At 72.8% G+C, this 55,825-nt stretch carries 57 protein-coding genes and 1 pseudogene (2 of these 58 only partly in view); 46 read left to right on the top strand and 12 right to left on the bottom strand.

Annotation, left to right across the window (positions count from 1 at the left end):
• Positions 1-136, bottom strand: partial view of a Mur ligase family protein gene (locus KBX50_RS18065; RefSeq protein ID WP_210938262.1) — the start only. 1,112 nt of this gene lie to the left of the window's left edge; only the first 136 of its 1,248 coding nucleotides appear in the window; it begins with the start codon at positions 134-136; its stop codon lies beyond the left edge, outside the window.
• 356 nt (positions 137-492) lie between these two features.
• Here KBX50_RS18065 and mraZ point away from each other — a divergent pair, with 356 nt between their 5' ends.
• The 23 genes from mraZ to KBX50_RS17950 all read left to right on the top strand — a co-directional run bounded on the left by mraZ (position 493) and on the right by KBX50_RS17950 (position 24,797).
• Positions 493-924, top strand: coding sequence for a division/cell wall cluster transcriptional repressor MraZ (gene mraZ / locus KBX50_RS18060; protein ID WP_137781340.1), 432 nt, complete (start codon positions 493-495; stop codon positions 922-924).
• Positions 925-1,134: 210 nt separating this feature from the next.
• A complete protein-coding gene (gene rsmH / locus KBX50_RS18055; RefSeq protein ID WP_210938260.1) occupies positions 1,135-2,241 on the top strand; it encodes a 16S rRNA (cytosine(1402)-N(4))-methyltransferase RsmH in 1,107 nt (368 codons plus the stop codon).
• Positions 2,238-2,843, top strand: a complete 606-nt coding sequence (locus KBX50_RS18050) for a septum formation initiator family protein (protein ID WP_210938233.1) — start codon at positions 2,238-2,240, stop codon at positions 2,841-2,843. The genes rsmH and KBX50_RS18050 overlap by 4 nt, the downstream gene beginning before the upstream one ends.
• A 3-nt stretch (positions 2,844-2,846) precedes the next feature.
• Positions 2,847-5,072, top strand: coding sequence for a penicillin-binding protein 2 (locus tag KBX50_RS18045; RefSeq protein ID WP_210938231.1), 2,226 nt, complete (start codon positions 2,847-2,849; stop codon positions 5,070-5,072).
• Between the two features lie 112 nt (positions 5,073-5,184).
• Positions 5,185-6,675, top strand: coding sequence for a UDP-N-acetylmuramoyl-L-alanyl-D-glutamate--2,6-diaminopimelate ligase (locus KBX50_RS18040; RefSeq protein ID WP_307871002.1), 1,491 nt, complete (start codon positions 5,185-5,187; stop codon positions 6,673-6,675).
• A complete protein-coding gene (murF, locus tag KBX50_RS18035; RefSeq protein ID WP_210938227.1) occupies positions 6,672-8,099 on the top strand; it encodes a UDP-N-acetylmuramoyl-tripeptide--D-alanyl-D-alanine ligase in 1,428 nt (475 codons plus the stop codon). The genes KBX50_RS18040 and murF overlap by 4 nt, the downstream gene beginning before the upstream one ends.
• Entirely contained in the window at positions 8,096-9,229 is a 1,134-nt protein-coding gene (gene mraY / locus KBX50_RS18030) for a phospho-N-acetylmuramoyl-pentapeptide-transferase (protein ID WP_093401147.1), read from the top strand. Before murF ends, mraY begins: the two co-directional genes overlap by 4 nt.
• Positions 9,230-9,682: 453 nt before the next feature.
• Positions 9,683-11,092 carry an FtsW/RodA/SpoVE family cell cycle protein gene (locus KBX50_RS18025; RefSeq protein ID WP_210938258.1) on the top strand — a complete coding sequence of 470 codons (1,410 nt, stop codon included), beginning with the start codon at positions 9,683-9,685 and terminating at the stop codon, positions 11,090-11,092.
• Positions 11,092-12,198: an undecaprenyldiphospho-muramoylpentapeptide beta-N-acetylglucosaminyltransferase gene (murG, locus tag KBX50_RS18020; protein WP_210938225.1), complete on the top strand. Its 1,107-nt coding sequence runs from the start codon at positions 11,092-11,094 to the stop codon at positions 12,196-12,198. Before KBX50_RS18025 ends, murG begins: the two co-directional genes overlap by 1 nt.
• A 118-nt stretch (positions 12,199-12,316) precedes the next feature.
• Entirely contained in the window at positions 12,317-13,849 is a 1,533-nt protein-coding gene (murC, locus tag KBX50_RS18015; RefSeq protein WP_210938222.1) for a UDP-N-acetylmuramate--L-alanine ligase, read from the top strand.
• Positions 13,850-13,881: 32 nt separating this feature from the next.
• Positions 13,882-14,661 carry an FtsQ-type POTRA domain-containing protein gene (locus KBX50_RS18010; protein WP_210938256.1) on the top strand — a complete coding sequence of 260 codons (780 nt, stop codon included), beginning with the start codon at positions 13,882-13,884 and terminating at the stop codon, positions 14,659-14,661.
• A gap of 240 nt (positions 14,662-14,901) precedes the next feature.
• The gene (gene ftsZ / locus KBX50_RS18005; protein WP_093401143.1) at positions 14,902-16,017 is read left to right on the top strand and encodes a cell division protein FtsZ; all 1,116 of its coding nucleotides are present in this window, start codon (positions 14,902-14,904) and stop codon (positions 16,015-16,017) included.
• 9 nt (positions 16,018-16,026) lie between these two features.
• The gene (locus KBX50_RS18000) at positions 16,027-16,776 is read left to right on the top strand and encodes a YggS family pyridoxal phosphate-dependent enzyme (protein WP_210938220.1); all 750 of its coding nucleotides are present in this window, start codon (positions 16,027-16,029) and stop codon (positions 16,774-16,776) included.
• A 193-nt stretch (positions 16,777-16,969) separates the two neighbouring features.
• Positions 16,970-17,683 carry a cell division protein SepF gene (locus KBX50_RS17995; protein ID WP_210938218.1) on the top strand — a complete coding sequence of 238 codons (714 nt, stop codon included), beginning with the start codon at positions 16,970-16,972 and terminating at the stop codon, positions 17,681-17,683.
• Positions 17,684-17,712: 29 nt separating this feature from the next.
• On the top strand, positions 17,713-18,018 hold the full coding sequence (locus KBX50_RS17990; RefSeq protein ID WP_093401140.1) for a YggT family protein: 306 nt from the start codon (positions 17,713-17,715) through the stop codon (positions 18,016-18,018).
• 44 nt (positions 18,019-18,062) lie between these two features.
• Positions 18,063-18,869, top strand: coding sequence for a DivIVA domain-containing protein (locus KBX50_RS17985; RefSeq protein ID WP_210938216.1), 807 nt, complete (start codon positions 18,063-18,065; stop codon positions 18,867-18,869).
• 74 nt (positions 18,870-18,943) lie between these two features.
• Positions 18,944-19,516 carry a hypothetical protein gene (locus tag KBX50_RS17980; RefSeq protein WP_210938215.1) on the top strand — a complete coding sequence of 191 codons (573 nt, stop codon included), beginning with the start codon at positions 18,944-18,946 and terminating at the stop codon, positions 19,514-19,516.
• Between the two features lies 1 nt (position 19,517).
• Positions 19,518-19,832 carry a DUF167 domain-containing protein gene (locus tag KBX50_RS17975; protein ID WP_210938214.1) on the top strand — a complete coding sequence of 105 codons (315 nt, stop codon included), beginning with the start codon at positions 19,518-19,520 and terminating at the stop codon, positions 19,830-19,832.
• 229 nt (positions 19,833-20,061) lie between these two features.
• A complete protein-coding gene (locus KBX50_RS17970) occupies positions 20,062-20,481 on the top strand; it encodes a TraR/DksA C4-type zinc finger protein (RefSeq protein WP_164449180.1) in 420 nt (139 codons plus the stop codon).
• Between the two features lie 67 nt (positions 20,482-20,548).
• Positions 20,549-21,229: a signal peptidase II gene (gene lspA, locus KBX50_RS17965; protein ID WP_210938213.1), complete on the top strand. Its 681-nt coding sequence runs from the start codon at positions 20,549-20,551 to the stop codon at positions 21,227-21,229.
• Positions 21,226-22,170, top strand: a complete 945-nt coding sequence (locus KBX50_RS17960) for an RluA family pseudouridine synthase (RefSeq protein ID WP_210938212.1) — start codon at positions 21,226-21,228, stop codon at positions 22,168-22,170. Before lspA ends, KBX50_RS17960 begins: the two co-directional genes overlap by 4 nt.
• Positions 22,171-22,211: 41 nt before the next feature.
• Complete coding sequence (locus tag KBX50_RS17955) at positions 22,212-23,255, top strand: hypothetical protein (protein ID WP_210938211.1); 1,044 nt, start codon at positions 22,212-22,214, stop codon at positions 23,253-23,255.
• Positions 23,256-23,351: 96 nt separating this feature from the next.
• Positions 23,352-24,797, top strand: coding sequence for an AAA family ATPase (locus tag KBX50_RS17950; protein ID WP_210938210.1), 1,446 nt, complete (start codon positions 23,352-23,354; stop codon positions 24,795-24,797).
• 104 nt (positions 24,798-24,901) lie between these two features.
• Here KBX50_RS17950 and KBX50_RS33385 read toward each other — a convergent pair whose 3' ends face one another.
• On the bottom strand, positions 24,902-25,033 hold the full coding sequence (locus KBX50_RS33385; protein ID WP_282101474.1) for a hypothetical protein: 132 nt from the start codon (positions 25,031-25,033) through the stop codon (positions 24,902-24,904).
• Between KBX50_RS33385 and KBX50_RS17945 the strand changes: the two genes are divergently transcribed.
• Positions 25,023-25,919, top strand: coding sequence for a DUF2567 domain-containing protein (locus KBX50_RS17945; protein ID WP_210938209.1), 897 nt, complete (start codon positions 25,023-25,025; stop codon positions 25,917-25,919). The genes KBX50_RS33385 and KBX50_RS17945 overlap by 11 nt on opposite strands.
• Here the strand turns inward: KBX50_RS17945 and KBX50_RS17940 are convergent.
• A complete protein-coding gene (locus KBX50_RS17940; protein ID WP_210938207.1) occupies positions 25,831-26,532 on the bottom strand; it encodes an LON peptidase substrate-binding domain-containing protein in 702 nt (233 codons plus the stop codon). The genes KBX50_RS17945 and KBX50_RS17940 overlap by 89 nt on opposite strands.
• 107 nt (positions 26,533-26,639) lie before the next feature.
• Between KBX50_RS17940 and hisD the strand changes: the two genes are divergently transcribed.
• The 9 genes from hisD to hisF all read left to right on the top strand — a co-directional run bounded on the left by hisD (position 26,640) and on the right by hisF (position 33,589).
• Positions 26,640-27,998 (top strand): histidinol dehydrogenase, encoded by a 1,359-nt coding sequence (hisD, locus tag KBX50_RS17935; protein WP_210938205.1) that lies wholly within the window; start codon positions 26,640-26,642, stop codon positions 27,996-27,998.
• Positions 27,995-29,116: a histidinol-phosphate transaminase gene (locus tag KBX50_RS17930; protein ID WP_210938203.1), complete on the top strand. Its 1,122-nt coding sequence runs from the start codon at positions 27,995-27,997 to the stop codon at positions 29,114-29,116. The genes hisD and KBX50_RS17930 overlap by 4 nt, the downstream gene beginning before the upstream one ends.
• Positions 29,113-29,724 (top strand): imidazoleglycerol-phosphate dehydratase HisB, encoded by a 612-nt coding sequence (gene hisB, locus KBX50_RS17925; protein ID WP_099844733.1) that lies wholly within the window; start codon positions 29,113-29,115, stop codon positions 29,722-29,724. Before KBX50_RS17930 ends, hisB begins: the two co-directional genes overlap by 4 nt.
• Positions 29,725-29,758: 34 nt before the next feature.
• Positions 29,759-29,932, top strand: coding sequence for a hypothetical protein (locus KBX50_RS17920; protein ID WP_247673964.1), 174 nt, complete (start codon positions 29,759-29,761; stop codon positions 29,930-29,932).
• Positions 29,929-30,600, top strand: a complete 672-nt coding sequence (hisH, locus tag KBX50_RS17915) for an imidazole glycerol phosphate synthase subunit HisH (RefSeq protein ID WP_210938201.1) — start codon at positions 29,929-29,931, stop codon at positions 30,598-30,600. The genes KBX50_RS17920 and hisH overlap by 4 nt, the downstream gene beginning before the upstream one ends.
• 30 nt (positions 30,601-30,630) lie before the next feature.
• Complete coding sequence (locus tag KBX50_RS17910) at positions 30,631-30,951, top strand: hypothetical protein (RefSeq protein WP_210938200.1); 321 nt, start codon at positions 30,631-30,633, stop codon at positions 30,949-30,951.
• 22 nt (positions 30,952-30,973) lie between these two features.
• The gene (gene priA / locus KBX50_RS17905; RefSeq protein WP_210938199.1) at positions 30,974-31,699 is read left to right on the top strand and encodes a bifunctional 1-(5-phosphoribosyl)-5-((5-phosphoribosylamino)methylideneamino)imidazole-4-carboxamide isomerase/phosphoribosylanthranilate isomerase PriA; all 726 of its coding nucleotides are present in this window, start codon (positions 30,974-30,976) and stop codon (positions 31,697-31,699) included.
• A gap of 56 nt (positions 31,700-31,755) precedes the next feature.
• On the top strand, positions 31,756-32,754 hold the full coding sequence (locus tag KBX50_RS17900; protein ID WP_210938198.1) for an NADP-dependent oxidoreductase: 999 nt from the start codon (positions 31,756-31,758) through the stop codon (positions 32,752-32,754).
• Between the two features lie 67 nt (positions 32,755-32,821).
• Entirely contained in the window at positions 32,822-33,589 is a 768-nt protein-coding gene (gene hisF, locus KBX50_RS17895; RefSeq protein ID WP_210938197.1) for an imidazole glycerol phosphate synthase subunit HisF, read from the top strand.
• Positions 33,590-33,667: 78 nt separating this feature from the next.
• On the opposite strand, the gene KBX50_RS17890 is transcribed toward hisF, so the two are convergent.
• Positions 33,668-34,129 carry a hypothetical protein gene (locus KBX50_RS17890; protein ID WP_210938196.1) on the bottom strand — a complete coding sequence of 154 codons (462 nt, stop codon included), beginning with the start codon at positions 34,127-34,129 and terminating at the stop codon, positions 33,668-33,670.
• A gap of 143 nt (positions 34,130-34,272) precedes the next feature.
• Positions 34,273-34,920 carry a YitT family protein gene (locus tag KBX50_RS17885; RefSeq protein WP_210938195.1) on the bottom strand — a complete coding sequence of 216 codons (648 nt, stop codon included), beginning with the start codon at positions 34,918-34,920 and terminating at the stop codon, positions 34,273-34,275.
• 58 nt (positions 34,921-34,978) lie between these two features.
• On the opposite strand from KBX50_RS17885, the gene KBX50_RS17880 reads away from it, so the two are divergent.
• A complete protein-coding gene (locus KBX50_RS17880) occupies positions 34,979-36,436 on the top strand; it encodes a PLP-dependent aminotransferase family protein (protein WP_210938193.1) in 1,458 nt (485 codons plus the stop codon).
• A gap of 87 nt (positions 36,437-36,523) precedes the next feature.
• On the opposite strand, the gene KBX50_RS17875 is transcribed toward KBX50_RS17880, so the two are convergent.
• The 3 genes from KBX50_RS17875 to KBX50_RS17865 form a co-directional block, all read right to left on the bottom strand.
• Positions 36,524-38,344, bottom strand: coding sequence for a long-chain fatty acid--CoA ligase (locus KBX50_RS17875; protein WP_210938191.1), 1,821 nt, complete (start codon positions 38,342-38,344; stop codon positions 36,524-36,526).
• A gap of 139 nt (positions 38,345-38,483) precedes the next feature.
• On the bottom strand, positions 38,484-39,422 hold the full coding sequence (locus KBX50_RS17870; RefSeq protein WP_210938189.1) for a terpene synthase: 939 nt from the start codon (positions 39,420-39,422) through the stop codon (positions 38,484-38,486).
• Between the two features lie 123 nt (positions 39,423-39,545).
• Positions 39,546-40,175, bottom strand: a complete 630-nt coding sequence (locus tag KBX50_RS17865) for a TIGR03085 family metal-binding protein (protein WP_210938187.1) — start codon at positions 40,173-40,175, stop codon at positions 39,546-39,548.
• Between the two features lie 162 nt (positions 40,176-40,337).
• Between KBX50_RS17865 and KBX50_RS17860 the strand changes: the two genes are divergently transcribed.
• The 3 genes from KBX50_RS17860 (at position 40,338) to KBX50_RS17850 (ending at position 44,830) form a co-directional block, all read left to right on the top strand.
• Entirely contained in the window at positions 40,338-42,206 is a 1,869-nt protein-coding gene (locus KBX50_RS17860; protein ID WP_307870999.1) for an ABC transporter ATP-binding protein, read from the top strand.
• Positions 42,207-42,258: 52 nt separating this feature from the next.
• On the top strand, positions 42,259-44,034 hold the full coding sequence (locus KBX50_RS17855) for an ABC transporter ATP-binding protein (protein ID WP_210938185.1): 1,776 nt from the start codon (positions 42,259-42,261) through the stop codon (positions 44,032-44,034).
• Between the two features lie 64 nt (positions 44,035-44,098).
• Complete coding sequence (locus tag KBX50_RS17850; protein WP_210938183.1) at positions 44,099-44,830, top strand: DUF2470 domain-containing protein; 732 nt, start codon at positions 44,099-44,101, stop codon at positions 44,828-44,830.
• A 24-nt stretch (positions 44,831-44,854) separates the two neighbouring features.
• Here the strand turns inward: KBX50_RS17850 and KBX50_RS17845 are convergent, their stop codons facing one another.
• From KBX50_RS17845 to KBX50_RS17835, 3 genes are all read right to left on the bottom strand, one after another.
• Positions 44,855-45,451 (bottom strand): TetR family transcriptional regulator, encoded by a 597-nt coding sequence (locus KBX50_RS17845; protein ID WP_210938181.1) that lies wholly within the window; start codon positions 45,449-45,451, stop codon positions 44,855-44,857.
• A 77-nt stretch (positions 45,452-45,528) separates the two neighbouring features.
• A complete protein-coding gene (locus KBX50_RS17840) occupies positions 45,529-46,284 on the bottom strand; it encodes an ABC transporter permease (RefSeq protein WP_210938179.1) in 756 nt (251 codons plus the stop codon).
• Positions 46,284-47,015 carry an ABC transporter ATP-binding protein gene (locus KBX50_RS17835; RefSeq protein ID WP_210938177.1) on the bottom strand — a complete coding sequence of 244 codons (732 nt, stop codon included), beginning with the start codon at positions 47,013-47,015 and terminating at the stop codon, positions 46,284-46,286. Before KBX50_RS17835 ends, KBX50_RS17840 begins: the two co-directional genes overlap by 1 nt.
• Positions 47,016-47,132: 117 nt before the next feature.
• On the opposite strand from KBX50_RS17835, the gene KBX50_RS17830 reads away from it, so the two are divergent.
• The 5 genes and pseudogenes from KBX50_RS17830 (at position 47,133) to KBX50_RS17815 (ending at position 51,277) form a co-directional block, all read left to right on the top strand.
• Positions 47,133-47,525, top strand: a complete 393-nt coding sequence (locus KBX50_RS17830) for a MerR family transcriptional regulator (protein ID WP_210938175.1) — start codon at positions 47,133-47,135, stop codon at positions 47,523-47,525.
• A 58-nt stretch (positions 47,526-47,583) separates the two neighbouring features.
• Positions 47,584-48,339, top strand: a pseudogene (locus KBX50_RS33630) (phosphoribosyl-AMP cyclohydrolase); the annotation flags it as partial.
• A gap of 180 nt (positions 48,340-48,519) precedes the next feature.
• Complete coding sequence (hisI, locus tag KBX50_RS32890) at positions 48,520-48,948, top strand: phosphoribosyl-AMP cyclohydrolase (RefSeq protein WP_307871001.1); 429 nt, start codon at positions 48,520-48,522, stop codon at positions 48,946-48,948.
• 76 nt (positions 48,949-49,024) lie between these two features.
• Positions 49,025-50,587 (top strand): anthranilate synthase component I, encoded by a 1,563-nt coding sequence (locus KBX50_RS17820; protein WP_210938173.1) that lies wholly within the window; start codon positions 49,025-49,027, stop codon positions 50,585-50,587.
• Positions 50,588-50,701: 114 nt separating this feature from the next.
• Positions 50,702-51,277 carry a Trp biosynthesis-associated membrane protein gene (locus tag KBX50_RS17815; RefSeq protein WP_307870998.1) on the top strand — a complete coding sequence of 192 codons (576 nt, stop codon included), beginning with the start codon at positions 50,702-50,704 and terminating at the stop codon, positions 51,275-51,277.
• 20 nt (positions 51,278-51,297) lie between these two features.
• On the opposite strand, the gene KBX50_RS17810 is transcribed toward KBX50_RS17815, so the two are convergent.
• The gene (locus tag KBX50_RS17810; RefSeq protein ID WP_210938172.1) at positions 51,298-51,549 is read right to left on the bottom strand and encodes a hypothetical protein; all 252 of its coding nucleotides are present in this window, start codon (positions 51,547-51,549) and stop codon (positions 51,298-51,300) included.
• Between the two features lie 443 nt (positions 51,550-51,992).
• Here KBX50_RS17810 and trpC point away from each other — a divergent pair, with 443 nt between their 5' ends.
• The 4 genes in view from trpC to lgt are tightly spaced (at most 60 nt apart) and all read left to right on the top strand, a layout consistent with a single transcriptional unit that may run on beyond the window.
• The gene (gene trpC / locus KBX50_RS17805) at positions 51,993-52,796 is read left to right on the top strand and encodes an indole-3-glycerol phosphate synthase TrpC (RefSeq protein ID WP_170863280.1); all 804 of its coding nucleotides are present in this window, start codon (positions 51,993-51,995) and stop codon (positions 52,794-52,796) included.
• A 39-nt stretch (positions 52,797-52,835) separates the two neighbouring features.
• A complete protein-coding gene (trpB, locus tag KBX50_RS17800; protein ID WP_210938171.1) occupies positions 52,836-54,074 on the top strand; it encodes a tryptophan synthase subunit beta in 1,239 nt (412 codons plus the stop codon).
• Positions 54,075-54,078: 4 nt separating this feature from the next.
• A complete protein-coding gene (trpA, locus tag KBX50_RS17795) occupies positions 54,079-54,894 on the top strand; it encodes a tryptophan synthase subunit alpha (RefSeq protein ID WP_210938170.1) in 816 nt (271 codons plus the stop codon).
• Between the two features lie 60 nt (positions 54,895-54,954).
• Positions 54,955-55,825, top strand: partial view of a prolipoprotein diacylglyceryl transferase gene (lgt, locus tag KBX50_RS17790; protein WP_307870997.1) — the 5' portion only. The gene runs 452 nt beyond the window's last position; 871 of the gene's 1,323 nt are visible here — the first part of the coding sequence; it begins with the start codon at positions 54,955-54,957; its stop codon lies beyond the right edge, outside the window.

Raw genomic sequence — 55,825 nt, 5'->3', positions numbered from 1 at the left:
GGTGGGCGAGCAGTTCGGGGTCGATCTTCAGGCCGAGCCAACCACCGATCACCGAGCCGTCGCCCCGGCCCGCCGCCCGGGACAACGCCGCGGCGGTCCGTGACACGGAGCTGGCCACCTTCGCCCGCAGGGGCATCTTCGCGTCCGTCACCCGAGCGAGGTTACCGGACCAGCGGACCCGCGAGATCGGCACCGACGGCGATCCGTTCGGGTCGGCTCTGCCGGCGGCCGGTCGGATGACGCTCGGCCGGACGGAGTCGATCTATGTCGGAAAGCGGACCCGCCCTGCGGGGCCGCCGGGCCCTCCACTCCGCTCCACCCCGCCTGACGTGCGCTTTTGTGGCGACGCGCGGCGCGCCACGCGGTCGAATCTGGTTGCGAGTGGAGGGAAGTGGAGTAGAGTGGGGCGCATTGGTGGGGCCGGGAGGGGCCCACCGGCCCGGGGGGTCAGCGGCGCGCGAACGCCGCTCAAAGGGCGAGGGGGTTGGGCCGATGTTTCTCGGCACCCACACTCCGCGCCTGGACGACAAAGGCCGGTTGATCCTTCCGGCGAAGTTCCGGGATGAGCTGGCGGGGGGTGTCGTGATCACCAAAGGGCAGGAGCGCTGCCTCTACGTCTTCCCGACGCCGGAGTTCCAGCGGATCGCGGAGCAGTTGCGTGCGCAGCCGATGACACACAAGGCGGCCCGGGCCTACAGCCGTGTGTTCTTCGCCAGCGCGCACGACGAGGTGCCGGACAAGCAGGGTCGGGTGACCATCCCGGCGCACCTACGTACATATGCGGGGCTCGACCGGGACCTGGTGGTCATCGGTGCGAGCACCCGGGTGGAGATCTGGGACAAGGTCGCCTGGGAGACCTACCTCGCCGAGAGCGAAGACGACTTCGCCGACATCGAGGAAGGGGTGCTGCCCGGCGGTCTGTAGGGCGTGGCGACGCCCGACGTACTGCGAGATCTCCAGCCGCTTTCGAGTTCCTGGCATCCCTTCCCCGGTGCCAGGCGCACGATCCGACCCTCCGGGCCTGCGGCCCGACGGGCGGGCGGAGAGCGGATGGGGATCTGGCGGTACGACGGCACGGCGTCGTCCGACGAACAGGGCGCGAACACACAACCGGTTCAACCAGTGGGGGTCGACATGGGGGAGCTACGCGGCACGCACGTGCCGGTGCTGCTCGAGCGATGTCTCGAGCTGCTGGCCCCCGCACTGGGCCGGGGTGGGCGCACCGTGCACGTCGACGCGACGTTGGGTCTGGCCGGCCACGCCGAGGCGGTGCTGCAGGCCCATCCGGAGACGGTGCTGGTGGGCCTGGACCGGGACACCGAGGCGCTGGCCCACGCCAGGGTCCGGCTGGCCCGGTTCGCCGACCGCGTCCATCTGGAGCACGCCGTCTACGACGAACTGCCCGAGGTGCTCGACCGGCTGGGATACCCGTCCGTGGACGGGGTCCTGTTCGATCTGGGTGTCTCCTCGTTGCAGCTCGACGCGCCCGACCGCGGGTTCGCGTACGCGCAGGACGCGCCGTTGGACATGCGGATGGACCAGACCCGGGGGGTGACCGCCGAGGAGGTGGTCAACACCTACCCGCACCCGGACCTGGCCCGGGTGCTGCGGGTCTACGGCGAGGAGAAGTTCGCCGGGCGGATCGCCTCGGCGATCATCCGGGAGCGGGAACGCGGCCGGATCACCTCGTCGGCGCGGCTGGCCGAGCTGGTCCGGGAGTCGATTCCGGCACCAGCCCGACGAACCGGGGGGCACCCGGCAAAGAGAACGTTTCAGGCTTTACGGATCGAGGTAAACAGAGAACTGGCAGCGCTGGAGACAGCGCTGCCGGCCGCTCTGGACAGACTCGCCGTCGGCGGTCGCCTGGTGGTGCTGTCCTACCACTCGCTGGAGGACAGGCTCACCAAGCAGGCGCTCGCCGATCGGGTCCGCAGCACGGGCCCGATCGACCTCCCGGTCGAACTGCCCGGGTCAGAACCGACGTTCCGGCTGCTCAGCCGGGGCGCGGAACTGCCTGGGGAGGGGGAGGTCACCGCGAACCCGCGGGCCGCTTCGGTGCGCCTGCGGGCCGCGGAGCGGATCGACCCGCAGGCACGGCAACGGGGGCGTACCGACCGCGAACGGTACCGCCGCCGGGTCAAGGCGATGCACCAACCGGGGACGGGGTCGGCCACGGAATCCGGTCCGGATCCGCGGCGGGCGCCGGGGGACACCACGGACGAAGAGGGGGAGGGGACATGAACGTAGACAAGCGTCGGGACATCGCCGGCGCCGGGCAGCGCGCACCGCGGTCGGGGGGCCGGATCGCGGCGGAGCGGACCCGGGGGGCGGGCGACGGTGCCCGGCGGGCGGACCGGGCGGACCGGTCGGCGGAGACTCGCGCCCGGGGGGCGCGCGAGTTCCCGACCCAGGGCAGCGCCGCGCTGCGTCCGGTGGAGCGGGCCGCCGTCGCGGCCGAGCGGCCGGAGCCGCCGCGGCTGCGGGTCGCCCCGCCGCCGCCGGTGCGGGTGCCGCGGGCGCCGTTCGCCGCGCTGGTGGTGGTGCTGGTCGTCGGCGGGGTGCTGGGCATCCTGGCGGTCAACACGAAGATCAACGAGAACGCCTTCCGGCTGGACGAGTTGCAGCAGCAGCAGGCCAAGCTCGACGTGGAGCAGCAGCAGCTGAAGAAGCAGATCGCCGAGTCCGAGTCGCCGGGCAACCTCGCCGCCCAGGCCCGCAAGCTGGGGCTGGTCGAGTCGGGTGAGCCGGCGTACATCCGGCTCCCGGACGGCAAGGTGATCGGGGTGCCGCAGCCGGCCGGTGGCAAGCTCTCCATCGCCAGCCAGCAGGGCGGGCAGGGGTAGCCCGTGCCACCGAGGTCTGAGGAACCGCGCCGGGACGCCGAAGGCTCCCGGCGCGGTTCGTCGCGTGCCGGCGGGCAGCGGAGTACGCCGTCCCGCCCGGCCGGTGAGCGGGACGTGACGCCGGGCCTCGGCGGCATCTCCGACGCCCGCGCCTACACCCCCCGGGGCCGCACCGTGCGCGAGGGCGGCGCGGCTGCCGGCACCGGACGCGCCGAGCAGCGGCGTACCCCGCGCAGCAACCGGTCGCAGGACCCGTTCCGCCCGGCGCTACAGGTGCTCGACGGTGGCCGGGGCACCGCCGGCCGGGCGGCCGGCCGCGCGAGTCGCCGGGACGGTGGCGCCGCACGTGCCACGGTGACCCGTACGGTCACCGACCGCACCCCGCGCGATGAGCCTCCGGTCACCGCCCCCCGGCGGCGGGTGGCCACCCGGGAGCCGCGTCGCGGGGACCGCACGCCGCCACGCCGGCCGTCGCGCCAGCGGCCCCGGCCGCCCCGGCTGGCCGACCCGGGACGCCGGCTGCGGCTGGGCACCGCGTTGACCCTGGCCCTCTTCGTCGCCGTCGGGGTGCGGCTGGTCGTGCTCCAGACCGTCGACACCCCGGCGTACGCCGACGGCGGGCTCGCCGACCGCATCACCACCGTGCCGCTGCCCGCGCCGCGGGGCGCCATCTACGACCGCTCCGGCGAGGCCGCCCTGGCGCACAGCGTCGAGGCCCGGTACGTCTACGCCGACCCGACCCGGGTGGAGGACATCGCGGCGACCGCGCGGGCACTCTCCCCGCTGCTGGGCATCCCGGCCTCCGAACTGGCCGAGAAGATGAAGCCTCGCAAGCGGATCAACGGCGTCGACTCGCAGTTCGAGTACCTCGCCCGGGGGGTGGACATTGACCGGGCCAAGGAGATCATGGCGCTCAAGCTGCCCGGCATCGGCACGGACCGCGACGAGCGGCGTGAGGTGCCCGGCGGGGATCTCGCCGCCAACCTGATCGGCTTCACCAGCCCGGACATGGTCGGGTTGGAGGGACTGGAGGCGCGCTTCGACGACCTGCTGCACGGCGAGGACGGCCAGCGGGTCTTCGAGGTCGGCCTCGGCGACCTGGCCGCCCCCATCCCCGGCGGCTACAGCAGCACCACGAAGGCCAAGCCGGGCAGTTCGGTGGTGCTCACCATCGACCGCGACCTGCAGTACGTGGTGCAGCGCATCCTCAGCGACCGGATGCAGCAGGTGCAGGGCAGCACCGGCGCCGCCGTGGTGCTGGACGCGCGTACCGGTGAGGTGCTGGCCCAGGCCAGCCACCCCACCTACAACGCGGCGAAGCCCTTCCCGAGCGAGCCGACCGACCGGGAGGACGCGGCCACCAGCTTCATCGTCGATCCCGGCTCGGTGCACAAGCCGATCACGTTCGGGGCCGCCCTCCAGGAAGGCGTCATCACCCCGGACACCTCGTTCCCGGTGGCCAACGCCATCCGCAAGGGCGACACCTGGTTCCGCGACACCCACCAGGCGAACGGGCGGCGGATGAGCGTCGCCGGCATGATGGCGTACTCCTCGAACGTCGGCACCATCCAGATCGCCGACAAGCTCGGCGCGGAACGCCTGCTCGACTACCAGCGGCGGTTCGGCCTGGGCAAGCCGACCGAGGTCGGGATGCCCGGTGAGGCGAGCGGGCGGCTGCTGCCGGTGGAGGAGTGGAGCGACTCGTCACGCGGCTCGGTGCCGATCGGGCACAGCGTGGACGCCACCCCGTTGCAGATGGCCGCCGCCTATGCCGCCATCGCCAACGACGGCACGTACATCCAGCCGCACCTGCTGAAGGAGACGATCGCCCCGAACGGGAAACGGACCCCCGCGCCGGCGCCGGAGACCCGGCAGGTGCTCAGCCCGGACAACGCCGCCGCCCTGCGTACGATCATGGAAGCGGTCACCACTGTCGACGACGCCACCGGGCTGGCCGCCGCCGTCCCCGGTTACCGGGTCGCCGGAAAAACCGGCACCGGTTGGCGGCTGGTCGACGGCAAGAAGCAGCCCGGCGAGGTCGCCTCGTTCATCGGGATGGCTCCGGCGGAGAACCCGCGCTACGTGATCGCGGTCTTCGTGCACAGCCCGAGCGGTGGTGGTGGCCAGATCTCGGCACCGGCCTTCCGGGACATGATGACCTTCACCCTGCGTCATCACCGGGTACCGCCGTCGACCGAGCCGGCGCCGACGTTCACCGTCTTCCCGTAGCCACCACCTGCGGCTCGACGTCATCAGACGGAGATTCAGGCGCGCCGTGCGGCCCGGACCGAGCGACCGGGTAGGGTCTGACGCCGTGCGCGGCAATCCTCGTCCCCGTTCCGTGACCGGGATCCGGCTCGGTGACCTGGCCGCCCGGCTCGCCGTGGCGTCCCCGACCAGTGCCGACCCGATGGTGACCGGGGTGACCCACGCCAGCGGCGAGGTCCGTCCCGGTGATCTGTACGCGGCCCTGCCCGGCGCCCGACGGCACGGCGCGGAGTTCGCCGCCGACGCGGCGAGCGCCGGCGCGGTCGCGATGCTGACCGATCCGGCCGGCGTCGAGCGGGCCGCCGACAGCGGTTTGCCGGCCCTGGTGGTGGCCGACCCCCGCGCGGTGCTCGGCACGCTCGCCTCGGCCGTCTACGGCGATCCCACGGCCGGGCTGACCGTGATCGGCGTGACCGGCACCGCCGGCAAGACCTCCACCGCCTACCTGATCGAGTCGGGGCTGCGCGCCGCCGGCCACACCACCGGCCTGATCGGCACCGTGGAGACCCGTCTCGGTGATCTGGTGATCGACAGCGTGCGGACCACGCCCGAGGCCACCGACCTGCACGCCATGTTGGCCGCCGCCGCCGAGCGTGGGGTCACTGCGGTGGTCATGGAGGTCTCCAGCCACGCCCTGGCGATGGGACGCGTCGGCGGGGTGCGGTTCGCCGTCGGCGGCTGGACCAACTTCGGCTCCGACCACCTGGACTTCCACGCCGACGCCGAGGACTACTTCGCGGCCAAGGCCCGGCTGTTCGACGGCCGGTGCGCGGTCGAGGTGCTCAACCACGACGACCCGGCGCTGAAGGCGTTGTTCAAGCCGGGCACGGTCAGCTTCTCCGCGCTCGGGGACCGGGCCGCCACCTGGTGGGCCGACGAGCAGACCGGCGAGGGGTACGCGCAGCGGTTCACCGCGCACGGCCCGGACGGGCTGACCCTGCCCGCCCGGGTGGCGCTGCCCGGCCGGCACAACGTGTCCAACGCCCTGCTGGCCATCGCCAGCCTGGTGGCCGCCGGGGTCGACCCGGCGACCGCTGCCGAGGGAGTCGCCGCCTGCGGCGGCGTACCCGGGCGGCTGGAGTCGGTGGGGGTGGCCGGCGGGGTCCGCGGGGTGGTCGACTACGCGCACAAGACCGACGCCGTGGTGGCCGCGCTGGCCGCGCTGCGGGAACTCAGCACCGGCCGGCTGATCTGCGTCATCGGGGCCGGTGGTGACCGGGACCGGGCCAAGCGGCCGGCGATGGGTGCCGCCGCCGCGGCCGGCGCCGACGTGGTGGTGGTGACCGACGACAACCCCCGCACCGAGGATCCGGCGGCGATCCGCGCCGAGGTGCTCGCCGGGGCGCGTCGGGCCGACGCGCCGACCCGGGTCATCGAGCTCGGTGGTCGCCGGGCGGCGATCGACGAGGCGGTGCGGCTGGCGACGCCGGGTGACGTGGTGGCGCTGCTCGGCAAGGGGCACGAGCGGGGCCAGGAGATCGCCGGCGAGGTGTACCCGTTCGACGACCGAACCGAGCTTGCCGACGCGCTGCGGGGCCGCTTCGGGGATCTGGAGGGCCAGTGATCACGCTCAGCCTGGCGGAGGTGGCCTCGGCGGTCGACGGTCGGCTGGTCGCCGCCGATCCCGCCGGGCAGATCACCGGCAGCGTGGAGTTCGACTCCCGCAAGGTCACCCCCGGTGGGCTGTTCGTCGCCTTCGACGGGGAGAAGGTGGACGGCCACGACTTCGCCGCCGCGGCGGTGGCGTCCGGCGCGGTGGCGGTCCTGGGTACCCGCGAGGTGCCCGAGGTGCCGATGATCGTTGTCGCCGACCCGTTGGCGGCGATGGGCCGGCTGGCCCGTGCGGTGGTGGACCGGCTGCCCGGGCTCACCGTGATCGGGCTGACCGGCTCCTCCGGCAAGACCACCACCAAGGACCTGATCGCCCAGCTGACCACGCGGCTCGGGGAGACGGTGGCACCGCCCGGATCGTTCAACAACGAGCTGGGGCACCCCTACACGGCGTTGCAGGCCAGCCCGACCACCCGCTATCTGGTGATGGAGAAGGGCGCCCGGGGCATCGGCCACGTGCGGTACCTCTGCGAGGTCGCGCCGCCGCGCATTTCCGTGGTGCTCAACGTCGGGGTGTCGCACATCGGCGAGTTCGGGTCGCAGGAGAACATCGCCCTGGCCAAGGGCGAGCTGGTCGAGGCGCTGCCGGCCGACGGTCTGGCGGTGTTGAACGCCGACGACCCGCTGGTCGACGCCATGGCGGCCCGTACGGTGGCCCGGGTGATCCGCTACGGCGAGTCGGCGCACGCCGACGTGCGGGCCGTGGACGTGACGCTTGACGAGCGGGGACGGCCCGCGTACACCCTCGTCACGCCGGAGGGCAGTGCGCCGGTGCGGCTCGGACTCACCGGCCGCCACCAGGTCTGGAACAGCCTGGCCGCGGCGGCCGTGGCGCGGGAGCTGGGAATGCCGCTGGCCGAGCTGGCCACCGCGCTGGGCGCGCTCGGGCTGGTTTCCACCCGTCGGATGGACGTCTTCGAGCGCACCGACGGGATCACCGTGATCGACGACTCGTACAACGCCAACCCGGCGTCGATGGCGGTGGCGCTGCGGGCGCTGGGCGGCATCGGCGCGGAACGGCGTACCGTCGCGGTGCTCGGCTACATGGCCGAGCTGGGCGAGTTCGAGGCGCAGGGACATGCCGAGGTGGGCCGGCTCGCGGCCGAGCTGGGTGTGGACCGGTTGCTCGTGGTCGGCGAGGCGGCGGCGCCGATCCATCACGGGGCGACATCGGTAGGTGACTGGGGAGGAGAGTCGGTGCTGCTCACCGATCAGGCGGCGGCCGTCGAGGTGCTGCGCAGCGAGCTACTGCCGGGCGACGTCGTCCTGGTGAAGGGCTCCCGGTACCGGACCTGGGAGGTGGCCGACGCGCTGCGCGTCGAGGCCGCCGGGGACGGTACGGGTACGTCGGCGTCGGCCGGGGGTGGCGCCGCGTGAGGGCGGTAATCGTGGCCATCGGGGTGGCCTTCCTCGTCTCGCTGTTCTGCACCCCGATCGCGATCCGGGTCTTCACCCGGCTCAAGGCCGGCCAGCCCATCCGGGCCGAGGGCCCGCAGATGCACCAGGGCAAGAAGGGCACGCCGACGATGGGCGGCGTGGTGTTCATCCTGGCCACCGTCATCGCGTACGTGGCCGGTCACCTCGCCCTGACCACGTTGCCCGACGCGCAGATCGCCCAGGTCGAGCCGACCATCACGGCGCTGGTGCTGCTGGGGCTGATGGTCTTCTGCGGCGCGGTCGGCTTCATCGACGACTTCCTGAAGGTGCGCAAGCGGCACAGCGGTGGCCTGAGCGCGCGCGGCAAGCTCCTCGGGCAGATCCTGGTCGGCGCGGTGTTCGGAGTCGTCGCGCTCTGGTTCCCCTCCACCATGACCGACGCCACCGGCGCGGTGACCAACACCGAGACGGTCGGCAGCACCACGCTCAGCTTCATCCGGGACATCCCGGCGCTGGACGTGACCAAGATCGGTGCGGTGATCATCTTCATCTTCGTGGTGATGGCGGCGACCAACGGCGTCAACCTCACCGACGGTCTCGACGGGCTGGCCACGGGTGCCTCGGTGATGGTGCTCGGCGCGTACGCGGTGATCGCCTTCTGGCAGTACCGGCACTGGTGTGCCGACCCGGCGTACACCGCGAACCCGGACAACTACTGCTACACGGTTCGCGACCCGTTGGAGATCGCGCTGATCGCCGGAGCGGCGGCCGGCGCCTGCGTCGGCTTCCTGTGGTGGAACACCTCGCCGGCCCGGATCTTCATGGGTGACACCGGAGCGCTCGGCCTCGGCGGCCTGATCGCCGGGATGGCGATGTCGACCCGTACCATCCTGCTTCTGCTGATCATCGGTGGCCTGTTCGTGATCATCACGATGTCGGTGGTGATCCAGATCATCTCCTTCAAGACCACCGGCAAGCGGGTGTTCCGGATGTCGCCGTTGCAGCACCACTTCGAGTTGGCCGGCTGGAGCGAGGTCAACATCGTGGTCCGGTTCTGGATCATCGCCGGCATCGGCGTGGCCATCGCTCTCGGCCTCTTCTACAGCGACTTCCTGGCCAACATGGGCTGATCCCGCCCCGCTGGGCGGCGTTGATCAAGAGGTTTGGGGGGGGGGGGCCCCCCCCCGCCCCCCCCCCCCAAACCTCTTGATCAACCGGGTTGAGTGAGGTGTTGCTGAGGTGGCGGAGAGTGGTCGACGCAAGTGCGACACGCCGACCGGGGCGTACCGCCTGTATCGGGTGCCGCTAACGGCGATGATGGCGCTGTGGGGGAGGCACTAGAAGCAGACGGCGCGGCCGGGACGGCAGCTGGTGGACCCGTCACGGCCAGAGGCGAGGGCCGGACGGGGCGAGAGCATTCCGCCGGGCCGGTGGCGACGAAGGTGAGCCGAGGCGAGGCCGGGGCGGGGCGAGCCGGGTCGTCCGGTGGGTCCGGCTCTGTGCGGGCCGACGGGGCCAAGGTGCCACGAGCCGACGGATCCGGTGCCGACGGGGCGTTTCGAGGACTGGACGCGGTGGGGTCGCTGGCGGCGCTGCGCGGCCTGCTGTCCCGGCCGCTGGCCTCCTACCACCTGCTGCTGGCCAGCGCCGGGTTGCTGCTGCTGATCGGGCTGACCATGGTCTTCTCGGCCACCAGCGTGCGGGACTACGCCCTGGACGGCAACGCCTCGGCGTCGCTGACCAAGCAGGCGATCTTCGCGGTGATCGGCATCGTGGCGTTCTGGGCCTGCCAGCGCCTGCCGGCCAGCACCTACCGGGCCCTGGGCCGGCCGACCCTGGCCGTCGCAGTGGGGCTGCTGATCGTGCTGAACCTGCTGGTGGCGTACGGGCGGCTGACCGACGGCGACGCGAAGATCGGCCCGCTGGAGGCTCAGCTGCTCTGGCTGTACATCGGCGAGGTCAGCCTGCAACCCTCGGAGCTGGCGAAGTTCGCGCTGGTGCTGTGGGGTGCGCACGTGCTCGCCCGCAAGGGCGCGGCGCTGGGCTGGTGGCGGGAGTTGGCCACGCCGCTGTTCCCGGTGGTGGGGCTGCTCTTCGTGCTGGTCGGTTACAACGACCTGGGCAGCATGCTCTGCCTGCTCGCCCTGGTGGTGGGGCTGCTCTGGGCGGCCGGGGTGCGGCTGCGGGTCTTCGCCGCGCTCAGCGCGATCGGGCTGCTCGGCATCGGCCTGCTGGTCGCGGTGGCCTCCCTCGGCGCCGGTTCCGGCGTACGGGGTGAGGAGAACTACCGGCTGGCCCGACTCACCATGTTCTTCAGCCCGCCACCGCTGGACGCCTGCAAGGACGACTTCTGCTACCAGATGGTCCAGGCCCGCTACGCCATCGCCAACGGCGGATGGTTCGGCACCGGGCTGGGCCAGGGGCGGACCAAGTGGGCCTGGCTGCCGGCCGCGGAGAACGACTTCATCTTCGCGGTGATCGCCGAGGAGTTGGGGGTGGTCGGCTGCGCCGTGATCGTCACCCTCTTCGCCGTGCTCGGCTACACCGGCCTGCGCATCGCCCGCCGGGTCGACGACCCGTACCGGCGACTGGCCGCCGCAGGCGCCACCGCCTGGCTCGTCGGGCAGGCGTTCATCAACATCGGCGGCGTCATCGGGCTGCTGCCGTTGACCGGCGTACCGCTGCCCTTCATCTCGGACGGCGGCAGCGCCCTGGTGGTCACCCTCGCGGCGGTCGGCATGCTGGCCTCGTTCGCCCGCGCGGAACCCGATGCGGCCCGGGCCCTGCATGCCCGTCCGCCGGCCCGGTGGGTCCGACTAGTGTGGGCACCGTTGCCGCCGCTTCCCGGCCGGCGTCGCCGCGCGGCGTCGCCGTCGACCGCCCGGGGCTCCGTGCCCCAGGCACGCAAGCGGCGTAGGGATGACCAGGCCGCATCGCGTGGCGCCCGGGACGGCCGGGGTCGCGGCGGGACGGCGAACGAGAGGAGACGTTGATGGGTCCGCTGCGTTCGGTGGTGCTCGCAGGAGGTGGCACCGGGGGGCACATCTACCCGTTGCTCGCCTTCGCCGACTGCCTGCGCCGGCACGACCCCGGCGTCCGGATAACCTGCCTCGGCACACCGAAGGGCCTGGAGAACGAGCTGATCCCACCGGCCGGCTACGACCTGCGGAACATCCCCGCCTACCAGCTGCCCCGCTCGATCAACATGAACCTGGTCCGTACCCCGGGCCGGATGTGGACCGCGGCCCGCGCGGCGGGCAAGGTCATCGACGAGGTGCGCGCCGACGTGGTGGTCGGCTTCGGTGGGTACGTCTCGGTGCCGGCCTACCTGGCCGCCTGGCGGCGCGAACTGCCCATCGTGATCCATGAGGTGAACGTGCCCCCGGGGGTGGCCAACCGGTTGGGCATGAAGTTCACCAAGCACGTCGCGGTCGGCTTCCCGCACCAGCCGGCGCAGGCGGAGTCGCTACGCGACGCCCGGGTGGTCGGGGTGCCGCTGCGCCGCAGCATCGCCGGGCTGGACCGGGCGGCGATGCGTGACGCCGCGCGCGCCCACTTCGGGCTCCGCCCCGACCTGCCGGTGCTCTTCGTCGCCGGCGGCTCGCAGGGCGCCCGGTCGATCAACCTCGCGGTCTCCGGGGCGGCGAAGGAACTTGCCCGCAACGGCGTGCAGGTGCTGCACGTGATCGGCGCCCGCAACGAGCCGGTGTCGGTCCCGACCGACCTGCCGGTGCCGTACGTGACGCTGCCCTACCTGTCCGACATGGACGCCGGGTACGCGGCGGCTGACCTGATGCTGGGCCGGGGCGGGGCGATGACCTGCGCCGAGGTCGCCGCGATCGGGCTGCCGACGATCTACGTGCCGTACCCGCACAGCAACCAGGAGCAGAAGCGCAACGCGCTGCCGGTGGTCGAGGCCGGTGGCGGCCTGCTGGTCGACGACGCCGAGGTGACGCCGGACTGGCTCGAACGTACGGTCATTCCGCTGATCCGCGACCCGCAGCGGCTGCACGCGATGGGTACCGCCGCCGCGGCCTACGGGCGGCGCGACGGCGACGAGGCGCTGCTCAACTTCGTCTACGAGGCGGTTACCCGGTGAGCGCGAGGAGAGAGCCGGGTTTGCGAGCCCCGCAGTCGCGAACGAAGGATGACTCGGTGAGCGCGAGGAGTGAGCCGGGTTTGCGAGCCCCGCAGTCGCGAACGAAAGGCTGGTCCCGATGACCACGTTCAGCCCGGCGGGCACGCTTACCGCCGAGGATCTCGGCCACATTCACCTGATCGGGGTGGGTGGCGTCGGGATGAGCGGGCTGGCCCGGCTCTTCCTCACCCGGGGCCTGCCGGTCTCCGGCAGCGAGCTGCGTGAGTGGCCGTCGCTGGCCGGCCTGCGGGCGCTCGGCGGGACGATCCACATGACCCACGAGACGGCCAACCTCGACGGGGTCGACACGGTCGTGTTTTCCTCGGCGATCCCCGCCGACCATCTGGAGATGGTCGAGGCGCGCCGCCGCGGGCTGCGGGTGCTGCACCGCTCGGAGGCCCTGGCGGCCGCGATGACCGGTCGCCGTACCGTGGCCGTCGCCGGAACCCACGGCAAGACCACCACCACCTCGATGGTCACCATGGTGCTGCAACAGGCCGGGGCCGATCCGTCCTTCGTGATCGGTGGGGAGATCTCCGAGGTCGGCTCGGGGGCGCACCACGGTACCGGCGAGTACTTCGTGGTCGAGGCCGACGAGAGCGACCGCTCCTTCCTCATCTACCGTCCGTTCGTCTCGATCGTCACGAACGTCGAGGCGGACCACCTGAACACCTACGGCGACCTGGCCAACCTGGAGGCCACCTTCGCCGAGTTCGCCCGGCTCACCGACCCGGAGGGGTTCGTCATCACCTGCGCCGACGACGCGGGTGGCCGGCGGCTGGCGGCGACGCTGCGCGCCGAGGGGCGTCGGGTGTACACCTACGGGGAGGCCGAGGACGCCGACCTGCGACTGACCGACATGGCCTCCTCGGCGCGGGGGGTGCGCTACCTCGCCCACATCGACGGTCGCCCGCTGGGCGAGTTCCGACTACCGGTGCCGGGCCGGCACATGGGGCTCAACAGCGCCTCGGCGGTGCTGGCCGCGTACCTGCTGGAGCTGCCGCTGCCGGCGGCGGAGGCCGCGCTCGCGGCTTTCCCGGGGGTGCGCCGACGCTTCGAGCGCAAGGGCGACGTCGACGGGGTGCTGGTCTACGACGAGTACGCCTACCACCCGACCTCGATGACGTTGGCGCTGCGGACGTTGCGCGAGGTGGCCGGGGAGGGCCGGCTGATCGTGGTCTTCCAGCCCTACCGGCTCTACCGCACCCGGGAGTTGCAGGCGGAGATCGCCGAGGCGCTGGCGATCGCCGACGAGCTGGTGCTGCTGGAGGTCTTCGGGCCGGGCGAGGAACGTGCCCCCGGCGAGGGCTCGACGGCGTTGGTCGAGGCGGTGTCGCTGCCGGCGGAGCGGAAGGTCTTCGTCGACACCTGGGAGGCGGCGCCCGCCGAGGTGGCCCGTCGGGCCCGGCCGGGCGACGTGGTGGTGACGATGGGGGCCCCGCCGATTTCGCTGATGGGCGACGAGTTGTTGGCCGCGTTGGCGGCGCGTGCCGCCGGTGCCTCGGCGTTGACCGGCACCGTCGCCGGCGGGGTGGCCGGCGGGTCGACGAGCATCGGGGGCAGCGTTCCCGGAGCCGTCGGCGTGGACGGCGCGGCGCCCGTCGCGGAATGAGTCCCGGTCCGGCCCGGGGGCGCGGCACCGGTGTGGACGGTGGCGCGGGGCGTCGTCCCGTGCGCCGGTGGCAGTTGGTACGTGCCGGCAGCGACGCGGTACCCGCCTCGACCCGGCGGTTCATGGCCCGGGCCCGGCGTCGGCGGATGCGCGCGGCGTTGCCCTGGGCGGTGGCCGGTGGTGTGGTCGTGGTGGCCGGGCTGGTGGCGTGGACGCTGCTGGGCACCGGCCTGTTCGGGGTACGCGAGGTGCGGGTGGAGGGTGCCGAACTGGTGACGGCGGTGCAGGTGCGGGACGCAGCGGGCGTGCCGGACGGTGCGCCGTTGGCGCGGGTGGACCTGGCCGCGCTGGCCGGCCGGATCGGTGCCCTGCCGCCGGTGGAGCGGGTCACCGTCACTCGGGACTGGCCGGACGCGTTGGTGGTACGACTGACCGAGCGCACGGGTGTGGCGGTGGTGCCGCGCGGGGAGCGGTTCGCGGTGGTCGACGCCGCCGGGGTGGTGTTCCGGACGGTGCCGCAGCGTCCGGACGGCCTGCCGCTGGTACGGCTGGCCACGCCCGGTCCGGACGACCCGGACACCCGGGCCGGTCTGGAGGTGCTCGGTGTGCTCACCCCGGAGCTGCTCGACCAGCTGGTCGAGATCAGTGTCGAGGGGTTGGCCCGGATCAGCCTGAGGTTGCATGACGACCGTACGGTGTTCTGGGGCGACGCGACCCGTGGCGCGGACAAGGCGCGGGTGGCCACCGCCTTGCTCGACCAGGATGCGGCCCGGATCGACGTGAGCGCGCCGGATGTCGTCACCTTCCGGTGAGCGGCCGGTCAGTGGTGAGCCGTCTCGCTACACCGGCGACACGCCGGAGCGGTCCTTGGCTCATCGCTCGGCTGCGCTTACGTTGCCCCGAAGAGGATCAGTGGTTGACATAACTCTAACCCTCTAGTAGAGGGTCAGGGTTTACCTCTCGACCTCGGTGGTGGTAACTGCGTCGACCGTCGGTCCGGCCAGGCCGTAGCTCGGTCGGGGAGTAGCCGATCTCGAAGGAAAGGACCGGAGATGACACCTCCGCACAACTACCTGGCGGTCATCAAGGTCGTCGGCATCGGGGGTGGCGGCGTGAACGCCGTCAACCGGATGATCGAGGTTGGGCTCAAGGGCGTCGAGTTCATCGCGATCAACACGGACGCGCAGGCGCTGCTGATGAGCGACGCCGACGTCAAGCTCGACGTCGGCCGCGAGCTGACCCGGGGGCTGGGCGCCGGCGCCAACCCGGACGTCGGCAAGAACGCCGCCGAGGATCACCGCGACGAGATCGAGGAGGTCCTCAAGGGGGCCGACATGGTCTTCGTGACCTGCGGTGAGGGTGGTGGCACCGGCACCGGCGGCGCGCCCGTGGTGGCGAACATCGCCCGGAAGCTCGGCGCGCTCACCATCGGTGTGGTCACCCGCCCGTTCTCCTTCGAGGGCAAGCGCCGCCAGGTGCAGGCGGAGGCCGGCATCGACGAGCTGCGTAACCAGTGCGACACCCTGATCGTCATTCCCAACGACCGGCTGCTGGCGCTCGGTGACCGCAACATCAGCATGATGGACGCGTTCCGGACGGCCGACCAGGTGCTGCTCTCCGGTGTGCAGGGCATCACCGACCTGATCACCACGCCGGGCCTGATCAACCTCGACTTCGCCGACGTCAAGAGCGTGATGAGCGGTGCGGGCAGCGCGCTGATGGGCATCGGTAGCGCCCGGGGCGAGAACCGCGCGGTCGAGGCCGCCGAGGCCGCCATCTCCAGCCCGCTGCTGGAGCAGAGCATGGACGGTGCTCGGGGCGTGCTGCTCTCCATCGCCGGTGGTTCCGATCTCGGCCTGTTCGAGATCAACGACGCGGCCCAGTTGGTCACCGACGCGGCTCACCCGGACGCGAACATCATCTTCGGTGCGGTCATCGACGACGCGCTCGGCGACGAGGTGCGGGTCACCGTGATCGCGGCGGGCTTCGACGGTGGCACACCGGCGTACAAGGCGGCTGAGCCGGCCCGCAAGACCAACCAGAACCAGCCGGCACAGCCGAGCACCCCGATTCTGCCGTCGCCGGCCGCGCCGGCCGCGCCGCAGTCACCGCGCCGGGTGCTCTTCGACGACGTGGATGTGCCCGACTTCCTGAAGAACGGGTCCTGAACACCGCCGATGACAGACAGCCAGGCCCCGGCGAGAGCCGACCGGCACGCGGAGATCGCTGCCGGGCTCGCCCGCGTACGCTCCCGGATCGCCGACGCCTGCGCGGCCGCCGGCCGGGACCGGGCGGACGTGACCATGATCGCGGTTACCAAGACCTACCCGGCCTCCGATGTGGTGACACTGGTCGGCCTCGGCGTGACCGACGTGGGGGAGAACCGTGACCAGGAGGCGGCGACCAAGGCGGCGCAGGTCGCCGCCGCCGGGGTCGCCCCGCGTTGGCATTTCGTCGGCCGCTTGCAGCGCAACAAGGTCAAGTCGGTGCTGCGGTACGCGGACGTGGTCCAGTCCGTCGACAGCGTCCGCCTGACGTCCGCGTTGGACGCCGGCGTCACCGCCATCGGCCGGGACCGACCGTTGGACGTGCTGGTGCAGGTCAGCATCGACGGGGACGCGGCGCGGGGCGGTGCCGTGCCGGATTCGGCCGATCCGGACGTCGGCCTCGGCGCGGTCACCGAGGCGGTCGCCACCGCCGGTGGGCTGCGGCTGGCCGGCCTGATGGCGGTGGCACCGCTGGGCTGGGAGCCGGAGCGCGCCTTCGCCCGGCTGGCGACCATCGCGGCGCTGGTGCGGGCGGACCATCCGCAGGCGACGGAGCTGTCCGCCGGCATGAGCGGCGACCTGGAGGCAGCGATCGGTCACGGCGCGACACATGTCCGCGTCGGCAGCGCGTTGCTCGGAATGCGTCCCACGCTGCGGTAGCCTGGCCGCGAGGGAAGCAAATTACATCAGTGTTGTTTGTGGGAACGGCCTTCCCGGCGACGGGGGGCGTGACGTGCAACGCGAATTGCGCGTCGGGGGATTGCCGTTCCAGTCCGGTGGGCAGGGATGGTCCACTCGCGACAGGCGACACGGCGGGGGCGTGTGCCGCACGGCGGACGGGAAGGGCGCGGGGATGGGTGCACTGCGCAAGGCGGGGGTCTGGCTCGGACTGGTCGAAGAGGACGACGAGCGGGCCTACGACGACGGTGGCTACGACAAGGGTGGCTACCGGGAGTCGCGCTACCGGCAGAGCCGGTACGCCGAGGAGTTCGCCGACGAGGAGGAGGAGGCGGAGGAGCCGCCGGCGCCGCGTCCACGGTTGGGTGACCGTGGGCGGCTGAGCGAGCGGTCGGGCCGGCTGGGTGAGGCCGAGCGGCTGGAGTCCGAGCGCCCGGAGCGGTCCGAGCGGTCCGAGCGGTCCGAGCGGTCCGAGCGGTCCAGTGTCCGGTCGATCACCCGGTCGACCGGCGAGCCGTCCGGCGCGCTGACCTACCACACCCGGGACAATCTCGCCCTGGCGCCGCAGGTGCAGCCGCGCGAGCGCCCGCTGGTGCCGGAGGAGGAGCAGCGTTACCAGATCACCACGTTGCACCCGACCACCTATCGCGAGGCGCGGACGATCGGCGAGCACTTCCGCGACGGGGTGCCGGTGATCATCAACCTCACCGAGATGGATGAGGCGGATGCCCGCCGTCTGGTGGACTTCGCCGCCGGGCTGGCCTTCGGGCTGCGCGGTACGATCGAGCGCGTGACCAACCGGGTGTTCCTGCTCTCACCGGCCAATGTCCAGGTCACCGCGGAGGACAAGGCCAAGATTGCTGAGGGCGGGTTCTTCAGCCTGAGTTGACCCGCCCGACCCGAGGGACGTCGCCTGCCGTGTTGTCGATCTTGTTACAGGTCCTCTACCTGACCACGTATGTCTTTCTGATCGTTCTTCTGGCCCGTTTCGTACTCAGCGCGGTGTTGCAGTACGGCCGACGCTGGCAGCCCGGTCGGGGAGCGTCAGCCGGACTGGAATCCGTGTGGAGCGTCACTGATCCCCCGCTCCGGGCGTTGAGGCGTGTGATCCCTCCGCTGCGAATTGGTACCGTGAGCATCGACCTGGCCTCCCTTGTGCTCCTGGTTATCCTGTTCGTGCTGATGAGGTTTGTGTTAGAGCCGGCGATCATCAGGACCGCCTGATGACCGACGCGCTATCGCGGCCGCAACTGACCCGAGGAGTTTCGATGCCGCTGACCCCGGCCGACGTCCATAACGTCGCCTTCAAGAAGCCGCCGATCGGCAAGCGGGGCTACGACGAGGAGGAGGTCGACGCCTTCCTGGACGAGGTCGAGCGCGAACTCGCCCGTCTGATCGAGGAGAACAACGAACTGCGCGCCCAGGTGGAGCGCGGTGGGCGGGGCGGTGCCCCGGCCGGCCCCGGCGGCGACGCCCGCCTGGCCGCCGAGCTGAACGACGTCAAGGCCCAGCTCGACCGGGTGCAGCGCGACAAGGCCGCCGCCGAGCAGGCCGCCCGCGCCATGCAGGCCGAGCTGGAGCAGGTCCGCTCCGTCGGTGTCGGCGGTGCCGTGGCCGGCCCGGACGGTGAGCAGCAGGCGCTGCGGGTGCTCATGATGGCCCAGCGCACCGCCGACGACCACGTCTCCGACGCTCGCCGCGAGGCCGACCAGCTGCTCTCCGAGGCCCGTTCCAAGGCCGAGGAGGTCACCCGCGAGGCCCGCGCCAAGGCGGACGCGCTGGAGCGCGACGCCCGGCAGCGGCACCAGGAGGCGATGGGTGGCCTGGACGCCAAGCGCACCGCCTTGCAGAAGCACATCGAGGAGCTCAAGCAGTTCGAGCGCGAGTACCGCACCCGGCTCAAGGCGTACCTGGAGAGCCAGCTGCGGGACCTCGACGGCCGTGGTCAGGGCCTGGAGGCCGAGATGACCCGCGGCGAGGGAGCCCGGGCTGCCGGCGGCAACGGGCTCGCTGCGGCGGGTCTCGCCGGTTCCTACGGCGGGGGCCGCTCCGGCGCGCTTGAGGCCGGTCGCTGAACCGGGTCGGTGACTGCCGCCACCGCGGCGATCACCCGCCCAGCCTCATCGGTACGACACGGCGAGGGTGAGCCATGATAGTCATCAGTCTCGGGCTCATCCTCGTCGCTGTGGTGCTGCTGGTCTTCGGCCTGGCCGGTGGTTCCAGCCCGCTGCTGGTCGTCTCGATCGGGGCCAGCCTGCTGGCCGCCGTGGCACTTGTCGCCGGCGCCCGCCAGGCGGCTGGCCGGGCCTCGGCTCCCAGCGGCGCTCCGGCTGGCCACAGCCGTCGCGACGGCGACGGGCGTGGGTCGGGCATTCCGACCCAGCAGACCTCGGCAACCGTGGACACCGGCGATGTCGGGTGGCGGCAACCACCCGGCTCGCCGGTGACCGAGCCGCGCGAGCGGTCGGGCGTTGCCGACGGGTACGACGACGAGCCTGCCGCCGAGGAGACCACGGCGGAGCAGGCCGCCCGGGTGGCCCGCCTCGCGGACGAGGTGCGGGTCGTCGACGGCCGACCGCGGTACCACCTCGACGGGTGCCCGCACCTGGTCGGCCGGGAGCACGAGCCGCTGCCCGTCGCCGAGGCGGTCGAACTCGGCTTCACCCCCTGCGCCCACTGCACACCGGACACGGTGTTGCTGGCGGAGACCGAGCGCCGCTGACGTGGCCCCGACGGACGATGCGCTGGTCGTCGCCGTACGGGTGAAGCCGGGCGCCTCTCGGGCCCGCGTGGGTGGCCGGTTCGACGGTCCGCACGGGCCCGCTCTCGTCATCGCGGTGCATCCTCCGCCGGCTGACGGGCGGGCCACCGAGGCCGCCCGTCGCGCGTTGGCTGCCGCGCTCGGCGTTCGGCCGGCCACCGTGTCGCTGCGCACCGGCGCGGCGAGCAGAGACAAACTCTTCCTGGTCACGCCCTCCGGGCCGGATCTGATCGGCCGGCTGAGCCAGCTGCGGGACGGCGCGGAACCGGCCGGCTGAGTGTCGGACATCTGCTAGCGTTCCCTTTGCCCCGAAATGGCAGTAACCGGGGTGGAACGGGCGTCGCGGTGCGGCACGTTGTCGGACGCCTTTACGTTCCGTATCCTTGCCAACCTCCGGAGTGCGCGGCCCCGTGGCCGCGCGCCCGTTTTGTACCTGGGGCGGCCGATGCGGCGGCCCCTGTCGAGGCGTCGCGGGCAACCGCGGCTCCGTGGCCGAGGGAGCGACGATGGCCAAGCCAGCCGACACCAGGACCGCAGGCCGCAAACCTGCGGCGAAGTCCACCCGCAGCGCCGCGGAGACCGAGAAGATCCGAGCCGCGTTGGCGGCCCGGCACGAGGAACTGCGAGCCGAGTACGATCAGACGCTGAGCGAGATCACCGAGCTGCAGCGCGACCGCCTCACCGACTCGGCCGGGGACGACCAGGCCGACACCGGCACCAAGACGTTCGAGCGGGAGCAGGAGATCTCCCTCGCCAACAGCATCCTGGAACGGATCACGCAGGTCGAGCGCGCCCTGGAGCGTCTCGATGAGGGTGGCTACGGCTGGTGCGAGCGATGCGGCAACCCCATCCCGGTGGAGCGGCTGGCCGCGTTCCCGTCGGCCACCCTCTGCGTGACCTGCAAGCAGCTGGAGGAGCGGCGCTGACGGCACGCTCCCCGGCGTAGGTGCGCAGCGGTGCGACCGTACCGCCGCGATAGTCGATGGGGAGCAGATGAGCGCAGCACCGCCCGCTGGATCCGGCACCACCGGGTCGGGCACCGCCACGAGATCGCGGCGCCGAGCCGTCACGATCCTCCTCTCGCTCGCGGTGTTCGCGTTGGCCGTCGACCTGTTGACCAAGCATCTGTCCCTCCAGGAACTCAGCGACCGTGAGCCGGTGCGACTGCTGGGTGGGGCGCTCTACCTGTCGCTGACCCGCAACAGCGGGGCCGCGTGGAGTCTGGGCAAGGACTACACCTTCATCTTCCCGATCATCGCGATCGGGGTGCTGGGCTGGATCGCCTGGATGGCGCGGACGTTGCGCTCGGCCCCGTGGGCGGTCGCGCTGGGCCTGGTGGTCGGTGGCGTTGTCGGCAATCTGCTCGACCGGATCTTCCGGGCGCCGGGCTGGTTCGTCGGGCACGTGGTCGACATGTTCAGCGTCTTCGACCCGTACGGTCGGGTCTTCCCGATCTTCAATGTCGCCGACAGTGCACTGGTCTGCGGTGTGCTGCTCGCCGTCGCGCTGGAGTTCACCGGACGCCAGCGCGACGGCACCCGGGCGCTGCCCGACGGCCGGCGCGGTGACATCGACCGGGAAGACCCACCGGCCGGGGGCGGCACCGCGGACCGGCAGCCCGCCGGGGCCGGCGACCAGGGCGACACCGACGGCGGACGGCGGGAGCGGGCGTGACGGCCACCTTCGCCGCTGGCGGCGACCAGCGGAGCCTGCCGGTGCCCGACGGACTCGACGGGATGCGACTGGACCAGGCCGTCGCCCGGCTGTTCGGCCTGTCCCGTACCGCCGCCGCCGCGCTCGTCGATGCCGGGGAAGCGCTGGTGGACGGTGCGGTACGACCCAACTCGCACAAGGTGCGGGCGGGCTCCTGGCTGGAGGTGACGCTGCCCGCGCCCGCCACGGCTCCGGTGGTGGTGCCCCAGGCGGTGCCTGGGCTGCGAGTGGTGTACGCCGACGACGACATCGTGGTGGTGGACAAACCGGTCGGCGTGGCCGCGCATCCGAGTCCCGGCTGGACCGGCCCGACCGTGATCGGCGGGCTCGCCGCGATCGGGCACACGATCGCCACCAGCGGCGCCGCCGAGCGTCAGGGCGTCGTGCACCGCCTCGACGTCGGCACCACCGGCGTGATGGTGGTGGCCAAGAGCGAGCAGGCGTACAGCGCGCTGAAGCGGGCCTTCAAGTATCGGGAGGTGGAGAAGCGCTACCACGCGGTGGTGCAGGGGCACCTGGACCCGTTGCGCGGCACCATCGACGCCCCGATCGACAGGCATCCGCACCACGACTACCGCTGGGCGGTGGTCTCCGGTGGCAAGCCGAGCATCACCCACTACGACACCATCGAGGCGTTTCCGTCCGCGAGCCTGGTCGACGTGCGGCTGGAAACCGGCCGTACGCACCAGATCCGGGTGCACTTCTCGACGCTGCGGCATCCGTGCGTGGGTGACCTCACGTACGGCGCCGATCCGACACTCGCCGCCCGGCTCGGACTGGACCGGCAGTGGTTGCACGCCAGAGAGTTGAGCTTCGAGCACCCCCGTACGGGGGACGAGGTCCGCTTCGTCAGCGACTACCCTGACGATCTGGGACGCACGTTGGAGATCCTCCGCGACTGACGCGTCCCACCCGTTCCGACCGACCGACGAGGGGACCGCCCGTGCGCGCCGGCGATCTGCTGCGGAAGTTGGACCAGCGACTGCTGCCCCGCCTCGCGGCCACGGTGACTCGGCTCGGCCATGGCCCGAGCCGGACTCCGCTGCTCGGCTGGGTGGCGATGCTGTCGTGCACCACGGTGCTGGCCACGGCCGTGCTCGCCACCGGTGGCCCACCCGTGCCGGACCGCACCGTCGGCGAGGTGACCCGGGTGGGCGTGGTCGAGGGCGACTCCATCCCCCGTTACGAGGCGACCGCGGCAGCCGACCTGGCCGCGCTGGCCGGCTCGCTCGGTGACGGCACGTACGCCCTGGTCTCGCTCACCGAGTACCTCACCCCGGCCCGACTCGCCGCGGTGGTCGGTGACGTGGGGGTCGCGGTGGTGTTCGGACGGGTGCCGCTGCCGGAGCGGCAGACCGAGATCGTCCGTATTCCGACTCAGCGGGTGCCGGAGGACGTGACGGCCGGAATGATCAAACTCGCCGAGCGCAAGGAGCGGGAGGCCGCCGACTACCGGGCCCGGGCCACCGCGCTGGGCGGTGGTGGCCCGGAGGAACGCGAACTGCGCGGCCTGTACCTCAGTGGCGCCCAGGTCGCGGCGGCGGAGGCGGCCGCGTTCCGGGCCGAGTGCGCCTGCCTCTACGCCCTGGTGGTACGCGCCGAACCGGCGAAGCTACGCGGCGTCGCGGCCCGCTCCGGGGTGCGGGTGGTGGATCCCGCTCCGGAGGTCCGGCGGTTGGAGCGGACCGTCTTCACCCCGCCGCTGCCCGAGCAGCGCGATGTCGTCCGGCCGCCGGTGGACCGGACGCCCACACCGGAACCGACGGCGAGCGCCACCGCCACCGCCACCGCCAGTGCCACCGCAGCCGCCACCGAGGACTCGCCCGCGCCGGAGCCGACAGTGGCGGACCGCTCGCTGACACCGCCGGAGGTGACGGATCCGTCACCGTCTCCGTCGCCGCCCGCACCCGCACCTTCGGCTTCGACATGGACGCCTTCGACCTCGGCAGACACCGTCGACGAGGATGATCCAGAGTCGGCACCTTGACGGTTGTCGACACATCCGGTTGTCGCCCGGTGTGGCCTCAGTAGGCTTTCGTTCGTAGCCTGTCAGACGGAGACCGAAGCGCTGGGGAGGCGATCCGTGGAGGGCAGCGAGACCGGTTGGGGACGGCCCGCCGAACCCGCACCGCGGTGGCGGGCGCTGCTCGACCGAGCCCGCCTCGGCGGACGCAGCGCAGAGCCGGCCGCCACCGAGCGGCGGGCCGAGGAGCCACCGCCGTCACCGTCGCCTGAGCCGTTGCCGCGGCGGGGGCCCGGCACCGGCTACGCGGGGCGGGCGCCGGCCGTCGGCCAGCCGGCGGACCGGTCGTACGGGGAGGAGCCGGACTACCGCGCCGAACCTGCCTACCGGGTCGACCCGGCGCATCCGGCCCGGCCCTACCGGGGACAGCCGGCGCAGCCGCCGTACCCGGCGGTGCCGGAGCCGCGCCGGCCGGAGCCGATGGAGTCCCGGTACAACCTGCTGGACAACGGCTACCGGCACGCCGCGCCGCCGGTGGAGTCCCGGTACGCCCTGCTGGACAACGGCGGCTACCAGCCGCCCTCGTCGGCGATGGCGTCGCCTGCCGTGGCGCCGCCGGTGGCACCGTTGCCGGCCGTGGCCCCACCGACCCCGCCGCCGGCTGTGCTGCCGCCGACCCCGCCGCCGGCTGTGCTGCCACCGGCCACCGTGGCCGGCCGTCCCGGGCGCATCGAGTGGCGTGCGCAGAGCGCCGGCAGCGACCTGGAACGGGCCGCCGCCGTGCTCCGGCGCGACCTGGGCACCCCCCGAGTGATCGCCTTCGCCAACCCGAAGGGTGGGGTGCACAAGACCACGGCCACCGTGCTGGCTGCGGCGACCGTCGGCAGCGTACGCGGCCGAGGCGTGCTGGCCTGGGACGACAACGAGCTACGCGGCACCCTCGGGCTGCGCGCCGGTAGCGCCCGGCATGCCCGTACGATCCGGCACCTGGTCGCCGATCTCGTGCAGATCGAGATCCGGGAGGGCGCGGAGCTGTTGGAGATCCTGGACGACTACCTGCGGCACGCCTCCGACGGGTCGTACGACGTGCTCGCCGGCGAGGAGAGCCCCCGGTTCGCCCAACGGCTGGACCAGTTCACCGTCAAGCGGGTGCTGGAGCTGCTACGTCGCACCCATGACGTGATCTGTGTGGACACCGGCAACAACGTGGAGAGCCCGAACTGGCGTACCGTCATGCAGGCCGCCGATCAGCTGGTGGTCACCACGGTGCCCCGCGAGGACGCCGCATTCAGCGCAGACTGGATGCTCGACCTGCTGCACGAGGAGGGGATGGGTCAGCTGGCCGACAACGCCGTCACGCTGATCTCCTGCCCCACCCCGGGCCGGTTGCCGTTGCAGGGCGACCTGGAGAAGCACTTCGCCACCCGGACCCGCGGGGTGACCGTGGTGCCGTACGACCCGGCGCTGGAGACCGGCTCGTCGATCGAGTACCACCAACTCCAGGGCGAGACCCGACAGGCCTGGCTACGGGCCGCCTCGGCGATGCTGGAGCCGTTCGGCCGCTGAGCGACACTCGGGGTACCGGCCGGTCCGAACGTCGGCCGGCCCGGGTGGCTCGCGGCACCCGCTGCCGCGACACGGTGTACGACCGACGAGGGTAGCTGCGAGGATCATCGGGTGAGCCCGACCACCCCCGCCGCCGAACCGCCCGCCCGGCCGTCGGCTGCCCTGCCGAATTCGTCGACCGAGCCGACGACCAGATCGACCAGCCAGCCAGCGACGAACGATGCCGTGACGTCCACCGAGCCGGATGGCCAGCCGGCCGCCGAGGCCACCGCGTCGGGTACCGAGGCCACCGCGCCGGGTGGCAAGGTCGCCGAGCCGGCCGCTGAGGCCACTGAGTCGAGCGGCGACCCGGCGTCGAGGGCTGCCGTGCCCTCCGCCGAGGCCGTCGATCCGAGCGCCGGAGGGCCCGGTGGGCGTGGCCGAGTGGCGGCGTTCGGAGTGGCCACGGTGTTGGTCCTGGGCCTGCTGGGGGCTCCGCTGGGGTGGCTCTGGGCGGCGGTCGCGCCGGCCACGCCGGTCGTCAAGAGTGGCGACGGCGCGGTGTACGGCCAGCCGCAACCGGAACAGCCGATCGCCGCCGACGGGTGGTTCAGCCTGCTCGGTCTGGCGTTCGGGGTGCTCACCGCGCTCGCCGTGTGGTTCCTGCTGCGTCGCCACCGGGGCCCGGTCGGGCTGGTCGTCGCGGCGGCCGGTGGGCTCGCCGCCGGGTTGGTCGCCTGGCAGGTGGGGCGCCGGGTCGGACTGGCCAGCTACCAGCGGCTGCTGGACAGCGCTCCGGACGGCACGCGCTTCAGCAAGCCGGCGGACCTGCGGGCCGGCGGGATCGAGCAGTTCCTCGGGGTGCTGCCGGTGCCCTACGGCAACCTGCTGCTGCCGGCGTTCGCCGCCGCGGTCACGTACACCCTGCTCGCTGGCTGGTCGCGGTGGCCGTCGCTGCGGCCCGAGCCGGAGCCGGACCTGGCCTGGCTCGCCACGCATCCGCCGCTGCCCGCAGGGCCGGCGGGAGCAGCCGGTTCCGGGCCGGCGGGCGAGGTCAGTTCGGGGCCGGCGGGGGCGAGGCCAACTCCGCCAGCGGCACCGGAACCGCCCGCACCTGGCGAAGCAGCGCCGCCTCGCGGTTGAGCAGGTGCAGTTCGGCGCGCAGCCGGGCCGCCGTGCCGTCGATGGCGAGTAGGCGCTGGCGGTCGGTCAACGTCAGCGCCGCGGTCGCGGCGACCAGGTGGGACAGCACGGTCGGGTCCTCGGGCAGCTGCTCGGTGAGCTGACCGGCCTCGGCCCGGATCAGGCCCAGGTACTGCCGGAAGACGGCGATCACCCGGGCCGCCAGCAGATCGGCGGTTTCGTCCGGGCCGTCCGGCTCGGGCAACCACTGCACCTCGGCGGTCAGGTACGGCGCGGAAGTCCGGTCGACGTCGCCCATCCGGAAGCGACGCCGCCCCACGGTGACGATGTCGAAGCCGCCGTCATCCAACTCGGTGACCTGCCGCAGCTCGGCGGTGCAGCCCACCTCGTGCAGGGTGACCTCGCCGGTGCCGGGCACGTCCTGGCCGGCACCGGAGGCGACCTCCCAGCCACTGCGGATGGCCACCACCCCGAACTCGCGTGGTGCGCCCTCGGGCAGCGCGACGAGGTCTCGGACCAGCGCGCGGTAACGCTCCTCGAAGATGTGCAGCGGCAGTACCAGCCCCGGGAAGAGCACCGTGGCGAGCGGAAACACCGGTAGCCGTGCGGTCACGTGATCAAGCGTAGCCCGACGGGCGGGCGGCGGCGTGTCCCGGCTCACCGTCCCGGACAGCGGGCGGCACCGGTCGGCCCGGCGGAGGGCCGCCTAGACTCGCAGGCGTGTTGAACCGGATCGACCTGCGCGGTGGCGCGCGTGACCCGCGCCACCTGCTGCCTCGCGCCCAGCTCGACGTCTCGGTGGCGGTCGAGCGCATCCGCCCGATCGTCACGGCGGTGCGTGAGCATGGATATCCGGCGGTCCGCGAGGCCAGCGAGCGGTTCGACGGGATCGCCCCCGAGGTGCTGCGGGTGCCGGCGGAGGCCATCGCGGCGGCGGAGGGCACGCTGGACGACCAGGTCCGTGCGGCGCTGCTGGAGTCGATCGCCCGGGCCCGGCGGGTGCACGCCGATCAGCGACGGGTCGACCACACCACCCAGGTCGTGCCCGGCGGCACGGTCACCGAGCGGTGGATCCCGGTCGACCGGGTCGGCCTCTACGTCCCCGGTGGGCTGGCGATGTACCCGTCGACCGTGGTGATGAACGTGGTGCCCGCCCAGGCGGCCGGCGTCCGGTCGCTGGTGGTGGCCAGCCCGCCGCAGAAGGACAACGGCGGCCTGCCCGATCCGCGGGTGCTTGCCGCCTGCGCGCTGCTCGGCGTCGACGAGGTGTACGCCGTCGGCGGTGCCCAGGCCGTGGCGATGCTGGCGTACGGCTGTGCCGTCGACGCCGCCGGCAGCGCGCACTGCGCACCGGTCGACATGATCACCGGCCCGGGGAACATCTGGGTCACCGCCGCGAAGCGGCTGCTGCGCGGGGTGGTCGGCATCGACGCGGAGGCCGGCCCGACCGAGATCGCGATCCTGGCCGACGACACCGCCGACCCGGTGCACGTCGCCGCCGACCTGATCAGTCAGGCCGAGCACGACCCCCTCGCGGCCAGTGTGCTGGTCACCCCGTCGGTCGGCCTGGCCGATGCGGTCGACCGGGAGCTGGCCCGACTGGTGCCGGCCACCAAGCACGCCGAGCGGGTCAGCACCGCGCTGGGCGGCGAGCAGAGCGGCGTGGTGCTGGTCGACGACCTGACGGCCGGCCTGCGGGTGGTCGACGCGTACGCGGCGGAGCACCTGGAGATCCAGACCGTCGACGCCCGTCAGTGGGCGATGCGGGTACGCAATGCCGGCGCGGTCTTCGTGGGCGCGTACTCGCCGGTGTCGCTGGGCGACTACTGCGCCGGCTCCAACCACGTGCTGCCCACCGGGGGATGCGCCCGGCACTCGTCCGGGCTGTCGGTGCAGTCGTTCCTGCGCGGCGTGCACGTGGTGGAGTACACCGAGGAGGCGCTGCGGGAGGTCGCCGGCCACGTGGTGACCCTGGCGAACGTGGAGGATCTGCCGGCGCACGGCGAGGCCGTCACCGCCCGGCTTCCCGGTGCTTCCCTACACCCGGCGCCGCAGTCGCAGACCGGGGCGGCCACATGATCGGGTTGGCCGACCTGCCGATCCGTGACGATCTGCGGGGGCTGTCGCCGTACGGTGCGCCGCAGCTCGACGTGCCGGTGCGGCTGAACACCAACGAGAACTCCCACCCGCTGCCGGAGGCGGTGGCCGAGGCGATCGGCAAGGCTCTCGCGGCGGAGCTGCGCGACCTCAACCGCTACCCCGACCGGGACGCGTTGGCGTTGCGGGCCGACCTGGCCGGGTACCTCGGCCACGGGCTCACCGCCGACGGGGTGTGGGCGGCCAACGGTTCCAACGAGGTCCAGCAGCAACTGCTCCAGGCGTTCGCCGGGCCGGGACGCAGCGCGCTCGGGTTCACCCCGGCGTACTCGATGCATCCGCTGTTGGCCCTCGGCACGGGCACCCGGTGGGTGCCGGCCCGCCGGGGCGCCGACTTCGCGCTCACCGCCGACGAGGCGGTCGAGCAGGTCCGCGAGCACCGGCCGGACGTGGTCTTCCTCTGCTCGCCGAACAATCCCACCGGAACCGCGCTCGACCCGGCGGTGATCGGCGCGGTGCTGGACGTCGCTCCGGGGATGGTGGTGGTGGACGAGGCGTACGCGGAGTTCGCCCGGCCGGGCACGGTCAGTGCCCTGTCGATGCTGCCCGGGCACCCACGGCTGGTGGTCACCCGGACGATGAGCAAGGCGTTCGGGTTCGCCGGGGGTCGGTTGGGCTACCTGGCCGCCGATCCGGCGGTGGTGGCGGCGGTGCAACTGGTCCGCCTGCCGTACCACCTCTCCGCGCTCACCCAGGCCGCCGCCCGGGCCGCGCTGGCGCACTGCGACGCCCTGCTCGGCACGGTCGCCGAGATCGCCGAGCAGCGTGACCGCATCGTCAGTGAGCTGCGCCGCCGTGGCCTGCGGGTCGCCGACAGCGACGCCAACTTCGTGTTGTACGAGGTGGGCGGCGACCAGTCGGTGGCCTGGCGGGCGTTGCTGGCGCACGGCGTGCTGGTGCGTGACGTCGGCCTGCCCGGTTGGCTGCGGGTCACCGCCGGCACCCGGGCCGAGACCGACGCCTTCCTGGCCGCCGTGGACAGTATTCAGCGCGAGGGTTCCATCGCCCCGCAGCCGCGACCGACGAAAGGCACATCATGAGCCGGACCGCCCGGGTGGAGCGGATCACCAAGGAGACCAAGGTCCTGGTCGAGGTCGACCTCGACGGCACCGGAGTGGCCGAGATCAGCACCGGGGTCGGGTTCTACGACCACATGCTGCACCAGATCGCCCGGCACGGCGGCTTCGACCTGACCGTGCGCACCGTGGGCGACCTGGAGATCGACGCGCACCACACGATGGAGGACACCGCGCTGGCCCTCGGTGCCGCGTTCGATCAGGCGCTTGGCGACAAGGCGGGCATCCGCCGGTACGGTTCGGCCACCGTGCCGATGGACGAGGTGCTGGTCCGGGCGGCTGTCGACCTCTCCGGCCGGCCGTACGTGGTACACGACGAGCCGCCCCTGGCGCCGTACATCGGTCCGGTGTATCCGACCAGCATGACCCGGCACATCTGGGAGTCCTTCGGCCAGGCGGCCCGGATCACCCTGCACGTGGACGTGTTGCGGGCGGCCCGGCCCGGCGGGCATCCGGACGCCCACCACGTGGTCGAGGCGCAGTTCAAGGCGGTGTCCCGGGCGCTGCGGGAGGCCACCGCGGTGGACCCGACGGCGGGCGGGGCGATTCCCAGCACCAAGGGGGCGTTGTGACGGGCCCGGGTACGGCGTGGCGGAGGTGTCGCCGGTGAGCGGCATCCTGCCCACGTTGCTGTTGATCCTGGCCGGCGTGCTGGTCGGTGGGGCGTTGTCCCTGCACCGGCAGGGTGCGCCCCGCGGCGCGGTGGTCGTCACCGCGCTGCTGGCCGTGCTGGCCACCGCCGCGGGGGTGCTCTGGCTGCTGCCGGGGGACGGGTCATGACCGGCCGACCCGACGGTGGGGCGGCCCCCGGTGGACGGCGTCGAATCGTGGTGCTCGACTACGGCTCGGGTAACCTGCGCTCCGCCGAGCGGGCGCTGGCCGCGGCCGGCGCCGACGTGCTGGTCACCGGTGATCTCGCCGCCGCGGCCGACGCCGACGGCCTGGTGGTTCCCGGAGTGGGCGCCTTCGCCGCCTGCGTGGCGGGCATCGAGGCGATCGGCGCCGGGCCGGTGATCGCCGGGCGGGTCGCCGCCGGCCGCCCGGTGCTGGGCATCTGTGTGGGCATGCAGATCCTCTTCGAGTCCGGCGACGAGCACGGGGTGGTGACCAAGGGACTGGGCCTGCTGCCGGGCTCGGTCACCCGGCTCGCCGCCGCCCGGCTGCCGCACATGGGCTGGAACACCGTGCAGGCGCCGGTCGGCTCGGTGCTCTTCGCCGGCCTGCCCGCCGACAGCCGGTTCTACTTCGTCCACTCGTACGCCGTGGGCGACCCCGCCGCGTTGACGGCGTCCGGGGCCCGGGTGACCACGGCCCACCACGACTGTGACTTCGTCGCGGCGGTGGAACGCGGCGCGCTGTCCGCCGCCCAGTTCCACCCCGAGAAGTCCGCCGAGACCGGTGCCGCGTTGCTGCGCAACTGGCTGGCCACCGTGCCCGCCGGTGACTGAGCCGGTGGGGCACACCCGCCGGGAGGCAGAGTGAGCAAGGAACGGGCCCAGCGCCGGGCGGCCCGCGAGGCGGAGGCGGCCCGGCAGCGGGTGCTGCGCGAGCGGGCCACCGCCCGTCGGACCCGCCGTCGGGCGTTGGTCCGCCGGGTGGTGCCGACGGTGCGTCGTGGCCGCACCGGCCGGTTGCCCCGATACTCCCGGGGAGAGCGGGCCACGATCGTGGCGCTCACCCTGGCGGCGATCACCCTCATCTGGGTGCTCGTGCCCGACCTGGCGCTGCGGGTCGGGCTGATCCTGCTACTGCTGCTCGTCCTACCGGTGATCGTGGTGATCGCCCTGGACCGCCGTTGACCATGCGAGAGGGACAAGACACATGAGCCTCACCCTGTTGCCCGCCGTGGACGTCGCCGACGGCCAGGCCGTCCGGCTCGTGCAGGGCGCCGCCGGCAGCGAGACCACCTACGGCGACCCGTTGGAGGCCGCGCTGGCGTGGCAGCGCGACGGCGCCGAGTGGATCCACCTGGTCGATCTCGATGCCGCGTTCGGCCGGGGCAGCAACGCCGAGCTGCTCGCCGAGGTGGTGCGCCGCCTCGACGTGCGGGTGGAGCTGTCCGGCGGCATCCGGGACGACGCCTCGTTGCGGGCCGCGCTGGCCACCGGTGCCGAGCGGGTGAACATCGGCACCGCCGCGCTGGAGGATCCGCAGTGGTGCGACCGGGTCTGCGCGGAGTACGGCGACCGGGTCGCGATCGGGCTGGATGTGCGCGGCCGGACCCTGGCGGCCCGGGGCTGGACCCGTGACGGCGGCGACCTGTACGAGGTGCTGGAGCGACTCGACAAGGCCGGCGCCTCTCGGTACGTGGTCACCGACATCACCAAGGACGGCACCATGCGGGGGCCGAACCTGGACCTGCTGCGCGAGGTGTGCGCCCGTACCGACGCCCCGGTGATCGCCTCCGGCGGCGTCTCCACCCTGGACGACCTGCGGGCGCTGGCCACGCTGGAGTCGGTAGGCGTGGAGGGGGTCATCGCCGGCAAGGCGCTCTACGCGGAGGCGTTCACCGTGGCCGAGGCTCTGGCGGTCCTGGCCAACCCGTGATCGGGGTCGAGCCCCGGCCGTGCCATCGCTCCGACGGCAGAGGAAAGGACACTCCCGTGCCCACCAACCGTGAGATCCAGCTGGCCTCGCGCCCGCAGGGCTGGCCCACCGAGGACAATTTCCGGCTCGTCACCGCCGAGGTGCCCACGCCCGGCCCGGGGCAGCTGCTGGTCCGCAACCGGTACATGTCGGTGGATCCGTACATGCGCGGGCGGATGAACGACGTGCGCTCCTACGTGCCGCCGTTCGCCCTGGACGCGCCGCTGGACGGCGGGGCGGTCGGTGAGGTGGTCGGCGGCGAGGCCGACGGGTTCGCCCCGGGTGACACCGTGCTGCACGGTCTCGGCTGGCGGGACTACGCGCTGGTCGAGGCGAAGGCCGCCCGCAAGGTCGAGCCGGGTCTCGCACCGCTGACCGCGTACCTCGGTGTGCTCGGGATGACCGGGCTGACCGCGTACGCCGGGCTGCTGGAGGTGGCCGCGATGCGTCCGGGCGAGACGGTCTTCGTCTCCGGGGCGGCCGGCGCGGTCGGCAGCATGGTCGGCCAGATCGCCCGGCTCCGCGGTGCGGGCCGGGTGGTCGGCAGCGCCGGATCAGCGGCCAAGGTCGAGCGACTGCGAGCGCTCGGCTTCGACGCCGCATTCGACTACCACGACGGCCCGGTACGCGACCTGCTGCGGGCCGCCGCCCCCGACGGCGTCGACGTCTACTTCGACAACGTCGGCGGCGAGCACCTGGAGGCGGCCATCTCGTCGATGAACCTGCACGGTCGGGCGGCGATCTGCGGCATGATCGCGCAGTACAACGACACCGAGGCGCCGGCCGCCCCGCGCAACCTGGCCCAGGTGATCGGTAAGCGGCTGACCCTGCGCGGCTTCCTGGTCAACGATCACGGCCACCTGCGGGAGCAGTTCGTGCGGGAGGTCTCCGGGTGGCTGCGCGACGGCACGCTGGCGTACGACGAGACGATCGTCGACGGCCTGGAGAACGCCCCGGCGGCCTTCCTCGGCCTGCTGCGGGGGGAGAACCTCGGCAAGATGCTGGTGCGGCTGTGACCGGCGGCGCACCCCGTCGCCCCGGTCGGGACGGCGACCGTCGTACGGGCGGCGATAGGCTCGTCGCATGACGGTGGCGGTGCGGGTGATCCCCTGTCTCGACGTGGACGCGGGACGGGTGGTCAAGGGCGTCAACTTCCTCGACCTGCGGGACGCGGGCGACCCCGTGGAGTTGGCTGCCGCGTACGACCGCGCGGGCGCCGACGAGTTGACCTTCCTCGACGTCACCGCCTCGTCGAGCGACCGGGGGACGATGCTCGACGTGGTCCGGCGTACGGCCGAGTCGGTCTTCATCCCGCTGACCGTCGGTGGCGGGGTGCGGACGGTGGCGGACGTGGACACCCTGCTGCGCGCCGGAGCCGACAAGATCGGGGTCAACACGGCGGCGATCGCCCGGCCGGAGCTGCTCGCGGAGATCGCGGAGCGGTTCGGTCGGCAGGTGCTGGTGCTCTCGCTCGACGTGCGGCGAGCATCGGCGGGCACCACTGCCAGTGGCTTCGAGGTGACCACCCACGGCGGGCGGCGCGGCACCGGGCTGGACGCCGTGGAATGGGCGCGGCGCGGCGCCGAGCTGGGCGCGGGTGAGATCCTGCTCAACTCGATGGACGCCGACGGCACGAAGGCCGGGTTCGATCTGGAGCTCATCGGCGCGGTACGCCGGGTCGTCGACGTCCCGGTGGTGGCGAGTGGGGGTGCCGGTGAGGCGGCCCATTTCCCGCCGGCGATCGGTGCCGGCGCCGACGCGGTGCTGGCCGCCAGCGTGTTCCACTTCGGGGAGCTGACCGTGGCGGAGGTCAAGGACGTGCTGCGCGGTGCCGGTCACCCGGTGCGCTGACGCCGATTAGGGCGCTGCGGCCGGCATCGCGGCCCGGGGGTCGCATCCTGTCGGCCGCAGCGGACGACGGCGCGGAGGTCAACCGCGGCCGGAGTGTCCCTCGGGGGAGCGCCGGGGCATCGGGATGGACCGCACCAGGTATTCCTGCACGGCGGCGGCGTGCTCCTGCTCGTCGAGGTGCCAGTCCGCGGTGCCGGGCGCGTGCCGGCGGCTGAGCACGCCCTGCACGGTGTCGACGGTGGTGGCCAGCCCGGCGCTCGGCCGTGAGCGCCACAGGTGCTCGCCGTCGGGCGTGATCCGGAACCAGCCGTCGGAGACGTCGACCAGCCCGGCGCCGAGCAGCCGGCGGATCGCCTCCTCGATGTCGTGCCGATCGGGGATGCTGCGGTCGAGATGGTCGGCCGTGGAGAGCACGTCGGCGAGGCGTACCCCCTCGGGGCGGCGGGTGGTCGCGGACCGTCGGTGGCGTCCGGCGCCGCTGGCGATCACCAGCGAGACGAAGATCCATGCGTCGGTACGACGCCAGGCGTTGTCCCCCATGCGGAGATTCTGCCGGGCGACCCGGCTCCAGGAAAACACCGACCGTCGCACTGCGACCGTGAGTGGCATCATGATTGCCGACAGTCGATGTGGGTGGACGGCAGCGACCCGATCCGGTATGTGGCGGTGGCGCTGGGTGGTCGTCAGGTCGCCGGGGCCGGCTCGACCCGTGCCGGTGGGTTCGGTTCGGCGACGTCGAACAGCGGCAGGAACAGTTGGGCCAGTGGTCCGATGGTCAGCGCGTAGGCGATGGTGCCGATGCCGACCGTGCCGCCGAGCACCGCACCCACGGCCAGCACGCCGACCTCGATGACGGTGCGGACCAGGCGTAGCGACCGACCGGGGCGGCGGGCGACCAGGCCGGTCATCAGCCCGTCGCGGGGACCGGGGCCGAGTCGGGCACCGAGGTAGAGCGCGGTGGCCGCGCCGTTGCCGACGATCCCGACGACCAGCAGGACGATTCGCAGCGCAAGTGGCCCTCCGGGTGGCAGCAGCGCCAGGGTCGCGTCGACCGCCAGGCCGATCACCACCACGTTGGCGACGGTGCCGAGGCCGGGGCGTTGGCGCAGCGGGATCCAGGCCAGCAGCACCAGCGCGCCCACCGCGATGACCACGGTGCCCATGCTCAGGCCGGTCAGCCGGGACAGCCCCTGGTGGAAGACGTCCCACGGGTTCAGCCCGAGCCCGGAGCGGATCATCAGCGCCATGCTGAAGCCGTAGAGGACGAGCCCGACGAACAGGTGGGTGAGCCGTCGGGTCGGCCGGTGCCGGAGGTTGCCAATCATTGCCACGCATGCCACTCTAGGTGCCAATTGGCCTCGCGATAGAGCCAATATTGGGAGAGTGGCCATGGTCAGTCAGGTGCGTGGGGTTCAATTGGCCCGGCTGCTCGGGCAGTGGCACGCCCTGCCCGGCCGGCGACGCAGCCCCGACTACGCCGCGCTGGCCGGGGCGGTGCGCGGTCTGCTCGCCGACGGACGGCTACCTCTCGGTGTGCGCCTGCCGGCCGAACGCGACCTGGCCGAAGCGCTGCGGATCAGCCGTACCACCGTCACGGCCGCGTACCGCGAGCTGCGCGACAGCGGGCACCTGGCCAGCCGGCGGGGTGCCGGAAGCTGGACGATGCTGCCGGGGACGCACCGGGTGGCGCCCAACGGGCTCTGGATCCCGCTGGACGACCGGGACATGCTCGACCTCGGAGTGGCGGCGTTGGCCGCCCCGCCCGAACTGCTGCCGGCGGCCCGCGCGGCGGCCGAGGACCTGCCCCGCTACCTGAGCGGCGCCGGGTACCACCCGATCGGGATCATCGAGCTGCGGGAGGCGGTCGCCCAGCGATACACCGAGCGGGGCCTGCCCACCTCACCCGACCAGATCATGGTCACCAACGGTACGCAGCACGCCCTGGACCTGGTACTACGGTTGGCGCTCGCGCCGGGCGGCGGGGTGCTTGTCGAGTCGCCGAGCTACCCCAACGCGCTCGCCGCGCTCGCCGCCCGACGAGCCCGGATCACCACGTACGGCCTGGCCGCCGATGCCGACGGTTGGGACGCGGACCTGCTGCTGGGCACGCTGCGGCAGGTGCGGCCCCGGGTCGGGTACCTGATCCCCGACTTCCAGAACCCGACCGGGCACCTGATGCCGGCCGAGCTGCGGGAACGGCTGGTGGCCACCGCGCACGCGGTCGGCACCGATCTCGTGATCGACGAGTCCTTCGTGGACCTGCCGCTGGACGGTACGGACCTGCCGCCGCCGACGGCGAGCTTCGACCGGCACTCCCGGGTGGTGAGCGTCGGCGGCATGAGCAAGCCGTTCTGGGGCGGGCTGCGGATCGGCTGGATCCGCACCTCGGCGCCACAGGTGCAGCGGCTGGCCGCGGCGCGGGTGGGGGTGGACATGTCCAGCCCGGTACTGGACCAGTTGGTCGCGGTGCACCTGCTGGACGTCGCGCCGGCCATCGTGGCCGCCCGGCGGGCGCAACTGGCCGTGCAGCGTGACGCGTTGCTCGGCGCGCTGGCCGCCCGGCTGCCGGAGTGGCGGGTCACCGTGCCGCGTGGCGGAGTGACCCTCTGGGCCGAGCTGGACGGGCCGATCTCCAGCGCTCTGGCGCGGGCCGCCGAGGAGGTCGGCGTACGCCTGGCGCCCGGACCCCGCTTCGGCCTCGACGGGACGCTGGAGCGTTTCCTGCGGCTGCCGTTCACCCTGCCGGCCACCGACCTGGTCGAGGCGGTCGGGCGGATCGCGGCGGTCCGGTACGACCTGGACCGGGCGGGGCAACCCCGCTGGCGTGAGCCGAGCGTCATCGCCTGAGCGGCTGACCCGCCGCTGTCCGTGGCGCGACACGGATCGGCCCCGCACCCCGGGGAGGGACGGGTGCGGGGCCGAGGCCGTGGGCCGTCAGATCTCGGCGACCGTGCCGGCGTACATCTTGTCGATCTCGTCGGCGAAGTTGTTCTCCACGCCACGGCGCTTGATCTTCAGCGACGGGGTGATCTCGCCGTCCTCGATGGTGAGGTCGCGCCGCAGGATGGTGACCTTCTTGATGGTCTCCCAGCGGTTCAACTTCTGGTTGAGCTGGGCGACGTACTCCTCCACCATGGCCTGGGCCTCCGGAGAGGCGACGATCTCGGCGTACGGGCGACCCTCCAGCGGGGTGCCGGCCGCCCAGCCGGCGATGGCGTCCGGGTCCAGCGTGACAAGCATGGTGCAGTAGTTGCGGGCCTGGCCGATCACCACGGCCTGCGAGGTGTACGGGCAGGTGGCCTTGAACATGCCCTCGATGTGCGACGGTGCGACGTACTTGCCGCCGGAGGTCTTGACCAGGTCCTTCTTGCGGTCGGTGATACGCAGGTAGCCGTCGTCGTCGAGGCTGCCGATGTCGCCGGTACGGAAGAAGCCGTCCTCGGTGAACGCGGCGGCGCTCTCCTCGGGCAGGTTGTGGTAGCCCCGCATCACCGGCCGACCCTTGAGCAGGATCTCGCCGTCGGTGTCGATGCGGCACTCGAGGTCGCCCATGGCCCTGCCGACGGTGCCGATCCGCAGCCCGTCGGGCGGGTTGACGAAGTTGCCGGCGCTGGTTTCGGTAAGCCCGTAGCCCTCCGAGATCGGCAGGTTCGCCGCGGCGAAGAAGGTGGCGATCTCCGGGCTGAGCGGGGCGGCACCGGAGACCAGCACCCGGATCCGGCCGCCGAGCCGGGCCTGGAGCTTGCTGAAGACCAGCTTCTCCGCCAGCGTGTACTTGAGCTTCAGCCCGCCCGGCACCGGTTTGCCGGCCTGCTCCAGGGCGACCTTCTCCTTGCCGACGCCGACCGCCCAGGCGAAGATCTTGGCCTTCGCCCCACCGGCGTCCTGTGCGGTGGTGACCGACTTGTTGTAGACCTTCTCGAAGACCCGAGGCGCGCCGCACATCAGCGTCGGGCGGACCACCGAGAGCAGTTCGACGAGCTTGTCGACCCGGCCGTCCACGTACGTGGGCAGGCCGACGTGCGTGGCGCCGCAGAGCAGCGTCTTGCCGAACGAGTGGGACAGCGGCAGCCAGAGGTACTGAAGGTCGTCCTCGCGGAGCAGTCCGACCGCCTCCTGCGCCACGCCCTCCCAGCACCAGCCACCGTGCAGCAGCTCGACGCCCTTGGGACGGCCGGTGGTGCCGGAGGTGTAGATCAGGGTGGCCAGATGGTCCGGGCCGATGCCGGCGACCAGACGCTCGATCAGCTCCGGGTCCTCGGCGAGCCGCTGGGCGCCCTGCTCCTCCAACTCGGCGAGGGTCAGTTGAGGCACGGCCGCGGACGGGTCGGGGGCGCCGTCGAAGAGGACCACGTGGGTCAGCGCGGGCAGCTGTGCTCCGGCGATCTTGGCCGCCTGGTCCGGGTTCTCCGCGAACAGCACCTTCGAGCCGGAGTCGGAGATGATGTAGGTGGCGTCCTCGGGCTCGGTGGTCGGGTAGACCGTGGTCGTGGCGCCGCTGGCGCACATGATGCCGAAGTCGGCGATCACCCACTCGATCCGGGTGTTCGCCAGAATCGCGACCCGGTCCTCCTGACCGACGCCCAGGCCGTGCAGGCCGGCGGCGATCGCCGTGGCCCGCTGGGAGACCTGAGCCCAGGTCAGCCAGACCGGTCCGTCGGGGCCGGGGTGGGCGAAAGCGTGGCGGTCGGGGGAAGCCGCGACGCGCTTGAGGAACATGTCAGGAATGGAGCTGTACGGTACATCGAGAGCCATCGCTGTAGCCGCCTTCGGGGGTGGAGGCGTGACGGTCGTCACGGTCGGTGTTCGTTACCGAAGGGTATTGCCTGTCCCCGGGCGTCGGCTAGCCCTGACGATCATCCACCAGCCTCTTCCCGCGAACGGCACCCTCGTCTCACTCGTAGCGGGCCGCCGCCCGTGACCAGTCGTAGGTGGCCCGGATCCAGTTCCGCCGGGTGTCCAACGCCGGGCGTACCGCGTCGCCGTGGCTGGCCAACAGGTGGGTCTCGGCCGCCAGGTACGCACCGAGTCGATCGTTGAACCGGTCGGCAGCGGCCCGCAGCGCCACCGACTCGTCGCCGGTCTCCCTGGCCAGCACCGTGATCAGATTGTGCGCGTCCGGCCCGCCGTGGTGTTCCTTGCGGTAGGAGAAGACGTCGTTGCACCAGCAGATGAGATCGGCGGCCAGCGCCTCCAGGGTGGCCCACCCGGGATCGGCTCGGCGTACGGCCGGCGGAAAGCCGTCCAGCGCCAGGTCGGTCAGGGTGAGGCTGGGGTACACGGCACCGGTGTGCCGGCGCATCTGGACGTACTCGTCGATCGGCGGGACCCGCTCGTGTTCCCGGTTAGCCGCCTCCCACAGCAGCGCGAGCAGGTACTCGCGCATCCCGGCGACGAACCGCAGCAGCACCGCCGGACGCCGGTGGCCGCGCACCCGTTGGCACAGGTCGGCCAGGCCGAGCGCCAACGTCCCGGCTGCTCCGGGCGGCACCGGACCCGGTGCGCCCTGACGGTCCAGCACGTCCAGCAGCGCGGCCACGGTCGGCGCGAGTCGGGTGGGCTCGGCGCCCAGTCCGTCCTCGTCGCAGGCGTCGTCCATCACGAACAGCCAGGAGATCAGGTCGGTCAGCAGGCGCAGACGCTCCCGCGGCGCCTGCGGGCAGGCCCGCCCGGCGAGCCCGGCGGCGTCCGCCCGGTGCAGCCGCTGCCCGTTACTGATCAGGCCCAGGTCCTGCGCCCAGTCCGCGCTCTCCCGCGCCACGTGCTCGGTGTCCTCGTGCCGCACGTGGGCGAACGGAGGCTCTCGCAGGGCCGAGACCACAAAGCTTCGCATCGCGCTCCCTGTCGCCGCCCCCCCACGAGGCGGCGCGGGTCAGCGTACGGGAGCACCGATCGTGGTCGACCGATGAGCCGAGTAACGTTTCGGATTTCGACGTGACCGGTTACGTACAGAGGGTTAGAAGCCCAGGCTGGCGGTGCGGAGCCGGTCGGCCAGGGCTGGTGCGCCGTCGAGTTGCACCCGCGCCGCGCGTTGCCGGCCGGACAGGAACAGGGCCAGCTCACCGGGGGTGCCGACCAGCCGCAGCGGTTCGCCGCCACGGCCGGTGGCCACCTCGCCGTGGCCGGGCGCCTGCACCAGCACCTGGGCCGGGAACCGCCGCAGCGCCAGTCGGCCCAGCGTCGACACCCGCCGCCACAGCCCCCGCTCCAATCCCACCGGCAACTCCCGGGGCTGCCAGCCGGCCCGGGCGCGGCGTACGTCCTCGTGGTGGATGAAGAATTCCAGCGTGTTGGTCAACTCGTCGGCCAGCGGGTTGCTCACCGGGCTCCACAGCGGAGGACGTCGCACCTGACCGAGCAGTTCAGTCCAGTCCAGGGCGGCGACCTGACGCCGCACCCGCTCGCCGTACCCGCTCAGTGGTGGCAGGACGATGCCCGCGGCGGCGTCCGGACGACGCTCCCGGACCACCAGGTGCGCGGCGAGGTCACGGGTCGTCCAGCCCTCGTTGAGGGTCGGGGCGTCCGGGCCCAGGGTGGACATCAGTTCGGCGAGCGCCTCGCGCTCCGATCGGGCGTACCGCGACATGGCAGTGATCGTAGGCCGGTGCGGCGCAGCTCGCGTCGTGAGCCGGGCGCGCGGGCGACCTGGCCCCCGGGGTGACGTCGGACATATCGCCGGGGGTCGGCGTACCGGGCCGGTAGCGGTAAGGATGAGAGAGGATTGTGGCGGCTTACGGCGGGGGAGAATGTGGCGAGCGGGACTAGTCGGGACGTGCTCGGTCGCGGTTTGACCGTCCTCGGGCGGGCCATCCGGGAACAACCGAGGATCTTCGCGGTCGCGGTGGCCGGCAGCGTGCTGTTCGGGCTGATGGTGGTCGCCAGCGCGTTCGTGGTCGGCGCGGTCGTCGGTGACGTGGTGGTGCCGGCCGTCGAGAGCGGTTCGGTGGCGGTGGGCGCGTTGGCGCTGGCCGCCGCGGCACTGCTCGGGCTGAGTGTGCTGCGGGTGGTCGGCATCTTCGGTCGCCGGCTCGGCGCCGGTTACATGCAGTTCCGTCTCCAGGCCGCCTATCGCCGCCGGGTCACCCGCCGCTACCTGGAACTGCCGCTGTCCTGGCACCACCGCAACGCGACCGGCACGCTGCTGTCCAACGCCAACTCGGACGTCGAGGCCGCCTGGCAGCCGATCGCGCCGCTGCCTTTCGCGGTGGGCACGCTGGTGATGCTGATCGGCGCGGTGACGTCGCTGTTCGCCGTCGACTGGGCGCTGGCTCTGGTCGGGCTGGCCGTCTTCCCGGCCCTGTTCGCGCTCAACGTGGCGTACTCCCGCCGGATGGCGCCACGTCAGGCGCGGGCGCAGCGGCTGCGCGCCGAGGTCAGCGGCATCGCGCACGAGAGCTTCGACGGCGCGCTGGTGGTCAAGACGATGGGGCGGGAGGCCCAGGAGACCGCCCGGTTCGCGGCCCGGGCCGGCCAGTTGCGTGATGCGCTGATCTCGGTCGGTCGGTTGCGGGGGATCTTCGACCCGATGCTGGAGACGCTGCCCAGTCTCGGCACCCTCGCGGTGCTGGTGGTCGGCGCGTACCGGCTGCGGCAGGGCGCCATCGAGGTGTCCGAGCTGGTCAGCGTGGCCTTCCTCTTCACCGTGCTGGCGTTCCCGGTGCGGGCCATCGGGTGGGTGCTGGCCGAACTGCCGCGCAGCGTCGCCGGCTGGGACCGGATCCGCCGGGTGCTCGACGCCACCGGCGAGATGCCGTACGGCGACACCCGGCCGGACCCGGCCGTGGCGACGCCAGCCACGCTCGCCTTCACCGACGTCGGCTTCGCCTACGAACCGGCGGAAGCGCACCTGCCCGGCGCTGAGGTGTTGGGCGAGGTCACCTTCACCGTGCCGGCCGGCAAGACCGTCGCCCTGGTCGGGCCGACCGGCGCCGGCAAGTCGACAATCACCGCGCTGGCGGTTCGGCTGGTCGATCCACGGTCGGGCACGGTCAGCATCGACGGCGTGGATGTTCGCGACCTGGCCGCGGACGTGCTTGCCGGTACCGCCGCGCTGGTCGCCCAGGTGCCGTTCGTCTTCGACGACACGGTCCGGGCCAACGTCTCGCTGGACCGCCCGGGCGTCGACGACGAGGCCGTCTGGGCCGCGCTGCGCCTGGCCGAGGCCGACGGGTTCGTCGCCGCCCTGCCCGAGGGGCTGGACACCATGGTCGGTGAGCGGGGTACCTCCCTCTCCGGCGGCCAGCGGCAGCGGCTCACCCTCGCCCGGGCGTTGGCGGGTCGTCCCCGCCTGTTGGTGCTCGACGACGCGACAAGCGCGGTCGACCCCCGGGTGGAGGCCGCCATCCTGGCCGGGCTGCGCTCGTCGGCCGGCGGCGGCCCGGGCGCGTCGATCCTGGTGGTGGCCTACCGGCGGGCGACCATCGCCCTCGCCGACGAGGTCATCTACCTGGAGCAGGGGCGGGTCGTGGCGCGGGGCACGCACAGCAGGCTGCTGGCCACCGTGCCGGGCTACGCCGATCTGGTCACCGCCTATGAGCAGGCCGAGGTCGACCACGACCGGCAGCGTACGTACGACGAGGTCACCCCGATGACCTCCGGACTGGAGGTGGACCGGTGAGCGCGAGGAGTGAGCTTGCGAGCCCCGCAGTCGCGAACGAAAGGCTGGACCGGTGAGCGTCCGCGAAGCGCCGGAGCAGGCCGAGTCGACGTGGCGGACGCTGCGTCGAGGGCTGGCGCTCTCCCCGGAACTGCGGGTCGGGCTGGCCGGCACCCTCGGTCTGGCGCTGGTGTACATGGTCGGCCGGGTGGCCGTGCCGGTGGCGGTGCAGCAGGGCATCGACCGGGGCATCGCCGGCGGGTTGGACCTGGACGCGCTGTACGTGGTGGTGTCGGTCACCGCGGCGGTGCTGGTGGTGACCACGACCTGTGGCTACCTGATGATGCGCCGGCTGTTCACGGTCAGCGAGACGGCGCTGGCGGGGGTGCGCGTACGTGCCTTCCGGCACGTGCACGACCTGTCGATGCTGCACCAGCAGTCGGAGCGGCGCGGTTCGCTGGTCTCCCGGGTCACCAGCGACGTCGACCAGATCACCCAGTTCCTCCAGTGGGGTGGGGTGATCCTCCTGGTCAACCTGGGGCAGTTGGCGGTCACCACGGTCGTGATGCTGGCGTACTCGTGGCAGTTGACGCTCGTGGTCTTCGCCGCCTTCGGGCCGGCGGTGCTGGTGATCCGGCTGCTCCAACGCCGGCTCGCCGCGGCGTACGGGGTGGTCCGGCAGCGCACCGGCGCCCTGCTGGGCGCGGTCGGGGAGAGCGTGGTCGGCGCGCCGGTGATCCGGGCGTACGGCATCGCGGGGCGCACTGCCCGGCGGCTGGACGAGGCGATCGACGGTCAGCGACGGGCGCAGCAGAAGGCGATCCGGATCAGCATTCTCGGCAGCTCGGTCGGTGAGCTGGCCGCCGGCCTGGCATTGGCCGGTGTGGTGGTGCTGGGGGTGTTCCTCGGCGCCGACCAGACGCTGAGCATCGGCGAGATCACCGCGTTCCTGTTCCTGGTGACGCTCTTCATCCAGCCGGTACAGATCGCCACCGAGGTGCTCAACGAGGCGCAGAACGCGATCGCCGGCTGGCGTCGGGTGCTCGACGTGCTGGACGTCGAACCGGATGTCGCGGATCCCGGGTCGCAGGGGCGTGAGCTGCCCACCGGGCCGCTGGACATCCGCTTCGGCGGCGTACGTTTCGCCTATCCGGGCGGTCCGACGGTGCTGCATGACATCAGCCTGGAGATTCCGGCGAAGAGTCGGGTGGCGGTGGTCGGTGAGACCGGCAGCGGCAAGACCACCTTCGCCAAGCTGGTGACCCGGCTGATGGACCCGACGGCGGGGGCGGTGCTGCTGTCCGGGGTGCCGCTGACCGATGTGCGCTTCGACTCGCTGCGCTCCCGGGTGGTGATGGTTCCGCAGGACGGGTTCCTGTTCGACGCCACGGTGGCCGACAACGTCCGCTTCGCCCGCCCGGAGCTGACCGATGAGCAGCTCACCGCCGCCTTCACCGAGCTGGGTCTGGCTGACTGGCTGGACGGGTTGCCCGCCGGGCTGGCGACCGGGGTGGGTGAGCGGGGTGAGGCGTTGAGCGTGGGGGAGCGTCAGTTGGTGGCGTTGGCCCGGGCGTACGTGGCCGATCCGGACCTGCTGGTGCTGGACGAGGCGACCAGCGCGGTGGATCCGGCCACCGAGGTGCGGTTGCAGCGGACGTTGGACGCGGTTACCCGGGGCCGGACCACCCTGGCGATCGCGCACCGGCTGTCGACCGCGCAGAACGCCGACGAGGTGATCGTGGTGGACCAGGGGCGGGTCGTGCAGCGTGGTTCGCACGACGAGCTGGTCCGCGACCCGGATTCGGTGTACGGGCTGCTCTACGCCTCGTGGCTTGAGCAGACCCGGTAGACGACGCGGGGCCGATGCCATACCCTCCGAGTTAGGTAAGCCTAACCTCAAAGGAGGTCGTGTCATGCGGCCCAGCCCCGCTGAGATCGTCCGGACCCTGGTTGCGGGTCGGTTGCCTGGCCTCGTTCACCTGGCCTGCCGGCCCGGCCTGCACCACGCGCGCCACGCCACCGACCCCGAGGGGCGGGTGCTGCTGCTGGTGCCGGTGGTCAGCGATCTCGCGGCAGCGCTGGGCGCCGGTGCCGAGGAGCGCGCCGTCGCGGTGGTGCTCGACGTGCTGGACCTGCCGCCGGCCGCCGGGGCGCCGTCACTCGGCCGGGCCCTGGTCTCCGGCTGGGCGCGTCGGTTGGCCGGCGACGAGGCGCGGGCCGCCGCGGTGGACTTCGCCGCCGTGGAGCCCACCGGCGACCTGCTCGACGTCGGCACCCGCTTCCGGCTGTTCCGCTTCGAGGTGGCGGAGGCGCGTTGGCACCGGGCCGGCGAGTTGCGCCGGATCGACCCTGCGGCGTACGCCGAGGCCGAGCCGGATCCGCTGCACCCGGTCGAGGCGGGGCTGCTCGCCCACCTCGGCGAGGACCACGCCCAGCGGATGACGGACTACCTGCGTCGGCAGCTCGGCCTGGCGGCCGGTCCGGCCGACCACGCGCCCCGGGTCGAGCGGATCGACAGGTACGGCATGTTGGTGACCTTCGGTCGGCCGGGCGCCCGGCGACGGGCCCGGCTCGCCTTCGGCCGCCGGTTGACCGACCGGGCCGACCTGACCCGGCTGCTGGAGCCGGTGCTCAGCGCGGGCTGAGACCGATCCGACCGTCGCCGACCGTCAACCGCCGAGTTCGCCGGTGAGATAGCGGTGCACGGTCGGGCCGACCGTGGCGATCAGGGTCTCCGGCGAGGCGGAGGCGACCGGCTCCAGCCGGATCACGTAACGCATCAGCGCCAGCCCGACGAGTTGGCTGGCCACCAGCGACCCGCGCAGCGGCACCTCGGCCGGATCGACGTCGAGCTGGTCGAGGACCCGGCGCAGCACCTGGGTGGTGAGAAACTCGCGCAGGAGCCGGGCGGTCCACTCGCTGCTGACCGCGGAGCGCAGCAGGGCCACCCCGGCGGCACCGGCGGGCGAGTCCCAGACCGTGACGAACATGCGGACCAGCCGTTCGCCGAGAGCGGCACGGTCACCGGCGAGCACCTTGGGCAGCAGTTCCGCCGGGTTCACCGGAAAGCGCATGGCGGCCAGGAAGAGCTGTTCCTTGGTGCCGAAGTAGTGGTGCACCAGAGCCGGGTCGACGCCGGCGGAGGTGGCGATGGCCCGGATGGTGCTGGCGTCGTAGCCGCGTTCGGCGAAGACGGCCCGGGCGGCGTCGAGAATCGTGTCCCGGGTGCCGGGTTTGCCGGGTCGCCGTCCGCTGCGCCGTACCATCGCCCTCCCTCGCTCCAGTCCGCGCCGGTGCCTGCCTGCCCGACGCGGTCCACTCGCGCCGGGCAGGCATGGTGCCGTCAGCCGCTGCGCCGGCGCAGGGTGGCCGCGGCGAGCACCAGCGCCAGCACCGCCGCGCCGGCGACGATCGCCACGTCGCGCCACATCGTCCCGGTCGGTTCGGCGTACGCGCCGACCTCCTGCAGGGCCTCGACGGCGTACGACAGGGGCAGCACGTCACTGATCGCCTGCAACCAGCCGGCCATCTCGTCGCGGGGCACGAACAGCCCGCAGAGCAGCAGTTGTGGCGCGACCACGACCGGCATGAACTGTACGGCTTGGAACTCGGTGCGGGCGAAGGCACTACAGAGCAGCCCGAGCGCGACGGCGAGCACCGCGTTCAGTGCGGCGATCATGATGACCAGCGCGCTGCTGCCGGCCGTCTGGAGGCCGAAGACCCAGTACGCGACGGCGGAGGCGATGCCGGCCTGCACGGCGCCGGCCAGCCCGAAGGCGATCCCGTACCCGAAGAGCAGGTCGGTCTTGGCCAGTGGGGTGGTGAGCAGTCGTTCCAGCGTGCCGGTGGTGCGCTCGCGCAGCATCGCGATGCTGGTCACCAGGAACATGATGATGAACGGGAAGAAGCCGAGCATCACCAGCGCGATCCGGTCGAACGTCGACGGCTGGCCGGGCGGCGCGGGCTGGTCGGCGTACATGTAGTAGACCAGGGTGAGCAGGACGGTGGGCACGGCCACCAGCAGCGCGACGGTCCGTTTGTCGTGGCGCAGCTGCCGCAGGATGCGGGCGACGGTGGCGGCCAGGATGCGTGGACTCATCACGCCTCCCCGGACTGGTCGGGCTGGGCGGCTCTGATCAGCCGCAGGAACGCCTCGTCGAGGTCGTCGACCCCGGCTGCGGCCCGGACAGCCGCCGGGGTGTCGTCGGCGATGAGTCGCCCCTCCCGGATGAGCAGCAGGCGGTCGCACCGGGCGGCCTCGTCCATCACATGACTCGACACCAGCAGCGTCGTCCCGGTCGCGGCCAGCGCATGGAATCGGGCCCAGAGGTCGGCCCGCAGCACCGGATCCTGGCCCACGGTGGGCTCGTCGAGCACGATCAGCTCGGGCTCGCCGACCAGTGCGCAGGCCAGCGACGCCCGGCTGCGCTGCCCGCCGGAGAGGGTGCCCACCAGTTGGCCGGCCGCCGAGGCCAGGCCGACGTCGGCTACCGCGCGGTCGGCCTCGGACCGGTCGCGGCCGTGCAGCGCGGCGAAGTAGCGGGCGTTCTCCCGCACCGTGAGGTCGGCGTAGACGCTCGGCGCCTGGGTCAGGTAACCGACCCGCTGGCGTAGTGACGGCGAGCCGGCCGGGGCGCCGAGCACCGTCACCGTGCCGGCGGCGATCACCTGCACTCCGACGACCGCCCGCATCAACGTGGTCTTGCCGCTGCCGCTCGGCCCGAGCAGACCGGTGACCGAGCCGCGCGGCACCGTGGCGTCGATCCCGTGCAGCACCCGCCGCCGGCCCCGGTCCACGACCAGGCCCCGGACGGCGATCGCGTCGTCCATCGCCCACCTCCCCAAATTCATCGTCTGTTGAAATCAACAGTAGGTGAAATACGGCCGGGTCGGCAAGCGCGGGTCCCGGGGTCGCGCCGGGCCGTCCGGTGCTGGGACCCTCGAACGATGGACATCGGTACGCGGGAGCCGACCTTCACCGTCAGCGAGGCGGCCCAGCGGGTCGGCCTGACCACCCACACGTTGCGTTGGTACGAGCAGGAGGGGCTGGTGGCCCCGGTGGGTCGGGATTCCGCCGGCCGGCGTCGCTACACTGCGGAGGACGTCAACTGGCTGCTGCTGCTGACCCGGCTGCGCCGCACCGGCATGCCGGTACGCGACATGCGCCGCTACGTCGAGCTGGCCCGACAGGGCGACGGCACGCTCGGCGCCCGCCGGGCGCTGTTCGAGGAGCACCGGGTACGGGTGCTGCACCGGATGGCCGAGCTGGAGGAGGACCTCAAGGTCCTCGACTTCAAGATCGACCATTACCGGCGGGCGGAGCTGGGTGAATTCGACTGAGCCGCAGAATTGGGCGAAACGCCCTCTGAGGCAGGAACGCCAATAGCACGGTCAGCTTGTGCCGGATCGGACGGCAGGTCCGTCACCGGTCATTGCGCCCGGATCGGACGTGCGGCACGATGGCGCAGTGGATCACGCTCCGTCACCGGACAGTGGGTTCTTCGACGACTGGGCCGCCCGGCTGCGGGCGAGCGCCGACCGGCCCGTGGTGGGCATCCTGCTGCGTGGCAGCCACGCGCGCCGGGCCGCCACCGCGCACAGCGATGTCGATGTCGACGTGCTGCTCGGTGGCGCTCCGTACGCGGCCCGTCGGGCGTACCTCGCGGAGCACTCCGGCCGGCTGACCCACGTGTCGGTAGCGGCCCGGGACATCCGCTCCTGGGTGACCCGCCTCGGTGAGCCGGCCGACTGGGCGTTCGGCCTGCCGGTGACGGCCCCTACCCGGCTGCTCTGGGCCGACCCGTACTGGCGGCACCGCATCGACCTGCCGGTGCTCTGCCAGCCGGCCGACGAGCCCCGGCTGGAGGAACTGATCGCCACGCTCGGCAAGGTGGCCGCGGCCCGGGACGACGAGGATCCGCTCGGTGCCCGGCTGGCCGCCGCCGACCTGGCCCGGCTCTGCCCCTCGGTGCTGCGGCTGGCGAACCCGTCGGTACGGGTGGTCTCCCGCCGGTCTGCCTTCGCCGCCGCGCTCGACCTGCCGGTGGCGCCCGCCGGCTACCGCGAGGACATGCTGCGCTGTCTCGGCCTGCGTCCGGGCTCGACCGGCCAGGTGTGGGCGGCAGCGGCTCGGCTGGTGACCGGCACCCTGCCGTTGATCCGCCCGTACGCGGCCGAGGTGGGCCAGGTGGCCGGTCCGGACCTCGCCGACGCCCTGCTGGACGGGCGCCTGGACCGCTACGTGGCCCAGTTGGGCCGACCCGGCGGCGGTGCCCCGTCCGCCAGCCGGGAGGCCACTGGGGTACCCGCCCCGCGTGCGGGACAATGGCTCACTGTGCCCGTACCTGACGCGCCGGTGACCGGCGCCCACCCTGACCAGCCGGAGCCGTTGGGCGGTTCGCAGCGACCGTCACGGCTCGACCCGGCTATCGCCGGCCGCCTGCGGCGCACCCCCGACGGCCTGGTGGCCGCCGTGGTCCGCCAACACGACAGCGGTGAGGTGCTGATGATGGCCTGGATGGACGACGAGGCCCTGCACCGCACACTGACCACCGGTCGGGCCACCTACTGGTCGCGCAGCCGGCGCGAGTACTGGGTCAAGGGCGCCACCTCCGGCCACCACCAGTACGTCCGCTCCGTCGCGCTCGACTGCGACGGTGACGCGGTACTGGTCAGCGTCGACCAGGTCGGTGCCGCCTGCCACACCGGGCAGCGCACCTGCTTCTCCACCGAGCTCCCCGTCACCGGCGAGCTGGCCTCATGAGCGAGCGAAGCGAGCGAATCATCAGGCTCGGCGCGGTGGTGCCTCATGGCGGCGCGGAGCGAAGCGGAGTGCCGGCATGAGCGAGCGGAGCGATGGTCGGGTGAGCCCGGACGCGGCCACCTTCACCGAACTGGCCGCCCGGTGGCGGGTGGTGCCGGTCACCCGTCGGCTGCTCGCCGACGCGGAGACCCCGGTCGGCGTCTACCGCAAGCTCGCCGGTGGCCCGGGGACGTTCCTGCTGGAGTCGGCCGAGCAGGGCGTCGGCTCGTCCGGGCTGGCCTGGGCCCGGTACTCCTTCGTCGGGGTTCGCAGCAGCGCCACCCTGGTCGAGCGCGACGGCTCCGCGGCCTGGCTCGGCGTGCCCCCGGCCGGGCTGCCGACGTCCGGGGACCCGGTCGAGGCGCTACGCGCGACGGTGACGGCGCTGGCCGGCCCGCCCGGCACCCCGGGTGACGGGATGCCACCGTTGACCGGCGGCATGGTCGGTTATCTCGGCTACGACCTGATCCGCCGCTTCGAGCGGCTACCCGCGCTCACCGAGGACGACCTGCGCCTGCCCGAGCTGGGCATGATGCTCGCCACCGACCTGGTGGTGCTCGACCACTTCGACGGTTCGGCGATCCTGGTCGCCAACGCGATCCTGCCGCCGTTGGATGAGCCGGGTCGCGACGAGCGGGTCGTCGCCGCCTACCACCACGCGGTGGGCCGCCTGGACGCGATGACCACGGCACTGTCGCGGCCCATCCCGCCGATGGTCGCCACGGTCGACCGCCCGCCGGCCGGCGAGGTGCGCAGCCGCACCCCGGAGGGCGGATACCCGAAGGCGGTGGAGGCGGCCAAGGAGGCGATCCGGGCCGGCGAGTGCTTCCAGATCGTGCTCGCCCAGCGGTTCGAGCGGGAGACCGACGCCGACCCGTTGGACGTCTACCGGGTGCTGCGCACCACCAACCCCAGCCCCTACATGTACCTGCTGCGCTTCGACGACTTCGACATCGTCGGCTCGTCACCGGAGGCGCACCTGAAGGTGACCGGTGAGGTGGACGGCGAGCGGCGGGCACTGCTGCACCCGATCGCCGGGACCCGGCCCCGCGGCGCGACCCCGGAGGCCGACGCCCGGCTCGCCGCCGAACTGCTCGCCGACCCGAAGGAACGCGCCGAGCACGTGATGCTTGTCGACCTGGGCCGTAACGACCTCGGCCGGGTCTGCCGTCCCGGCACGGTCGAGGTGCCGGAGTTCGCCACCATCGAGCGGTACAGCCACGTGATGCACATCGTCTCCACGGTGGTCGGCACGCTGCGGGCGGACCGCACCGCCTTCGACGCGCTCGCCGCGACCTTCCCGGCGGGCACGCTCTCCGGCGCGCCGAAGGTACGCGCCATGGAGATCATCGAGGAGTTGGAGCCGGTCCGCCGGGGCCTCTACGGCGGGACGGTCGGCTACTTCGGTTTCGCCGGCGATCTCGACATGGCCATTGCGATCCGCACCGCGCTCATCCGGGGCGGCCGGGCGTACGTGCAGGCCGGCGCAGGTGTGGTGGCCGACTCCGACCCGGCGGCCGAGGACCAGGAGACCAGGAACAAGGCCGCCGCGGTGCTGGCGGCCATCGCCGCCGCGGAAACCCTCAGGCCGGCTCGGTGAGCGCGAGGAATGTAGCGCAGCGGAGTCCCGCAGTCGCGAACGGAAGGCGGGCTCGGTGAGCGCGAGGAATGTAGCGCAGCGGAGTCCCGCAGTCGCGAACGGAAGGCGGGCTCGGTGAGCGCGGGGCCAGTGCCGGGCGACGCGCGGCCCGTGCCGGGCCGGCGTGAGCTGGCGTACGCCGTGCTGCTCTGCCTGGCCGGCGCGGGGTTGGCGCTGTGGGCGGCGACCCGGACCTGGGTGGTCGACGTGGTCGGCCGCTCGGAGCCGATGCTGCTGGTGGAGGAGGGGCGCACGGGCGGGCAGTTGCTGCCGTGGCTGCCGGCGTTGGCCCTCGTCGGGCTGGCCGGTGGTGGCGCGGTGCTGGCCACCCGGGGCCGGCCGCGTCGGGTGCTCGGCGGGCTGCTGACCCTGCTCGGCCTGGCCCTCGCGGCCGGCGGAGGCTACGGGCTTGTCGGTGACCTCGGAGACCCGGTCACCTGGCAGTGGCCGGTGCTCACCCTGCTCGGCGGGATCCTCGCCGCCGTCGGTGGCGCGCTGACCATGCTGCGCGGTCACCGCTGGCCGGCGATGGGCGCGCGCTACGAACGTCGGACCACCCGGCCGACCGGCTCCAGCGGTCCGATCGGCGGGGCGGGCACCGTCGAGGCGTGGGAGGCGTTGGACCGCGGCGAGGATCCGACGATCCGCTGACCGGCCGGGCGTCGGTGCGGTCAGCCGACGGGTTGCCGGGCGCGCGCCCGGGCGGCGGTGAGTTCCGCGACGAGGCGGTCCAGTTCGGCCCGCTGGTCGGCTCGGGCCCGGTCGGCGCAGACGGCCTCCCAGGCGTTGCCGGACGCGGTCCGAATCCGGTCCGGTCCGATCACCGCCCGCTCCAACGTGTGGACGACACCGACGGCGAGCGACGCGACGGTGCGCGAGATGGTGGTGAGTCCGATGGTCTGGTGCGGCGCGGAGGTAGTCATGATCACCCCGGGGAGAGATCGTCGTGGCGATGGGGCAGGCGCGTCATTGAGTGTGCCCGAGCCTGATGCTGCTCGGCCCGGGTTTCGTGGTGATGACTGCACCGTCAACTCTGCGGTAGCGGGCCTGACCGGCGCAGGGGCATTGGTCCTTGAGCTTGGTCACAGCATCGACATGGCCGGATCCCGCTGGCCGTCGCGCGGCCTCCCGACCGCTCTGACATGGGCGATCGTCGATGACACCGTGACGCAGAGTCACGATCCGTGCGCACAAGTGGGCCATTATGCCGCAGCCCATTTCGTGAGGAGCGCCATACCCCCGGCGGTCGGGTCCAGGTGGGGCCCCCTAGCATCGGCCCATGACACCCGGAGAGGGGAGTCCGTTGGTGACTGCTGAACATGCCCACGCGGAGGGGGACGAGGCCGGCTCGGCGGCGCCCGTCAGCGTGCTCGACGAGATCCTGGCCGGCGTCCGGGAGGACGTGGCCCGGCGGCAGGAACAGGTTCCGCTGGAGCGGATCCGTGAACTGGCTGCCGCCGCGCCGCCGCCGCTGGACGCGTACGCGGCCCTGCGCCGGCCCGGCGTCGCCGTCATCGCCGAGGTGAAGCGCGCCTCGCCGTCCAAGGGCAAGCTGGCCGAGATCGCCGACCCGGCGGACCTGGCCGGCGAGTACGCGGCCGGTGGTGCCCGCGCGATCAGCGTGCTCACCGAGGGGCGCTGGTTCGGCGGGTCACTGGACGACCTCGCCGCCGTGCGGGCCGCGGTGAACATCCCGGTGCTGCGCAAGGACTTCGTGGTCTCCAGCTACCAGGTACACGAGGCTCGCGCCCACGGCGCGGACCTGGTGCTGCTGATCGTCGCCGCGCTGGAGCAGAACGTGCTGGTCGGCCTGCTGGAGCGGATCGAGTCACTGGGCATGACCGCGCTGGTCGAGGTGCACGACGAGGAAGAGGCCGACCGGGCCATGGAGGCCGGCGCTCAGGTCATCGGGGTCAACGCCCGTGACCTGCGTACCCTTCAGGTCGACAGGTCGGTGTTCGAGCGGATCGCGCCCGGCCTGCCGAGCAACGTCGTCAAGATCGCGGAGTCGGGCGTACGCGGCCCGCACGACCTGATCCGGTACGCGTCGGCCGGCGCCGACGCCGTCCTCGTGGGTGAGGGTCTGGTCACCCAGAAGAGTCCCCGGGAGGCGGTGGCCGAGCTGGTCAACGCCGGCAACCACCCGGCGACGCCCCGCCCGGTGCGCTGACCCGCGCCGGGGGACCGTTTGTGAGCGAGAGGACCCGCGATGAGTGCTGACGCCACGAACACCGAGGTGCCGGCGCAGTTCCCCGACGCCGCCGGCCATTTCGGCACGTTCGGCGGCCGGTTCGTGCCGGAGGCACTGGTCGCCGCGCTCGACGAACTGGCCTCGGCGCACCAGGCGGCGATGGCCGACGAGACGTTCCGGACCGAGTTCGCCGGATTGCTGCGCGACTACGCGGGGACGCCGTCGCTGCTCTACGAGGCCCGGCGGTTCTCTGCCCGGGCCGGTGCCCGGGTGCTGCTCAAGCGGGAGGACCTCAATCACACCGGCGCGCACAAGGTGCGCAACGTGCTCGGTCAGGCGCTGCTGACCCGGCGGATGGGCAAGCGGCGGGTGATCGCCGAGACCGGCGCCGGTCAGCACGGCGTCGCCACCGCCACCGCGGCGGCCCTGTTCGACCTGGAGTGCGTGGTCTACATGGGGCAGGTCGACACCGAGCGGCAGGCGTTGAACGTGGCCCGGATGCGGATGCTCGGCGCGACGGTCGTGCCGGTGACGACCGGCTCGCGCACCCTCAAGGACGCGATGAACGAGGCGATGCGGGACTGGGTCGCCAACGTCGACGAGACGCACTACCTGATCGGCACCGCCGCCGGCCCGCACCCCTTCCCGGCGCTGGTTCGCGACTTCGTCCGGGGCATCGGCGAGGAGGCCCGGGCGCAGTGCCTGGACCTGACCGGTGCGCTGCCGGACGCGGTGACCGCCTGCGTCGGCGGCGGCTCCAACGCGCTGGGCATCTTCCACGCCTTCACCGACGACCCACAGGTGCGGCTGTACGGATTCGAGGCCGGCGGCGACGGGGTGAACACCGGCCGGCACGCCGCGAGCATCACCGGTGGCTCCACCGGCGTCCTGCACGGCACCCGGACCTTCGTGCTCCAGGACGCCGACGGCCAGACGCAGGAGTCACACTCGATCTCCGCCGGCCTGGACTACCCGGGCGTGGGCCCGGAGCACGCCTGGCTGCACGACACCGGCCGGGCCACGTACCAACCGGTCACCGACGACGAGGCGATGGCCGCCTTCGAGCTGCTCTGCCGGACCGAGGGGATCATCCCCGCGATCGAGAGCGCGCACGCCCTCGCGGGCACCCTGGCCATCGCGCCGAAGCTCGCCGCCGAACTGGGGCGGCAGCCCACCATCGTGGTCAACCTCTCCGGCCGGGGCGACAAGGACGTGCACACCGCCGGTGAGTACTTCGGCATCCTCGACAAGGAGTGAGGCCATGAGCGAGCGGACCAGCCGGATCGGGGTGGCCTTCGACAAGGCCCGGGCGGACGGCCGGGCGTTGCTGGTGGGCTGCATGCCGGCCGGCTTCCCGACCGTCGAGGGCAGCATCGCCGCGATGCAGGCGATGGTCGCCGCGGGCGTCGACGTGATCGAGGTGGAGATCCCGTACTCCGACCCGGTGATGGACGGCCCGGTGATCCAGCGTGCCAGCGACATCGCCCTGGCCGGCGGCGTACGCACCCGGGACACGCTGCGCATCGTCGAGGCGGTGGCCGCCACCGGCGCGCCGGTGGTGACGATGACCTACTGGAACCCGATCGAGCGGTACGGGGTGGACGCCTTCGCCCGGGACCTCGCCGCAGCCGGCGGGACCGGGCTGATCACCCCCGACCTGATCCCCGAGGAGGCCGGCGAGTGGCTGGCCGCCTCGGACGCGCACGGGCTGGACCGCACGTTCCTGGTCGCGCCGTCCTCCACGGATGAGCGGCTGGCGATGACGGCCGCGCACTGCCGGGGCTTCGTCTACGCCACCGCGATCATGGGCGTCACCGGGGCCCGGTCGCAGACCTCCCAGGCGGCGCCGGTACTGGTGTCCCGGGTGCGGGAGGTCACCGACCTGCCGGTCGGCGTCGGGTTGGGTGTGGGCACCGGTGCCCAGGCCGCCACGGTCGCCGGGTACGCCGACGCGGTGATCGTCGGCAGCGCGCTGATCCGCTGCCTGCTCGACACGCCCGGCGAGGCGGAGGCCCTGAGCGCCCTGCGTACGCTGAGCGCGGAACTTGCCGACGGCGTCCGCCACCCCGACCGCTGAGGGCTACCGGCGCGGACCGGGGTGACGCCACAGGGGTCCGCAGCGGTAGCGTGTGCACCCGTGAGTCTCGCCTCGCCGACGTCCCTGGCCGCCATCCCCAGCCCGAGCAACGCCGTGTGGCAGCTCGGCCCGATCCCCATCCGGGCGTACGCGCTGTGCATCATCGCCGGCATCGTGGTGGCCTGCTGGGTCACCGAGCGGCGGCTGCGCCAGCGCGGCGCGGCTCCGGGCGCGGTGCTCGACATCGCCGTCTGGGCGGTGCCGGCGGGCATCATCGGCGCCCGGATCTACCATGTGATCACCTCACCGGAGAAATACTTCGGCACCGGCGGAGAGCCGATCAAGGTGTTCTTCATCCACGAGGGTGGGCTGGGCATCTGGGGTGCGGTCGCCGGTGGCGCGGTCGGCGCCTGGATCGGGGCCCGGCAACTGGGCATGCCGCTGACGGTGGTCGCCGACGCGCTGGCGCCGGGTCTGCCGCTGGCCCAGGCGATCGGCCGGCTGGGCAACTGGTTCAACAACGAGCTCTACGGCGGTCGGACCGACCTGCCCTGGGGGCTGGAGATCCACCGGATGGACGGCGGGCAGGCCCTGCGCGACGAGGCCGGCCAGCCGATCCTGGAGGAGGGGCTCTACCACCCGACCTTCGCGTACGAGTTGCTGTGGAACGTCGGCGTCGCCGCGATGGTGTACTTCCTCGACCGCAAGCTGCGGCTCGGCCGGGGCCGCGCCTTCGCCCTCTACGTGATGGGCTACACCGCCGGCCGGTTCTGGATCGAGATGATGCGTACCGACGAGGCCAACACGATCCTCGGCGTACGGGTCAACGTGTGGACCGCGGCGCTGGTGTTCCTCGGCGCCCTCATCTACTTCCTGCGGGTGCGCGGGCCACGGCAGTACCTGATCCCGGTCGGCCTGCCGAGCGTCGCCG

This window comes from Micromonospora sp. C51 (genome assembly GCF_018070435.1).
GTDB classification, from domain to species: domain Bacteria; phylum Actinomycetota; class Actinomycetes; order Mycobacteriales; family Micromonosporaceae; genus Micromonospora; species Micromonospora sediminimaris.
Note: the sequence above shows the minus strand (reverse complement) of the source record. Positions and strands in the feature narration are given on the sequence as shown.

What these genes read in the sequence shown, in the direction of transcription:
- mraZ (WP_137781340.1), top strand. Translation starts at nt 493, where the DNA reads ATGTTTCTCGGCACCCACACTCCGCGCCTGGACGACAAAGGCCGGTTG.
- rsmH (WP_210938260.1), top strand. Translation starts at nt 1,135, where the DNA reads ATGGGGGAGCTACGCGGCACGCACGTGCCGGTGCTGCTCGAGCGATGT.
- KBX50_RS18050 (WP_210938233.1), top strand. Translation starts at nt 2,238, where the DNA reads ATGAACGTAGACAAGCGTCGGGACATCGCCGGCGCCGGGCAGCGCGCA.
- murG (WP_210938225.1), top strand. Translation starts at nt 11,092, where the DNA reads ATGGGTCCGCTGCGTTCGGTGGTGCTCGCAGGAGGTGGCACCGGGGGG.
- murC (WP_210938222.1), top strand. Translation starts at nt 12,317, where the DNA reads ATGACCACGTTCAGCCCGGCGGGCACGCTTACCGCCGAGGATCTCGGC.
- ftsZ (WP_093401143.1), top strand. Translation starts at nt 14,902, where the DNA reads ATGACACCTCCGCACAACTACCTGGCGGTCATCAAGGTCGTCGGCATC.
- KBX50_RS18000 (WP_210938220.1), top strand. Translation starts at nt 16,027, where the DNA reads ATGACAGACAGCCAGGCCCCGGCGAGAGCCGACCGGCACGCGGAGATC.
- KBX50_RS17995 (WP_210938218.1), top strand. Translation starts at nt 16,970, where the DNA reads ATGGGTGCACTGCGCAAGGCGGGGGTCTGGCTCGGACTGGTCGAAGAG.
- KBX50_RS17985 (WP_210938216.1), top strand. Translation starts at nt 18,063, where the DNA reads ATGCCGCTGACCCCGGCCGACGTCCATAACGTCGCCTTCAAGAAGCCG.
- KBX50_RS17980 (WP_210938215.1), top strand. Translation starts at nt 18,944, where the DNA reads ATGATAGTCATCAGTCTCGGGCTCATCCTCGTCGCTGTGGTGCTGCTG.
- KBX50_RS17970 (WP_164449180.1), top strand. Translation starts at nt 20,062, where the DNA reads ATGGCCAAGCCAGCCGACACCAGGACCGCAGGCCGCAAACCTGCGGCG.
- lspA (WP_210938213.1), top strand. Translation starts at nt 20,549, where the DNA reads ATGAGCGCAGCACCGCCCGCTGGATCCGGCACCACCGGGTCGGGCACC.
- KBX50_RS17930 (WP_210938203.1), top strand. Translation starts at nt 27,995, where the DNA reads ATGATCGGGTTGGCCGACCTGCCGATCCGTGACGATCTGCGGGGGCTG.
- hisB (WP_099844733.1), top strand. Translation starts at nt 29,113, where the DNA reads ATGAGCCGGACCGCCCGGGTGGAGCGGATCACCAAGGAGACCAAGGTC.
- hisH (WP_210938201.1), top strand. Translation starts at nt 29,929, where the DNA reads ATGACCGGCCGACCCGACGGTGGGGCGGCCCCCGGTGGACGGCGTCGA.
- priA (WP_210938199.1), top strand. Translation starts at nt 30,974, where the DNA reads ATGAGCCTCACCCTGTTGCCCGCCGTGGACGTCGCCGACGGCCAGGCC.
- hisF (WP_210938197.1), top strand. Translation starts at nt 32,822, where the DNA reads ATGACGGTGGCGGTGCGGGTGATCCCCTGTCTCGACGTGGACGCGGGA.
- KBX50_RS17890 (WP_210938196.1), bottom strand. Translation starts at nt 34,129, where the DNA reads ATGGGGGACAACGCCTGGCGTCGTACCGACGCATGGATCTTCGTCTCG.
- KBX50_RS17880 (WP_210938193.1), top strand. Translation starts at nt 34,979, where the DNA reads ATGGTCAGTCAGGTGCGTGGGGTTCAATTGGCCCGGCTGCTCGGGCAG.
- KBX50_RS17875 (WP_210938191.1), bottom strand. Translation starts at nt 38,344, where the DNA reads ATGGCTCTCGATGTACCGTACAGCTCCATTCCTGACATGTTCCTCAAG.
- KBX50_RS17870 (WP_210938189.1), bottom strand. Translation starts at nt 39,422, where the DNA reads ATGCGAAGCTTTGTGGTCTCGGCCCTGCGAGAGCCTCCGTTCGCCCAC.
- KBX50_RS17865 (WP_210938187.1), bottom strand. Translation starts at nt 40,175, where the DNA reads ATGTCGCGGTACGCCCGATCGGAGCGCGAGGCGCTCGCCGAACTGATG.
- KBX50_RS17850 (WP_210938183.1), top strand. Translation starts at nt 44,099, where the DNA reads ATGCGGCCCAGCCCCGCTGAGATCGTCCGGACCCTGGTTGCGGGTCGG.
- KBX50_RS17845 (WP_210938181.1), bottom strand. Translation starts at nt 45,451, where the DNA reads ATGGTACGGCGCAGCGGACGGCGACCCGGCAAACCCGGCACCCGGGAC.
- KBX50_RS17840 (WP_210938179.1), bottom strand. Translation starts at nt 46,284, where the DNA reads ATGAGTCCACGCATCCTGGCCGCCACCGTCGCCCGCATCCTGCGGCAG.
- KBX50_RS17835 (WP_210938177.1), bottom strand. Translation starts at nt 47,015, where the DNA reads ATGGACGACGCGATCGCCGTCCGGGGCCTGGTCGTGGACCGGGGCCGG.
- KBX50_RS17830 (WP_210938175.1), top strand. Translation starts at nt 47,133, where the DNA reads ATGGACATCGGTACGCGGGAGCCGACCTTCACCGTCAGCGAGGCGGCC.
- KBX50_RS17820 (WP_210938173.1), top strand. Translation starts at nt 49,025, where the DNA reads ATGAGCGAGCGGAGCGATGGTCGGGTGAGCCCGGACGCGGCCACCTTC.
- KBX50_RS17810 (WP_210938172.1), bottom strand. Translation starts at nt 51,549, where the DNA reads ATGACTACCTCCGCGCCGCACCAGACCATCGGACTCACCACCATCTCG.
- trpB (WP_210938171.1), top strand. Translation starts at nt 52,836, where the DNA reads ATGAGTGCTGACGCCACGAACACCGAGGTGCCGGCGCAGTTCCCCGAC.
- trpA (WP_210938170.1), top strand. Translation starts at nt 54,079, where the DNA reads ATGAGCGAGCGGACCAGCCGGATCGGGGTGGCCTTCGACAAGGCCCGG.